At 70.3% G+C, this 55260-nt stretch carries 55 protein-coding genes (2 of these 55 cut by a window edge); 22 read left to right on the top strand and 33 right to left on the bottom strand.

Going from position 1 to position 55260, the window contains the following annotated elements:
* From ACVTJA_RS52095 to ACVTJA_RS52120, 6 genes are all read left to right on the top strand, one after another.
* Positions 1-3513, top strand: the 3' portion of a protein-coding gene (locus tag ACVTJA_RS52095; protein ID WP_465832358.1) for a CHAT domain-containing protein. Its footprint begins 2007 nt before the window's first position; only the last 3513 of its 5520 coding nucleotides appear in the window; the start codon falls outside the window, past its left edge; the stop codon is at positions 3511-3513.
* Positions 3514-3709: 196 nt separating this feature from the next.
* Entirely contained in the window at positions 3710-4654 is a 945-nt protein-coding gene (locus ACVTJA_RS52100; protein WP_465832359.1) for an ArsA-related P-loop ATPase, read from the top strand.
* 11 nt (positions 4655-4665) lie between these two features.
* A complete protein-coding gene (locus ACVTJA_RS52105; protein ID WP_465840734.1) occupies positions 4666-5775 on the top strand; it encodes an ArsA family ATPase in 1110 nt (369 codons plus the stop codon).
* 88 nt (positions 5776-5863) lie between these two features.
* A complete protein-coding gene (locus tag ACVTJA_RS52110; RefSeq protein ID WP_465832361.1) occupies positions 5864-6043 on the top strand; it encodes a hypothetical protein in 180 nt (59 codons plus the stop codon).
* Between the two features lie 212 nt (positions 6044-6255).
* Positions 6256-6429, top strand: coding sequence for a hypothetical protein (locus ACVTJA_RS52115; protein ID WP_465832363.1), 174 nt, complete (start codon positions 6256-6258; stop codon positions 6427-6429).
* A gap of 447 nt (positions 6430-6876) precedes the next feature.
* The gene (locus ACVTJA_RS52120) at positions 6877-8046 is read left to right on the top strand and encodes a CBS domain-containing protein (RefSeq protein WP_465832365.1); all 1170 of its coding nucleotides are present in this window, start codon (positions 6877-6879) and stop codon (positions 8044-8046) included.
* A gap of 141 nt (positions 8047-8187) precedes the next feature.
* On the opposite strand, the gene ACVTJA_RS52125 is transcribed toward ACVTJA_RS52120, so the two are convergent.
* From ACVTJA_RS52125 to ACVTJA_RS52135, 3 genes are all read right to left on the bottom strand, one after another.
* Positions 8188-9006, bottom strand: a complete 819-nt coding sequence (locus tag ACVTJA_RS52125; RefSeq protein ID WP_465832367.1) for a QcrA and Rieske domain-containing protein — start codon at positions 9004-9006, stop codon at positions 8188-8190.
* Positions 9003-9575, bottom strand: coding sequence for a YceI family protein (locus tag ACVTJA_RS52130; RefSeq protein ID WP_465832369.1), 573 nt, complete (start codon positions 9573-9575; stop codon positions 9003-9005). The genes ACVTJA_RS52125 and ACVTJA_RS52130 overlap by 4 nt, the downstream gene beginning before the upstream one ends.
* Before the next feature lie 63 nt (positions 9576-9638).
* Positions 9639-10463, bottom strand: coding sequence for a hypothetical protein (locus tag ACVTJA_RS52135; RefSeq protein ID WP_465832371.1), 825 nt, complete (start codon positions 10461-10463; stop codon positions 9639-9641).
* Positions 10464-10896: 433 nt separating this feature from the next.
* On the opposite strand from ACVTJA_RS52135, the gene ACVTJA_RS52140 reads away from it, so the two are divergent.
* The gene (locus ACVTJA_RS52140) at positions 10897-12708 is read left to right on the top strand and encodes a sensor histidine kinase (protein WP_465832373.1); all 1812 of its coding nucleotides are present in this window, start codon (positions 10897-10899) and stop codon (positions 12706-12708) included.
* A gap of 59 nt (positions 12709-12767) precedes the next feature.
* Here ACVTJA_RS52140 and ACVTJA_RS52145 read toward each other — a convergent pair whose 3' ends face one another.
* Positions 12768-13193: a nuclear transport factor 2 family protein gene (locus ACVTJA_RS52145; RefSeq protein WP_465832374.1), complete on the bottom strand. Its 426-nt coding sequence runs from the start codon at positions 13191-13193 to the stop codon at positions 12768-12770.
* Positions 13194-13415: 222 nt separating this feature from the next.
* On the opposite strand from ACVTJA_RS52145, the gene ACVTJA_RS52150 reads away from it, so the two are divergent.
* Both ACVTJA_RS52150 and ACVTJA_RS52155 read left to right on the top strand, forming a co-directional pair.
* A complete protein-coding gene (locus ACVTJA_RS52150; protein WP_465832375.1) occupies positions 13416-14147 on the top strand; it encodes a hypothetical protein in 732 nt (243 codons plus the stop codon).
* The gene (locus ACVTJA_RS52155) at positions 14144-14650 is read left to right on the top strand and encodes an arsinothricin resistance N-acetyltransferase ArsN1 family A (RefSeq protein WP_465832377.1); all 507 of its coding nucleotides are present in this window, start codon (positions 14144-14146) and stop codon (positions 14648-14650) included. Before ACVTJA_RS52150 ends, ACVTJA_RS52155 begins: the two co-directional genes overlap by 4 nt.
* Before the next feature lie 16 nt (positions 14651-14666).
* Here the strand turns inward: ACVTJA_RS52155 and ACVTJA_RS52160 are convergent, their stop codons facing one another.
* From ACVTJA_RS52160 to ACVTJA_RS52190, 7 genes are all read right to left on the bottom strand, one after another.
* A complete protein-coding gene (locus ACVTJA_RS52160; protein ID WP_465832379.1) occupies positions 14667-16151 on the bottom strand; it encodes a hypothetical protein in 1485 nt (494 codons plus the stop codon).
* A gap of 284 nt (positions 16152-16435) precedes the next feature.
* The gene (locus tag ACVTJA_RS52165; RefSeq protein ID WP_465832380.1) at positions 16436-17545 is read right to left on the bottom strand and encodes a glycoside hydrolase family 19 protein; all 1110 of its coding nucleotides are present in this window, start codon (positions 17543-17545) and stop codon (positions 16436-16438) included.
* Between the two features lie 108 nt (positions 17546-17653).
* Entirely contained in the window at positions 17654-18622 is a 969-nt protein-coding gene (locus ACVTJA_RS52170; RefSeq protein WP_465832382.1) for a c-type cytochrome, read from the bottom strand.
* Positions 18623-18750: 128 nt separating this feature from the next.
* Positions 18751-19347: a hypothetical protein gene (locus ACVTJA_RS52175; protein ID WP_465832384.1), complete on the bottom strand. Its 597-nt coding sequence runs from the start codon at positions 19345-19347 to the stop codon at positions 18751-18753.
* 31 nt (positions 19348-19378) lie between these two features.
* Complete coding sequence (locus tag ACVTJA_RS52180) at positions 19379-21133, bottom strand: cytochrome c oxidase subunit I (protein WP_465832386.1); 1755 nt, start codon at positions 21131-21133, stop codon at positions 19379-19381.
* Positions 21130-22062, bottom strand: a complete 933-nt coding sequence (locus ACVTJA_RS52185; protein WP_465832388.1) for a cytochrome c oxidase subunit II — start codon at positions 22060-22062, stop codon at positions 21130-21132. The genes ACVTJA_RS52180 and ACVTJA_RS52185 overlap by 4 nt, the downstream gene beginning before the upstream one ends.
* Positions 22059-22346 carry a hypothetical protein gene (locus ACVTJA_RS52190; protein WP_465832390.1) on the bottom strand — a complete coding sequence of 96 codons (288 nt, stop codon included), beginning with the start codon at positions 22344-22346 and terminating at the stop codon, positions 22059-22061. Before ACVTJA_RS52190 ends, ACVTJA_RS52185 begins: the two co-directional genes overlap by 4 nt.
* A 303-nt stretch (positions 22347-22649) precedes the next feature.
* Between ACVTJA_RS52190 and ACVTJA_RS52195 the strand changes: the two genes are divergently transcribed.
* Positions 22650-23309 carry an SCO family protein gene (locus tag ACVTJA_RS52195; RefSeq protein WP_465832392.1) on the top strand — a complete coding sequence of 220 codons (660 nt, stop codon included), beginning with the start codon at positions 22650-22652 and terminating at the stop codon, positions 23307-23309.
* A 476-nt stretch (positions 23310-23785) separates the two neighbouring features.
* On the opposite strand, the gene ACVTJA_RS52200 is transcribed toward ACVTJA_RS52195, so the two are convergent.
* The 18 genes from ACVTJA_RS52200 to ACVTJA_RS52285 form a co-directional block, all read right to left on the bottom strand.
* Complete coding sequence (locus ACVTJA_RS52200; RefSeq protein WP_465832393.1) at positions 23786-24226, bottom strand: hypothetical protein; 441 nt, start codon at positions 24224-24226, stop codon at positions 23786-23788.
* A gap of 147 nt (positions 24227-24373) precedes the next feature.
* On the bottom strand, positions 24374-24829 hold the full coding sequence (locus ACVTJA_RS52205) for a hypothetical protein (RefSeq protein WP_465832395.1): 456 nt from the start codon (positions 24827-24829) through the stop codon (positions 24374-24376).
* Positions 24830-24888: 59 nt separating this feature from the next.
* Entirely contained in the window at positions 24889-25425 is a 537-nt protein-coding gene (locus tag ACVTJA_RS52210; protein ID WP_465832397.1) for an O-acetyl-ADP-ribose deacetylase, read from the bottom strand.
* A 260-nt stretch (positions 25426-25685) separates the two neighbouring features.
* Entirely contained in the window at positions 25686-26273 is a 588-nt protein-coding gene (locus ACVTJA_RS52215; RefSeq protein ID WP_465832398.1) for a P-loop NTPase family protein, read from the bottom strand.
* A 169-nt stretch (positions 26274-26442) separates the two neighbouring features.
* Positions 26443-27807: a universal stress protein gene (locus ACVTJA_RS52220; RefSeq protein WP_465832400.1), complete on the bottom strand. Its 1365-nt coding sequence runs from the start codon at positions 27805-27807 to the stop codon at positions 26443-26445.
* A 180-nt stretch (positions 27808-27987) separates the two neighbouring features.
* On the bottom strand, positions 27988-28401 hold the full coding sequence (locus tag ACVTJA_RS52225) for a type II secretion system protein GspG (RefSeq protein ID WP_465832402.1): 414 nt from the start codon (positions 28399-28401) through the stop codon (positions 27988-27990).
* A 65-nt stretch (positions 28402-28466) separates the two neighbouring features.
* Complete coding sequence (locus ACVTJA_RS52230; protein ID WP_465832404.1) at positions 28467-29927, bottom strand: adenylate/guanylate cyclase domain-containing protein; 1461 nt, start codon at positions 29925-29927, stop codon at positions 28467-28469.
* A gap of 61 nt (positions 29928-29988) precedes the next feature.
* A complete protein-coding gene (locus ACVTJA_RS52235; RefSeq protein WP_465832406.1) occupies positions 29989-31005 on the bottom strand; it encodes an OmpA family protein in 1017 nt (338 codons plus the stop codon).
* A gap of 52 nt (positions 31006-31057) precedes the next feature.
* The gene (locus ACVTJA_RS52240) at positions 31058-34120 is read right to left on the bottom strand and encodes a sensor histidine kinase (protein WP_465832408.1); all 3063 of its coding nucleotides are present in this window, start codon (positions 34118-34120) and stop codon (positions 31058-31060) included.
* 132 nt (positions 34121-34252) lie between these two features.
* Complete coding sequence (locus ACVTJA_RS52245) at positions 34253-35377, bottom strand: hypothetical protein (protein WP_465832410.1); 1125 nt, start codon at positions 35375-35377, stop codon at positions 34253-34255.
* Positions 35378-35397: 20 nt separating this feature from the next.
* Complete coding sequence (locus tag ACVTJA_RS52250) at positions 35398-35952, bottom strand: Uma2 family endonuclease (protein WP_465832412.1); 555 nt, start codon at positions 35950-35952, stop codon at positions 35398-35400.
* Between the two features lie 130 nt (positions 35953-36082).
* A complete protein-coding gene (locus ACVTJA_RS52255; RefSeq protein ID WP_465832414.1) occupies positions 36083-36259 on the bottom strand; it encodes a hypothetical protein in 177 nt (58 codons plus the stop codon).
* Positions 36260-36360: 101 nt separating this feature from the next.
* A complete protein-coding gene (locus ACVTJA_RS52260) occupies positions 36361-37050 on the bottom strand; it encodes an RNA ligase family protein (protein WP_465832416.1) in 690 nt (229 codons plus the stop codon).
* Positions 37050-37574, bottom strand: a complete 525-nt coding sequence (locus ACVTJA_RS52265; RefSeq protein ID WP_465832418.1) for a hypothetical protein — start codon at positions 37572-37574, stop codon at positions 37050-37052. Before ACVTJA_RS52265 ends, ACVTJA_RS52260 begins: the two co-directional genes overlap by 1 nt.
* Complete coding sequence (locus ACVTJA_RS52270) at positions 37571-38956, bottom strand: AAA family ATPase (protein WP_465832420.1); 1386 nt, start codon at positions 38954-38956, stop codon at positions 37571-37573. Before ACVTJA_RS52270 ends, ACVTJA_RS52265 begins: the two co-directional genes overlap by 4 nt.
* Positions 38957-38990: 34 nt before the next feature.
* Positions 38991-39869: a tryptophan 2,3-dioxygenase gene (locus ACVTJA_RS52275; protein WP_465832421.1), complete on the bottom strand. Its 879-nt coding sequence runs from the start codon at positions 39867-39869 to the stop codon at positions 38991-38993.
* A 139-nt stretch (positions 39870-40008) separates the two neighbouring features.
* Positions 40009-40533 carry a cell wall protein gene (locus tag ACVTJA_RS52280; protein ID WP_465832423.1) on the bottom strand — a complete coding sequence of 175 codons (525 nt, stop codon included), beginning with the start codon at positions 40531-40533 and terminating at the stop codon, positions 40009-40011.
* A 192-nt stretch (positions 40534-40725) separates the two neighbouring features.
* Entirely contained in the window at positions 40726-41223 is a 498-nt protein-coding gene (locus tag ACVTJA_RS52285; RefSeq protein ID WP_465832425.1) for a hemerythrin domain-containing protein, read from the bottom strand.
* 202 nt (positions 41224-41425) lie between these two features.
* Here ACVTJA_RS52285 and ACVTJA_RS52290 point away from each other — a divergent pair, with 202 nt between their 5' ends.
* The 9 genes from ACVTJA_RS52290 (at position 41426) to ACVTJA_RS52330 (ending at position 50549) form a co-directional block, all read left to right on the top strand.
* Positions 41426-42148, top strand: coding sequence for a lysophospholipid acyltransferase family protein (locus ACVTJA_RS52290; RefSeq protein WP_465832427.1), 723 nt, complete (start codon positions 41426-41428; stop codon positions 42146-42148).
* Positions 42141-43028 carry an alpha/beta fold hydrolase gene (locus ACVTJA_RS52295; protein ID WP_465832429.1) on the top strand — a complete coding sequence of 296 codons (888 nt, stop codon included), beginning with the start codon at positions 42141-42143 and terminating at the stop codon, positions 43026-43028. Before ACVTJA_RS52290 ends, ACVTJA_RS52295 begins: the two co-directional genes overlap by 8 nt.
* Before the next feature lie 20 nt (positions 43029-43048).
* Positions 43049-43984 carry a proline dehydrogenase family protein gene (locus ACVTJA_RS52300; protein ID WP_465832430.1) on the top strand — a complete coding sequence of 312 codons (936 nt, stop codon included), beginning with the start codon at positions 43049-43051 and terminating at the stop codon, positions 43982-43984.
* Between the two features lie 36 nt (positions 43985-44020).
* Positions 44021-44680 (top strand): TlpA family protein disulfide reductase, encoded by a 660-nt coding sequence (locus tag ACVTJA_RS52305; protein WP_465832432.1) that lies wholly within the window; start codon positions 44021-44023, stop codon positions 44678-44680.
* A gap of 113 nt (positions 44681-44793) precedes the next feature.
* Entirely contained in the window at positions 44794-45684 is an 891-nt protein-coding gene (locus ACVTJA_RS52310; protein ID WP_465832434.1) for a hypothetical protein, read from the top strand.
* Between the two features lie 198 nt (positions 45685-45882).
* On the top strand, positions 45883-46551 hold the full coding sequence (locus ACVTJA_RS52315; RefSeq protein ID WP_465832435.1) for an O-methyltransferase: 669 nt from the start codon (positions 45883-45885) through the stop codon (positions 46549-46551).
* Between the two features lie 136 nt (positions 46552-46687).
* Positions 46688-47134, top strand: a complete 447-nt coding sequence (locus ACVTJA_RS52320; protein ID WP_465832437.1) for a hypothetical protein — start codon at positions 46688-46690, stop codon at positions 47132-47134.
* A gap of 509 nt (positions 47135-47643) precedes the next feature.
* On the top strand, positions 47644-48528 hold the full coding sequence (locus ACVTJA_RS52325; RefSeq protein ID WP_465832438.1) for a hypothetical protein: 885 nt from the start codon (positions 47644-47646) through the stop codon (positions 48526-48528).
* A 212-nt stretch (positions 48529-48740) separates the two neighbouring features.
* Entirely contained in the window at positions 48741-50549 is a 1809-nt protein-coding gene (locus ACVTJA_RS52330; RefSeq protein WP_465832440.1) for a glycoside hydrolase family 15 protein, read from the top strand.
* A 76-nt stretch (positions 50550-50625) separates the two neighbouring features.
* On the opposite strand, the gene ACVTJA_RS52335 is transcribed toward ACVTJA_RS52330, so the two are convergent.
* Both ACVTJA_RS52335 and ACVTJA_RS52340 read right to left on the bottom strand, forming a co-directional pair.
* Entirely contained in the window at positions 50626-51195 is a 570-nt protein-coding gene (locus ACVTJA_RS52335; protein WP_465832442.1) for a hypothetical protein, read from the bottom strand.
* Between the two features lie 96 nt (positions 51196-51291).
* Positions 51292-52296, bottom strand: a complete 1005-nt coding sequence (locus tag ACVTJA_RS52340; RefSeq protein ID WP_465832443.1) for an SDR family NAD(P)-dependent oxidoreductase — start codon at positions 52294-52296, stop codon at positions 51292-51294.
* A 558-nt stretch (positions 52297-52854) separates the two neighbouring features.
* Here ACVTJA_RS52340 and amrB point away from each other — a divergent pair.
* Together amrB and ACVTJA_RS52350 are read left to right on the top strand one after the other, a co-directional pair.
* Positions 52855-53667 (top strand): AmmeMemoRadiSam system protein B, encoded by an 813-nt coding sequence (gene amrB / locus ACVTJA_RS52345; protein ID WP_465832444.1) that lies wholly within the window; start codon positions 52855-52857, stop codon positions 53665-53667.
* 20 nt (positions 53668-53687) lie between these two features.
* Positions 53688-53903 carry a hypothetical protein gene (locus ACVTJA_RS52350; protein ID WP_465832446.1) on the top strand — a complete coding sequence of 72 codons (216 nt, stop codon included), beginning with the start codon at positions 53688-53690 and terminating at the stop codon, positions 53901-53903.
* A 9-nt stretch (positions 53904-53912) separates the two neighbouring features.
* Here ACVTJA_RS52350 and ACVTJA_RS52355 read toward each other — a convergent pair whose 3' ends face one another.
* Both ACVTJA_RS52355 and ACVTJA_RS52360 read right to left on the bottom strand, forming a co-directional pair.
* Positions 53913-54527 (bottom strand): TIGR02265 family protein, encoded by a 615-nt coding sequence (locus ACVTJA_RS52355; RefSeq protein ID WP_465832448.1) that lies wholly within the window; start codon positions 54525-54527, stop codon positions 53913-53915.
* 148 nt (positions 54528-54675) lie between these two features.
* Positions 54676-54996, bottom strand: a complete 321-nt coding sequence (locus ACVTJA_RS52360; protein WP_465832449.1) for a DUF3817 domain-containing protein — start codon at positions 54994-54996, stop codon at positions 54676-54678.
* 169 nt (positions 54997-55165) lie between these two features.
* On the opposite strand from ACVTJA_RS52360, the gene ACVTJA_RS52365 reads away from it, so the two are divergent.
* On the top strand, positions 55166-55260 hold the start of the coding sequence (locus ACVTJA_RS52365; protein ID WP_465832451.1) for a hypothetical protein. Its footprint extends 310 nt past the window's final position; the window shows 95 of its 405 coding nt (coding positions 1-95); its start codon is at positions 55166-55168; its stop codon lies beyond the right edge, outside the window.

A 55260-nucleotide genomic window follows, 5' to 3' on the forward strand; every position in this document is an offset into this window, starting at 1 on the left:
ACCCGCTTCCACGACATGGGGCTGAAGCCGGAGCTTCCGGGTGAGCGGCGCCTCGTTGGAGACCAGGTCACGCCCGAGACGCTGCGGCATGCGGCGGCCCGGGCGCGGACCCTCTGCATCTACACCCACGGCGAGCACTCACCCGGAGAGCTGCCCCGACTCCAGCTCGCCTCGGGTTGGTGGCCCGCCGCCCACCTGCAGGGAGTCCTCCATGGCACCGAGCGCGTGGAAGTCTGGGCGTGCGAGTCCGGCGTCCACCGGCCCACGGACCCGCTCACGCCGCCTTCCAACGAGGGCCTGGGGCTCGACATCTCCCTCGTACAGAGCGGCGCACGGACGGCCATCGGCACCCTGTGGGAGGTGCCGGACTCCGTCACGGGGCTGTTGGTGCTGAGGTACCGACGGGAGCTGGCCCGGGGCACGGACGCTGCTCGCGCGCTCGCGGAGGCCCAGCGCTGGTGGCTCCAGGAGGGCTGCTCGAGGCTGATGCGGCGCCTCCGCACACAACCAGAAGACACGCGCAAAGCCATCCTGACCTTCGCCGCGAGCCTGGGCGCCGAGGCACCCGAAATGGACGCTTCGGATTCCGGATGGGAGTTCCTGGGCGCGTCCCCAGGTCCAGGTCCGGCGCGCGCGGATGCATTCCACGACCTCGAGCTGAAGCTCACCTGCCCGGTGGCGTGGGCGGGCTTCCGCTTCGTGGGTGTTCCAGACTGGCATCCAGAGGAGGCCTGGGCTCCCGTCGAGGGCGAGCTCACCCCGGAGGAGCAGGCCGAGCTGGACCGGCTGCTCGCGCTGGAGGCCCCCCGGCCCATGGCCTTCGACGACGCACAGGAGGAGTGGCTCGCTCGCGTGTCGACGCTCGGCGAGGACGCCACACCGACTCCGGACCAGGCCATCTCCGTGGCACGCACGCTGAGGGACCGGCTGAGCTCTTCTCATGCCGACAACCTGCTCGCCGGACTGGCCTGGCTCCATGAGGCGCTGGCCGCGCCGGCACTGCCGGAGAAGGACCGGAGCCGGTTGTCCATCGAGGCGGCCCATCTCTGGCTGGAGCTGGCCATGGGAGAGCAGACTCCGTGCGTTGCTCCGAACGACGTGGCACTGGCCCGCGCGGAGCGGTTGCTGGAGTCCGTTGCCTCGGAGGACGCGGATGCCCTGTCCGCGCGAGCGCGGTGGCGGTGCCTGCGATGGAGGGATGCCGGGCGCTCCGTGGATGACCTCGTCCGCGCACACGAGGAAGCCCTGGCGTGGCTCGCTCCCGCCGTGGAGCACCTGACGGAGGGGACCTGGGAGGCGCTTCGAGCCACCACCCACGCGCTGGAGCTGCTCGCCGGCTGCGAGCAGCAGGTGCGTCCCCGCTTCGCCCGGGTGGTGGAGGCGGCGCAGCGGCTCGCGCGAACCGAGCCGAAAGAGGGCCCGTACATCGCGGCCTGGCACCGGATGTCGGCGGCGCTCGCGCTGCACGTGTCAGCCTCGGACGCCGCGCCACGGGCGCTCCAGTACCTCACGCCCCGGGAGCTGCGGGTCTGCCTCTCGCGGGCCTACCAGGACATCCAGCCGATGCCTGGCGCCTCGCCACACACCGAGGTCCTCGACCAGGCCCTGTCGCGGCTCGAAGGCTCAATCTGGGGATATCCCGGTGACGACGGCGCACCGCTGATGTGGACCACGGGGACGCCGGGCCCTGCCTACCGCGCCATGCTGAAGGACTACCTGGACGCGCATGTCCATCACCATCCGGCGGATGCCGCGCACAAGGTGGCGTGCCTCCAGTACGCGGCGGACCTGCGGCTTTCCCTGCTGCACCGGCTGGCACGGTTCGCGGGCATGCCCCCGGAAGAGCCAGCCAACCTCTTCCGCTCCATTGGAGACGTGCTCACCCGTCGCCGGCTCCTGCTGACGGCGCTTTCGGATGCGGCGCTGCTCCCGCTGCTTCCGCCCCGGGAAGACGGCCAGGTGTTGCCCCATCCGTTGGACCCGTACGTCCTGTCGTCCGGCGCGCTGCGTGAGCAGACCCGGGACTTCACCGGCTACACCGCCTGGAGTCTGGGAGAGGCATGCGATGCGGTGGAGCCCCCGGAACCCAAGGCGCGCACCGCCGCGTTCGCGGCCATCCGGGCCTCGGCCCTGCTCGAAACCCAAGCCCGCGAGCAGTGGAGCTTGCTGCTCTCCGCCGAGCAGGAGGTACGCAAGCAGTTGGAGGACACGGACGAAACGCCCTCGCGCATCCTGCTGCCCGTCCGGAAGCTTCCGGAGACCGAGGCCTGGCTGAATCAGCTCCCGGCGGGCCTGGGCGTGCTGGGCGTGGCGCTCACGTCCCGCGGCACACCGCGACTCATGGCCTGCTGGAACGACGGCTCGGGTCCCCGGCAGAGCGTCCTCACCGTGGAGAGCCGCGAGGTGATGCCCGCCCTGCTGAAGCTGCTGACGCCATACCCCGAGGACACCGGCCCACGACGAGGCAGCTCCGGGCCGCGCCGCGAGGCCTGGGCACGCGTGGAGGCGGCCCTCGCGCCCACGTTGAAGTCGCTGCTGGAGACCGTAGGGCAGGAGCGCCCGCTCTCCTGGCGTGTCTTCGCACCGGGCGCCCTGCGTCCCCTGCCATGGCTGGGGCTGCGCGTGGATGGGCAACCCCTGGCATCGCTACTCGGAGCGGTGGTGCATTCCCCCTCGCTCGACTTCACGACCTTCTCCATCGACTCAACGAAGAGGCCTCGCGACGTCACCGCGTGCCTGCTCGCGCGCGAGCACGAGGAGGGAACGACGCACTTCGGCGAGGCGGCACTGGGCACGCTCCGCCGGCTTCACCCGCCCGCGCTCATCGTGGACCCCCGCCGGTTGGATGCCTCCAAGGTGGTGGAGGTGGACGCGCTGCTGCCCCACGTGCAGCGCCTGCACACGCTGCGCTTCTATGGCGTGGGAGGGGCGGAGTCGTTCAATGACACCACGGTGATGATGCGCCTGGAGGGGAACCGGCACTTCCGGACGTGGAACACGCTGGACCTGCGCCTGCCTCGCTGCGAAGTGGTGGAGCTGTGGGCGCACACCGCGGGCAGGGCGGATTTCTCCCGCGCGGTCCATGATGACGGGGACCGCATCCCCGGGCTCGCTGCAAGCTTCCTGTCCAACGGCGCAGCGGCGGTCATCGACCTCGCATGGCCTGTCCATGATGCGGTGAAGGCGCTGCTCTGCGAGCAGTATGGACTGGCGAGGCAACGCCATGGGCACGGCGCGTCTGTCTTCGCGTGGGCGCTGTCGAGAACAGCGGGCCTGCTGGAGGCACTGCGGGAGAAGGCCCGTTCCGAGATGAGCGCGAGGCAGGTCCTGGAGCAGTTGGACATGCTGCGCCAGGTCTTCTCGCTGCGGGACTTCCAGGCCGACCCGAGGTCCATCGTCCCGTTCGCGGAGGCCGCCGGGTCATCCGCCATCCACGGGCTCTCCGGAGAAGAGCTCCTGGACGAACTGTGCCAGCCGGTCCATCTGGCCGCGTTCCGCTGGTGGGGAGCCTGAGGCGACTCGGGACCCTCGTTCAGCCCACGCGTTGCGGACAGCACAGGAGGCCTCGCTCCATCCGGAGGGCGGCCGGGCATACGGGCGGCTGAGTGCGGGCCAGCGGACGGCGCGCGGGAGCGGCGGTTGTCGCGGCGCGGCACCTTCCTCACTGTGTGGAGACGGCGCTCTCGGGCGCGCGACAGGACGGTGACCGGTGCTCGAAGCCCTGTGGAACAGGCGCGCCCTGCTCGTGTCGGGCAAGGGAGGCGTGGGGAAGACGACGCTGGCGGCCTCGCTCGCGGTGGCCGCGGCGCGCTCGGGCCGGCCCGTGCTGCTGGTGGAGATGGCCCCGGACGAGGGCGGCCCGTCCGTGTTGGGCTCGCTGGTGGGTGCGCGGGACGCGGGGCTCCGGGTGACACAGGTGCGGCCCGGGCTGCGCTTCCTGCGGCTGGCCGCATCGGAGGGACACCGGCACTTCCTCCAGGACACGCTCCACGTGCGCTGGCTGTCCGAGGCCGCGCTGCGCTCGCGCGCCCTGCGCCGCTTCCTGGAGGCGGGCCCGGCGCTGCGGGAGATGGGGCTGCTGTACCAGATGCTCTCGCTGGTGCGGCGCCGGCGGGTAGATGGACGGTTCGAGTATCCACTGTCCGTCATCGACCTGCCCGCCACGGGCCATGCGCTGGCGATTGCCTCGCTGCCGAGCACGGTGCTGGCGTTGATGCCGGGTGGACCGATTGGGCGCTCGGTGCGCGAGGGGCTCGATTTCCTCCAGGACCCGGCCCGCACCGCCGTGCTGCTGACGAGCCTGCCGGAGCCGCTGCCCGTGAGCGAGGCACTCACGCAGGCGTCGGAGCTGAAGCGGTTGGGATTGCCATTGGCGGCGGGGGTGCTCAACCGCATGCCGGAGGACCCGTTCACTCCCGAGTCACATGCTGCGCTCCGCAAGCTCCTGGCGGCGCATGGGCCGCATCAGGGCTCACGCGCGCTCGCGAGGCTGGAGCGTGCGCGGGCCGCACAGGCGCAATGGGCCGCGGCACTTCGAGTGCCGCTGCTCACGTTGCCGGAACTGCCCGTGACGGGCGCGGAGCTGGTGGAGCAGCTCGCGGACACGTTCGCGCCACCGCCCGCCGAGGACGCGGTGCGGGAGGCGGCACCGTGAGCGCCCGCGGCATGAATCCCCTGCTGCATGACAAGCGCGTGCTGGTGCTCTGCGGCGCGGGGGGCGTGGGGAAGACCACCACCGCCGCCGCGCTCGGAGTCGCCGCCGCGCGCGCCGGGCGACGCGTGCTCGTGCTCACCATCGACCCGGCACGACGTCTCGCCGAGGTCATGGGCCTTCCGGAGAACGGCTCCGAGCCCACCACCGTTCCCACCGAGCACCTCTTCTCCGACGGCCCGCCCGGCCCGGGCCAACTGGACGTGTGGATGCTGGAGCCGGGCCTCGTCTTCGAGCGGATGATTCACCGCCTCGCACCCACGCCCGAAGCCGCGCGCGCCATCCTCGAGCACCGCATCTACCGCTTCCTCTCCGAGCTCGTCGCGGGCGTGCAGGAGTACGCCGCCGCGGAAGCCCTCGACGGCTTCCTCCACGACGGCCGCTACGAGCTCATCGTCCTCGACACGCCCCCGAGCCGGCATGCGCTCGACTTCCTCGACGCTCCGGGCCGCCTGTCGCGCTTCCTCGACGAGCGCGTCGTCTCCCTCTTCGGTCCGGAAGAACAGACCCACGGCACACGGCTGTGGCGCGGCGCGCAGGCCCTGGTGGGCCGCGTGCTGGACGGTGTCTTCGGCGCGGGCTTCACGCGTGAGATGCGCACCTTCGTCGGCGCCTTTGGTGGACTCCTCGCCGGCATCCGCCTGCACACGGAGCGGTTGCGCACGCGGCTCGCCTCACCGGAAGCCGCCTTCCTCCTCGTCACCTCCCCGGAGTCCGCCGCACTGCGTGAAGCCGCCTTCTTCCGGGACACACTCGTGGAGCGAGGCCTCCCCTTCGCCGGCTACATCCTCAACCGGAGCTGGGCGCGTGATGACGCACTCGCCCATCCCGAGGCGCTGCTGGAGCACGTGGGGGACGATGCGCACGCGGAGCACGGAGTCGCCGCGCTGACGCGCCTCGCCGCCACGGAGCACGCGCGCGCGGAGTCGCATCGCGCGCTGCTCTCACGACTCGCCGAGCAGCTTCCCACCGGCGCCATCGCCGTCGCGGCCCCGGATGCTGGCGCGGAGCTGGAAGAGTTCAGCGGGCTCGTACGGCTTGGCGATGCGCTCGCGGTGGGATGACTCTCTTCTTTCTTACTTTGTTACAAATGCATAATCTGTGTTTCGCCGGTCGAATCGGCGACCGGCATTCCCCCTCAGGAGCCGCACGATGAAGACCACCAAGGTGAAGACCATCAAGGAGTTGTTCGTGAAGGACCTGGCTCGCGTTCGTGGCGGCGAAGGCACCACGCCCACCACCACGACCTCCACCGATGCGCAGACGTGTAGCGCTCCGGCGCCCACCTCGCAGGCGTGCTGCGAGGAGAAGAACGACAACTGCTGCTACTGAGCCCACGGCTCACACGGTTGCTGCACCAGCGCGTGTCCTCTCTGCGAGGGCACGCGCTTTTTCATGTCTCATGACTCACACCCGATGTCTCACGGCACTCACGCGGGTGGAGTGAAACGACCAGAAAAATCGGCTGCAAACGTATTCGTTTCAACCCGCCAATGACTACCGACGAGGTCATCGGCAACACCACCCATTGAGGGGAGCTCACCATGAAGACCACCAAGACGAAGACCATCAAGGAGCTGTTCGTGAAGGACCTGGCCCGCGTTCGCGGTGGCGAGGGGTCCACGGAGACCTGTGAGCCGCAGCAGAAGCCCATGCCCCCGAACACCACGCTCGCGTGCTGCGAGGAGGCCGGCGACCCCTGCTGCGCCGTCGACTGATTCCCGCCACGGACAGCGAGGAGCGGGCCTTCAGGGCCTTCGGGGGAAGGTGCTGCTGTCGCGGGGTGCGTCTCGCTCGCGCCTCACCGTCCACTGGCAGGAGATGAGTCTTCGCGCGAGAGCGCGGAAGAGGCGCGTGCTTCCCACCCGGGAGGTACGCGCTTCGTCTTTTCCGTGCGCTGCGTTCAGCGCTTCATCGCCTCGGGGCGGCTCCCACGTGCTTCGTCGCCTCCGGCGAGTCCACGCTCCCAGCCTCGTAGCGCATTGCATCCACGCACGCAGTGTCCGCCATACGGCACGGCCGGTGTCCGCTCGCGAGCGGCCGGGGCGCCGCACCCGCCCGGGACAGGACAGTGCCTCCACGCCCCGCCCCCGGTCCCCTTGGTGCCGCCCCGGGTCATCTCCACCCTCCGGGCCCCAACACCCGACGTCGCCGGAGGCAATGGCATGGCCCAGAGGAACCTGGACAACGGCAAGGACGATTTCCGCACCGCGCAGCGCAACCCTCCGCCGGAGCCCGGCACGCACCGGAGCCCGGACGTGTCCCCGCCCGGCTCTCGCGAGCGCGGCGAGTCCGACCTCACCGGCTGGAATCCCGCCCGCGACGAGGAGCCCGGCTCGCGCCAGGGTCGCTTCCACCGCGCCGCGTCCCTGCGCATGGCCCAGGTCCGCACCAACGTGGATGACCGCGACTTCGGAACCCAGCGCACGGGGGTGACGAACCTGGATGACCGCGACGCCGGCTGGGAAGGCGCCGAGTACGGCATGGGCCCCTACGGCCGCGACAACCGCGACACGCGCTCTGCCACCGGCCGCGGCAACCGCCGTGACATGGGCATGCAGGACACCGAGATGCCTCCGCAGCGCGCGGACTACCGCCCGTGGGACCGCTACGGCTACGGCGCCGAGGAGCCCCAGCCCCAGGACGTGCAGGGCCCGCGCACGGAGCCGTACCGCGACGAGCGCTCGCGCTTCCACGAGGGCATGCAGCACATGGGCGACCGCCTCCGCGAGGGCATGCACCGCATGGGCGACCGCTTCCGCGACGAGCGCCAGTACCCGGGCGACCGGAGTCGCGAGGACCGCGGCCAGTACTACCCACCGGGCCCCACGAGCCGCGGGAGCACGGACACCCGTCAGGCCACAGGCCGCCGCCGCTGGCAGCGCGAGCCGCTCACCGCGCGCGAGGTGATGACGCGCAACGTGCGCACCGCGCGGCTCGACAGCTCCCTGCGCGACGTGGCGCAAGTCATGAAGGACGAGGACTGCGGCGTCGTCCCCGTGGTCAACGACAAGGGCGCGCTGGTGGGCATCGTCACGGACCGCGACCTGGTGATTCGCGGCTTCACGGGTGGCAAGACGCCGGACCAACTCCGCGTCTCGGACGTGATGACGGACGACGTGGAGGCGGTGTTGCCGGACGAGAACATCCACGACGTCATCGCCCTCATGGGCCGCAAGCAGGTTCGCCGCATCCCCGTGGTGGAGCGCGATGACCGCATCGTCGGCATCATCTCCATGGGAGACATCGCCAACCGCGCCGACTACGACGAGGAGCTCCAGGAGGCGCTGGACCGCGTCTCGTCCAAGCGCTCCTTCTGGAGCCGGCTGGGTTAGCTGGCACAGGCTGGGCCGGCTTCACCGGAGCGCTGTCTCGTCCAGGCGCTCCTTCTGGAGCCGGCGGCCCGGCCAGCTCGCGCGAGCCCTCGCGGCGGAGAGGGGCGTACCGCGGGCCCCTCTCCGTCGTCGCACGGAGCTTCAGCGCACGTTGCTGACGACGACGGCGTCGGTCGTCTCCGTCACGGTGAACTTCTTGAGGGGAATCGTGGCCGGCCCCTGCACCACGTCACCCTGCAGCGTGAAGATGGACTGGTGGCAGGCGCAGAAGAGGTCCTTCTCCGCCGAGCGCAGCTCCACCGGGCACTGCAGGTGCGTGCAGATGGAGTCCACCGCCACCAGCGTCCCGTCCTGCAGCCGGGAGACGAAGATGGCATTGCCGTAGCCGGACGGAGTCCCCGTCACCGAGCCGCCGTTGTTCCTCAGGTCCGGGAACTGGCTGAACGGCAGCGTCACCGTGCCATTCACCGCCGCCGGGAAGTCCTCGTCACCACTCAGCACGTTGACGCTCACCACGCGCGTGCCCGAGTTGTACGTCGTCTGGAACGTGCGCAGCCCCACCGTGGCCGGCCGCTGCAGCACCGCGCCGTCCTTCGGGTTGAACTTCGACAGGTGGCACGGACACACCACGTCCTTGCCGTCGAACCCGAGCGGGCAGCCCACGTGCGTGCAGATGGACGACACCGTGTTGAAGTCGTCCTGCGCGCCCTCGTTCTTCGTATGCACGATGAGCAGCGGCGCCGCCTGCCCGGGCACGCGCACCGTAATCGCGCCGCCCACCGGCTCCAGGTCCGGGTAGCGCGGCACCAGCAGGTCCACCGTGCCGGCGGCGCTCGCCGTCACGTCCGTCACCGGCGCGGGGTCGATGTCCGGCGCGCAGCCCGGCAGCGTCGCCGCCGCCGCGCCCGCAGCGCCCGTGCCCAGGATGCCCTTCAGAAAACCTCGACGCGACGTGCTCACGTACCCTCCACCACGAACACCAGCTTCGGCTCCAGCACCAGCTTGTCGTCCACCTTCACCATCAGCAGCGACGGGCGCTCAATCTTGTACCCCTCCAGGCTGATGTCGAAGGCGCCCTCGGCGGTGGCCTCCTTCGCGGAGGTGAACGTCACCGTCATGGGGAGCGACACGTCCTGCGTCACGCCGTGGAAGGTGAGCTTGCCCTTGAGCGTCACCGGCACCGTCGCCGGGTAGCTCGTGGGCACCTTCACGCCGGTGGCCACGCCCTTGAAGTCGATGAGGGGGAACTTCGCGGACTCCGTCACCTCCTGCATGTGCGCGTCGCGGTTGGAGTTGCCCGAGTCGAAGTCCTTCACGTTGGCGCGCACCGCCACCTGCAGCGTGCCGTCCGGCAGCAGCTTGGCCTTGCCGTCGCTGGGCTTCGCCGTGCCCACCACCTCGTGCAGCTTGTGCTTCAGCTTGTAGGTGAGCGAGCTGGCGTCCTTCTTCACCGCGTAAATCTGTCCCTGCGCGGCGGCGGGCAGCGCGAGCAGCAGGGTGGCAAGCAGGGCGAGTCGTCGAGCAATCACGTCAACCTCCAGGGAACTCAGTTCAGGGCCTTGCGAAGCCGAACGGCGGCGGCGCGAAAAGATTCAGAAGAACAGGGTGACGACACCGCCCGCCACCAGCCCCATCGTCGTGTAGCCGACCACCTGGTGCGCGAGGGCGTAGTCCCGCTCGGAGAGGTTTCCGTAGTTGTGCGTGGACATGATGCCCAGCACCACCTGCGACAACATGCCCAGCGTGGCGGCAATCATGAACATCTTGTGGACGGTAATCGTGTCCCACTGGAACTCCTTCTCGAAGGGCTCGGGCGCGAACAGGCCCAGGAGGCCCACGGTGGCGAAAATCGCCGAGGTGCCGATGGCCAGGCCCCGGTGAAGCGCCAGCAGGTTGCGGTCATCGCCGCCGCCACGGAAGGAGTCGTTGTACTGGAGCTGCCCCACCACCGTGGTGGCGAGCAGGCTCGCCGTCAGCGCGAAGCCCAGGCCCTGGTGCAGCTTGAGCATGGTGCGGCGCCGGTGGACCTTCGCCTCCAGCTCCGGGTCGGCCTGGGCGGCCGCGGCCGTCTCGGCGGGCTCCAGCAGGTCGAAGTCCAGCGAGGACGAGTCCCCCGCGGACGGCGGCGTGCCCTGCGTCTCCGGCTGCTGCTGCTTCGGCGCGTCCCCGGCGGGCTGGGCCTTCTTCGGCTCGGCCTCCATGGGCGTGGGCGCGGCCTGCTCCTCGTCCTCGGCGGCGGGGGACGCCGGCGTGGGAGCGGGCGGAGCCTTCTTGCGCTTCGAGGACTTCGAGGTCTTCGCGGGCTTCTTCTTGGTCGTCTGGCTCTTCTTCGTGGGCTCGTAGGTGGTGCGCTGGGCCCAGGCGTTGGAGGTGCACAGCAGGGAGAGGATGACGGTGAGAGCGACGATGCGGGTCATCAGTTGTTTCCGTGTAGGCGCGAAAGCAGGCAGCCGGCCCCACCCTTCCCGAATGGCCCGGGGCCGCCCCGCAGGCTACCGCGTCCCCACGGGGCAGGGGCATGTCGAAAACGGAACGCAATGGGCGGAGCCGCGGAGGCGGCTGCGGGAGACCGGCGCATGACCTTCCTGCCAGTAAAGCCCGGCGCGATTCCTCCGGGACGGCGTCGAGCGACGGTAGCGCCCCGAGGCGCGGGACGGAAGGTGCATGCGAGTCACGAACTTCTGTCACCCAGCAGGCCCACCCACTCACGGCCCTACCGGTGCGGTCTGTTCACTGGCTCCGGAGGACTGACGAGCGCACGACAGTCGTCGCATCCGGGGCCGGAAATTCGGCTCCGGATGCGTTTTGGTTGCTCCTGTCCACCCGCCCCATGCGTGGTGGGCACCGCATATGGAGAAGCGCTGGCAGGGTACGCTGCTGGAGTTCCCGACCCATGAGCGCCGGGCGCGCGCCCGGGCGAACCTCGCCACCGCGCGCATGCAGAGCCTGCAGGCCCTCACGCTGGCGCTCTCGGGAGCCCTCACGCCGGAAGACGTCGCGCGCGCCGTGGTGGAGGAGGCCGTGCGCGCCATGCCCGCGGACGCCGGCATCCTCTTCCTGCTGGACGCGGCGGGCACCACGCTGGAGCTCGCGCACGCCGTGCACTACGACAGCGCCCTCCTGCCCGCCCTCGCCCGCGTGCCGCTGACGGTGCGCATGCCCGTCACCGATGCGGCGCGCACCGGCATCCCCGTCTGGCAGACCGGCCCCGGGCTCGTGAAGGAGGACGCTCCCGAGCTGGCCGCGCTCATCCGCGCCGCGTACCCCGGGGATTACTCCTCCGCGGCGCTGCCGCTGTCGGCGCGGGGGCGCGTGGTGGGCGTGCTCGCGCTCACGTGGCTGGAGTCGCGCGGCTTCGACGTGGAGGAGCGCGCCTTCATGGACATGCTGGCGCAGCAGGCCGCCATGGCGTTGGAGCGGGCCCGCCTCCTCGCCGCCGAGCGCCGCCAGGCCGAGCGCACCGTGCTGCTCCAGCACGCCACCGCCACGCTGGCCACGTCGCTGGACGCGGGGCGGAGCCTGCGCGGCGTGGCCCTGGCGCTGGTGCCCTCGCTGGGCGACTTCTGCATCATCGACGTGCGCGGGCCGGACATGGAGGTACGCCGCACCTTCCACGCGCTGATGCCCGAGTCCGCCGCGCTGCTCGCCGCCAGTCGCTGGCACCCGGCGGAGGAGGGCCGCGCGTCCGTGTGGGCACTCGACTCGGGGCAGCCCGCCTTCCACCCACACGTGGACGCCGCATGGGTGGAGGACGGAGAGGGCGCCGAGCCACAGCGGGCGCTGCTGCGGGCGCTGGCGCCCTGCTCCTGGCTGTCCGTGCCGCTGACGACACCGGAGGGCGTGCTGGGCTCGCTGACGCTGGGCCATTCGCTGTCCGGGCGCCACCACACGGAGGAGGATTTGACGCTGGCCCTGGAGCTGGCCCGGCGCGCCACCGCGGCGGTGCAGAACGCGCACCTCTTCCACCAGACGCAGCAGGCGCTGCAGCTCCGCGACGACTTCCTCGCCGTCGCCAGCCACGAGCTGAACACGCCGCTGACGTCGCTGAAGCTCCAGCTCGCGCGGTTGCAGCGCGGCCCGGTGGACGAGGACGTGCGCACGCGCGCCTCGGCGGCGGTGCAGCAGGTGGACCGGCTGGGCCGGCTGGTGCGCGAGCTGCTCGAGGTATCGCGCCTCTCCGAGGGCCGCCTGCACCTGGACGCCGAGCCCGTGGACATGGTGGAGCTGTGCCGCGAGGTGCTGGGCCGCTTCGGCGACGAGATGATTCGCGCGGGCACCGCCGTGCACCTGCTCGCGCCCTCCGCCCTACCCGGCCGGTGGGACCGCGCGCGCGTGGACGGCGTGGTGACGCACCTGGTGTCCAACGCGCTGAAGTACGGCCAGGGCCACCCGGTGGAGCTGGAGGTGACGGGCGCGCCCGGGGACTTCGTGCGGCTGGTGGTGAGGGACCGCGGTATCGGCATTCCGCCCGAGCAGCAGGCGCACCTCTTCCAGCGCTTCGGGCGCGCGGTGCCGCTGCGCCACTACGGCGGCTTCGGGCTGGGGCTGTGGTTCAGCCGGCAGGTGGTGGAGGCCCATGGCGGGCGCATCCACCTGGAGAGCGAGCCCGGCGAGGGCACCACCGTCACCGTGGAGCTGCCCCGCGAGCCCGCGCCCGGGTGAGCCGCCGCGCACCAGCCGGTACGGACGGCGGGACACCGGCGCCGCGAGGATTCACGCGCTCACGCGGGCGTGGTGGCGGGCACCTCCGAGCGGGGCGCGGTGTTCTGCGACAGCTCCTGACCGAGCGCGTGCGGGTCGAAGTACGCGTAGAACCGGCGGATGCGGTCCCCATCCCACTCGATGATGGACACGCCCTCGTACGCCACGGCGGCGCCGTTGTTCGCGGTGCCCTGCGTCTCCCACTCGAGGGCCACGCGGTCTCCCGCCTCAATCATGTTCCGGAAGGTGGACCTCACCTGGCCGAGCGTGCCCTTGTACTCCCTCCAGAAGTTCCTGGCTCCGTCCTGTCCGGAGAAGACCCGGGGTGAGGCCACGTTGCTCAGCTGCGCGTCGTCGCTGAAGAGGGAGACGATGTCCTCCAGGTTGCCCTCCTCCTCCAGCCGTTTCAGCGCGCTCACGAACCGCTGCGCTCGTTCCATCGCCATGCGCTTCCTCGCTCGTCGTGATGGGGTTACACGCGGGTAGGGTGCACATGTGGGGCAGGTCCTGCTCCGCCGCGAGCCTGCTCACCTGCCCTCCGGCCGACGGCAGCGAGCACCGGCCGCGCGCCCTGGCGGTAGACTGTCCTCCGCCCACCCATGGCCTCGACCCGAACCCGCTCCGCGCCACCGGCCGCCGTTGACTCCCCGCCGTCGGAAGAAACCCCGGTGGCACCGTGGGTGCCCGCGCAGTCCCTCGCCGAGCTGAAGGAAGCGATGAGCTCGCCCGGGGTCATCCAGGCCGAGGTGGATGCGCTCCTCGCGGCGATTGCCCGACCGCCCGCCGATGACGAGACGCCGCGCGCCCGGGCGGACTTCCTGCTGTCGCTGATGGACCTGCCCGAGGAGGCCCGCGACAGGACGGGCAGCAATGGGCGCACGGTGCGCGCCGCGGCGGTGGAGGCCCTGCTGGAGCTGGGCTACCCGTACGCGCTGGAAGTCCACCCGGACGTGCTGGAAGCCGTGCGGCAGGAGGCCGGAGGCCAGCGCGGCGCGAAGCAGGAAATCTCCTGGTGGGCCGTAGGCATCACGGTGCTGTCCATGCTGGTCCAGCTCCTCTTCGTGGCGCTCCTCAGCGCGAGCTTCCCGGGCAGCATCCGGGAGACGTTCCAGATGCTGCAGGCGACGCTGGTGGTCACTCCTCCCCTGCTGGCCCTCTTCGGCCAGTGGATGGAGTCCCGCGCGCTGCAGCGGCTGGGCGCCACGGGCATGGTGCTCCAGGGGCTGGTGTGGATGATTCCCACCGCATCCGCGGCGCTGATGAACGTCCCCTGGTCGCTGCTGGCCATCTTCCTCTTCCCGTGGCACCTGCCCCTGGTGGCCGCGTACCTGATGCGCCCGAAGCCGGAGCCCGGGGCTGGGGAACCACCCCGCGCGACGCTGCCGCCCGAGCCCTCATGAGCCCCACCCGCTTCCGCACCCGAGCCGCCACCTCGGAGGACTGCGCGGCCGTCGCGAGCATCTACAACGCCGGCATCGCCGAGCGCCGCTCCACCTTCGAGACCCGGCCGCGCACGCCCGAGGACATCTCGAAGTGGCTCGGCGGGCGGCACCCCGTCATCGTGGTGGAGGACGCGGGCCGCGTCGTCGCCTTCGCCTCCAGCGGCGCGTACAGCCCGCGCGAGTGCTACGCGGGCATCGCCGACTTCAGCATCTACGTGGCCCCGGACGCCCGGGGCGTCGGAGCGGGACGGCTCGCCATGGAGGCACTGCTGGAAGCCGTCGAGGCCGCCGGCTTCCACAAGCTCACCTCGCGCGTCTTCGCCACCAACACGCGCAGCCGCGCCCTGCTCGCGAGCCTCGGCTTCCGTGAGGTGGGCCTGCACGAGAAGCACGCCCCCATGGATGGCGTGTGGCAGGACATCGTCGTGGTGGAGAAGCTGCTGCCCGCGAACCTGCGCTGAACGCGGGCCGTGCGCGCTACTGACGCTTGCGCTGCTCGCGGGCCATCGTCTCCGTCCACTCCCCGCGCGTCCAATCCTCCTTCGCGTAGGCCGCCCGCTGCTTCTCGGTGAGCGCATCCCAGGACTTCCCGGCTTCCAGCTCGCGCGGGAGGTCGAAGACGCCGCGGTGGTCCTTGTCGAAGGACTCGCGCGCCCGGTCGGCGGACAGGCCCTTCATCGTGTAGCCCACCTCGCCTTCGAGCTTGCTCTCACCGGCCTCGACCTCCGCGAGGACACCGCCGCCAAGCTCCGCCTTCTCCTCGTTGAGCGTCACGAACACACTGGCGAGCTTGCCCGCGCCCAGCTCCACCTTCTTGGTCCCCTCCGAGTCCACACTGAGCTTGAGGAGGCCCAGGTCCAGTGTCGTCTCCACGTTCTTCGCCCCTTTCGAGTCCTGACTGAGCTCGACCTCCAGGCGCCCACCGCTCAGCACCACGCCCGCCTCTGTCTTCGCACCCGCCTTGCCCCGGGTATCGACCTGCACCTGCTCGCTCAGCTTGACGCCGTGGGACGTCACCGAGCCCTTGCCATGAAATTGGATGCTGCCTCCGGCCCGCTCATCGGTCAGCTCGCGGTGCCGCGCGTTCACCGTCTGGTATGCGAGGTTGAGCGAGCGCGGCTGGCCGATGGCGCGCCTCCACTCCGCCGCGTACGACTCGCCCGCCGGGTCCTTCCTGCCGATGCCGAGGACGTTGTCCTTGAGCTGCGCCTCCTGGGGCCTTCCGAGCGCCCGGACGTCACGGAGGCTCTTCGCGCCGTTGACGGCGTCCACGTAGCGGCCGAGGTACTCGGCGTGGGCCTGGTAGTAGGCCTTGCCCACGTCCATGGCGTGCTCGTTCACCGCCTTGCGCATCGACTCGGGCAGCTTCGGGTCGTTGCGGAAGAAGTCGGGCTCGGCCGGGTAGCCCAGCGGTCCGGCCGGAGCCGTGCCCTTGCGGCGCTCCAGCATGCCCTTGGACTCGGCCTGCTCCAGGAAGGCCTTCCGCGAGGCCGGGTCCTGCTCCTTCACGTAGTCCGCGAGCAGGCCGTCCTTCTCCATCTTGTCCAGCGCCGCGCGATAGGCCCCGGGCTGCAGCGTCCCGAGCGCCGTGTGCACCGCCTTCACGTCGTCCCCGTTGATGCTCAGGTTCCGCATGCCCCACGTCAGGTGCGTGCGGATGTCCGAGTAGACGTTGTCCGGTACCTGGGAGGAGGACGCGGTCGAGGGGCCAAGCTTGCCGCCGCGTGCCGTCATCTCTCCCGCGGAGATGGACGGTCCGGCGGAGGACGGCGCCGTCTGGGAGGTGGGCCCCTTCGGTGCGCGAGCGGTGGGTCCGTCGTAGGCGCGCAGCTCATTGCGTGCGGCGGACGCAGGAGTGGAGGTCTCCTTCGCTTTCGCCTTGGACGGGGGCGGCGTCGTGCAGACCTCCACGGGCGTGTCGATGGGAACGGCGGTACTGCCGGAAGGGTCGATTCGGGACATGGGCGCGCTCCTGTAGGGAACGACCGGCCCATTGCAGTGGGTGGACCAACGGTAGATGCCTGAGATCAGGCCCGTGGCTCGACCCGGCATCGCATTCGCTGGATGCCTCCGTCTCCTGCGCGAGACGCGGCGGGTCCCTGCTCGCGGGCGGCGGGTTCGCGGAATGAACGTTCATTCCGCGGCGCCCCGAGCCCACCGCGCCCCAGAAGCACCACGAGGACCGAGGCCCCACCGGCCCACGGTCCTCGCGTCACCGCGTGGTGCCCTGCCAGTCGGCCTGCGACTCAGAACACGTTCTGCGCGCGGCTGTAGTAGGCCTCGCGGCTCGCCATGCCGTTGTAGCCGCCGTTGATGCGGCGGGTGACCTCGCGGAAGTTGCCCTGGTCCGCGTAGCTGTTGAGGTTGCGCGACGACCAGTACCAGCCAGCGATGCGGAACGCGACGTCCGGGTCCTTGGCGCGCTCGGGGTGGCCTTCCAGGTCGATGCCCAGCGCATTGCCCGCGGCCCGGTAGTTGGCGCGGCCGGTGAGCTGGATGGGGCCACGGCCCTTGTAGCGCACGCCGTCGCCCGGCTGCGTGTTGCCCAGGTCCTTGCGGCCCTCGTACGCCGCGCCCGACGCAATCTCCTCCATGTAGCGGAGCTCGCCGCTCTCGTGCGCGAGCTGCGCCAGGAACATCGCCTTGCGCTGCGGCGTGGTGATGTTCGCCTCGGCCATCGCCTGATTCAGGTACGGCAGGTACTGCTTCGCCTTCGCCTCCGACAGGTTCGGCATCACCCCGCGAAGCTGCGCCACCGTCACTCCGGCCGAGCCACCCGGTGCCGGCTTCGGCCCGTTCACCCCACCCACCGGCGGCGGATTCGACGGCTTGCCCGGCGACGCGCCTCCGCCCGGAATCGTGAGCTTCTGCCCCACGTAGATGAGGTTCGGGTTCTTGATGCCGTTCGCCTGCTGCAGCGCGCTCACCGACGTGCCGTACCGGCCCGCGATGCCGCTCAGCGTGTCACCCGACTTCACCGTGTACGTGCCGCCACCGCCCGAGGACGGCTTCGTCGGCGCCGCGCCACCGCTGCCCGGAATCGTGAGCTTCTGGCCGGCGTAGATGAGGTTCGGGTTGGAGATGTTGTTCGCCTTCTGCAGCGCGCCCACCGACGTGCCGAACCGGCCCGCGATTCCACTCAGCGTGTCACCGGACTTCACCGTGTAGCTGGAGCCACCCGAGCCGCCACCCGTCGCCTTGGGCGCGTCGAACCCGTCCACGACGAGCTTCTGCCCGACGTAGATGCGGTCCGGGTTGGAGATGTTGTTCGCCTTCGCCAGCTTGTCCACCGACGTGTTGAAACGCCGGGCCAGGGCACCGAGGGTGTCGCCGCTGCGAACTGAGTAGGTAGTCACGAGGAGGGCTCCCGGGGGGAAGGAGATGCTGCGTGCCCACATTTTCGGCGGAGCTGAGAAAACGTTTCGTCCCAAATGCGGTTATTTGATTCCCGAATCAGTCCGCCCTCACTGGACGTGCGTGGTGGAGGCGCGGAGGCGCTCTTTGAGTGCGCGGGCCTCGTCGGTGTCCCGGAGCCGGACCAGCGTCTGGACGTAGTAGGAGAGCGCCCAGAGGTTCTCCTCGGGGATGGCGCCCTTCCACGTGGGCATGGCCGCGCCGCCCACGCCGGCGGCGATGACGCGGTAGAGGTCCTCGCGCTGGCGCTCGGCGGTGTAGGGGGCGCCTTCGACGGTGTCGCCCTCGGACCAGACGGTGCGCGGCGGGTGGAAGAGGAAGTCCGGCGGGAGCACCTTCGCCGTCTGTGAGGGCTCGCCCTTCGCGTCGACGGCCACCGCGTGCTCCGAGTCTCTCGGCTGCGCGGTGTACGGGTCCACCTTGGACAGGTCCACCTTGCGGCCCAGCACCTTCTCCATCATCGCGGCCAATTCCGCGCGAGGCACGTACGCGACGTGGCAGCTCGCGCAGCCGGCGTTCCCCGCGCCCGCCACGTGGTAGACGACCTTGCCGCGCTCGACAGCCTCGGACTCGCGGCCCTTCCACGGGTCCGGCGTGGGGGACAGCGGCTGCCCGGGGGCCTCGTCCTTCCAGCGCGGGCTGAAGGTCTTCAGGTACTGGATGACGGCGTCCAGGTCCGAGTCGGGCACGTCCCAGGCGAACATCGGCGTGCCGTGCAGGCCCCGGCGCAGCGTGCGCTTCAGCGCGTCGTCCGCGGGTAGCTCGCCCGCGGCGACTCCGCCGAACTTGAAGAGGCCCTGACGGAAGCTCCGAGGGACCGGCCGCATGCCCCGGCCCGCCGGGCCCTGTCCGTCTCCCTGCTCACCGTGACAGGACGCGCAGTAGTGCGTGTACACCACGTACCCGCGAGACAGCATCTCGGCCGGAATGACGCGGCCGTCGGCGAGCTTCAGCGGCTCGAACGTGGGCGCGGGCTTGGAGCGGCACGCAGCCACGGTGAGCAGCAGGGCCGCGAACATCCAGACGCGGTGGGGCGAGGCCTGGCGCGTGCGCGGCGCACGGGCGGAGCGGTTCGCGACCGATACGCTTACGGGCCCGGCAGGCTCATGGCGCTGTTGCAGCGAAGCTCCGAGGAAGCCGTCAGCACTCATGGGAGGTACACCGCCACGAAGAGGAGCAGCCACATCGCCGTCACGAAGTACCCGCCGAGCGACAGCCGCCGCAGGGCATCGCCCACCTCCGCGCTCCGCTTCAGGCGCACGGTGGAGAAGAACACGCCCGCGAGGACGGCGAGCACATGCAACACATGCAGCGCCGTGAGCCCGTAGAAGGCGGAGGCAGGCACGCCATCATCGGGGATGCGGAAGTGATGGCTCCAGAAGGCGAGGTGCGTCCACGCCGCCTGCATCACGACGAAGAGCGCGCCCGATGCCAGCACCATTCCGAGCAGGCGCAACAGCCGCCGCGCCTCCCGGGGGCTGACGGGCTGGACGCGCGCGGCACGATGGAGCACCGCGCTTCCGAAGACGAGCGGCAGCCCCGACAGCGCGAGCAGCACGGTGGAGATGGGCAGCGGCGGCCACGGCTCGCGCATGCGGTACCAGCCGACCGCGAAGGCCAGCGAGACGAAGAACATCGACCACGCCGAGAGCCCCAGCACCGTGCCGAGCCACCGCGTCCCCGCGTCCCGCTGGGAGCGGTCCTCGTCATGCGACGACGCATACATGGAAGCCGAAGGCCTCATGGCTTCCTCCCGCGCGCTGGCACCGTGGGACTCACGCAGCACCTCCCGACGTGGACGTGCCGCCCATGCCCTCCGCGGCACCCTGCCCCGACTCCGCCTCGGAGTCCTCCGAAAGCGACTCCGCCTGTCCCATCCAGTCCCGGCCCAGCTTCTCCAGGACCTCCGGCTGCGACAGCGCATGCGGCCCGCGCAGCACCATGGGCACGGGGTCGTAATTCCACGCGGGCGGCGGGCTCGGAGTGCACGTCCACTCGAGCGTCCCCACCTTCCACGGGTTCGCCCCCACCTTGCGTCCAGCCGCCAACGTCCACACCAGGTTCACGATGAACAGCACCTGCACCGCGCCGAGCAGGAACGCGCACGCCGACGTCCACTGATTCAACGGCAGCAGGTGCTTCAGGTACGTGTACTGGTACGGGTCATACAGCCGCCGCAACTGCCCCGCGTAGCCCGCCGCGAGCTGCCCGCCGAACACGCCGAGGAACAGCACCGCGCTCGACAGCACGTGCGCCTTCGCGAGCCCCTCGTGCAGCGCGCGTCCGAACATCTTCGGGAACCAGAAGTAGAGCCCCGCGAAGACGGCGAGGAAGCTGGCCGCGCCCATCGTCAGGTGGAAGTGGCCCACCACCCACAGCGTCCCGTGGAGCGGCACGTCCGTGGCCACCGCGCCCAGCGACAGACCGGTGATGCCACCCAGGCCGAAGACAATCATCGTGCTCAGCGCCGCGAGCATCGGAGACGTGAGCCGCACGCTCCCGCGCCACAGCGTCATCAGCCAGTTGAGGTACATCACCTCCGCGGGCAGCGAGATGAGCAGCGTGAGCACCATGAACGTGCGCCCGAGCAACGGCGACATCCCGCTGGTGAACAGGTGGTGCGCGTACACGAGCCCGCTCAGCGCCGTCACCGTGCCCATGGCCACCGCCGTCAGCCGGTAGCCGTGCGCGGGCTTGCGGCTGAAGAAGGCCACGAAGTCACCCACCATCCCCCACGCGGGGAGAATCAGGATGTAGACCTCCGGGTGGCCGAACAGCCAGAAGAGGTGCTGGTACACCACCGGGTCGCCGCCTCCGCCCACCGCCGCCGCGCCCGCGATGAAGAACTGCGTGCCCAGCAGCCGGTCCATCAACAGCAGCGCCGTGGCCGCCGCGAGCACCGGCACGAACAACACATTCAGCACCGAGGCGAAGAACAGCCCCCACACCGTCAACGTGAGCCGGCCCCACGTCATCCCCGGCGCGCGGCACCGCACCACGGTGACGACGAAGTTCAACCCATAGAGGAACGAGGACGCCGCCGCGCACAGCACGGCCACCGTCACCAGCGTCTGCCCGAGGCTCGGCGTGAAGGCCGATGTCGACAGCGGCGGATAGGACGTCCACCCCGCGCTCGCCGGTCCGAGCCGCACCGCGAACGAGCCCAGCACCAGCGCTCCACCGAGCGCGTAGAGCCAGAAGCCCAGCACCGAGAGCCGGGGGAACGCGAGCCCTCGGGCACCGATGGACAGCGGCAGGACGAAGTGCCCCAGCGCGCCGAAGAGCAGCGGCGTCACCGCGAAGAAAATCATGATGAGGCCGTGCATGGTGAACACGGCCGTGTACGCGGGCGGAGTCATCGCGCCGTGCGACTCGGGCATGGCCCAGGCGAGCCCGGGTACCGGCTGTCCCGGAAACGCCCACTGCCAGCGGATGATGAGCGCCAGCAGGCCTCCGAGCAGCAGGAAGCCCAACCCACCCCACAGGTACCGCCGAGCCACCGCCTTGTGGTCCGAGGCGAACATGCTCATGGCGCCTTCCACTCCCAGCCCCAGTGGGCCGCGACGTCTTCCGCGTCGTACGACTGCGCGGCCTGCTTCCCGGCCTCGCGCAGCCAGGTGGCGTAGGACTCCGGGGACATGGCCGTGAGCACGCCGCGCATCCGGTAGTGGCTGGTGCCGCAGTGCTGGTAGCACGCGGCCTCCCACGCGCCCTCGCGCGCGGCCTGGAACCACGTCTGATTCACGCGGCCCGGAATCGCATCCAGCTTCACGCGGAAGTGCGGCAGCGAGAAGCCGTGCACCACGTCCGTGGACACGAGCTGCACCCAGACGGGCACACCCACCGGGACGCGCAGGTCGTTCCACGTCACCACGTCATCGGGGGTGTTGAAGCGGCCGTCCTCGCCAGCGTAGCGCGCCTCCCAGGACCACTGGTGCGCGTTGATTTCGATGCGCACCGTGCGCGGGTCCTCCGCGGGCACGCGGAAGTTCCACAGCACGTCGCGCAGGTAGCCCTCCGAGCCGAACAGCAACGTCCCGTCCACCACCACGAACGCGCCGAGCGCGAGCCCCAGCACCCACGCTCGCGAGCGGCGCGTGCCTCCGTCCGATGCGGCCTGCTTCGCCTTGCGGAAGCGCCACACCGCGAGCCCCAGCCACCCGAGCGCCACCGCGATGAGGACCGCATCGAAGCGGTGGCTCCAGGCGAGCAGGGCGTCGATACGGTGGCCGTGTGTGCTCGCGTCCTCGGGGAGCGACAGTGTCCCCGTGTTGCGCGGAGTGCCGGGCACGCCAGAGTGCGAAGACTGCGTCCCCGTACCAGTCGGAGCGTCCGAGCCCGAAGGAGCGGACGCCGCGGACGGGAGTGGCTGCGTCCCAGCGTTGCGCGGAGCATCCGTGGCCGGAGTGCCCTGCGCGCGCAGCACCTCCGCGAGGACGCCAGCGGGCAGCACCTTCACGGGTGTTCCTCGCGCATCGACCTTCGCGCGGCCCAGATGCCCACGCCCACGAGCAGGAACGGCGCGAGCACCAGCGCCCCGAGCAGCAACGCCGAGCGCACCGTCGACTCGGGGGCCCGCAGCGTGCAGGACGGGCACGCGAGCACCTCCGCGGGCAACAGGCCCAGCAACACCGTCAGCAACGAGGCCATTCGGGCCATCGCGTCTGAACGGCGGGTCGTCAGGTCATGGCCGGAGGTGGGGCGCTCGGCGGGCATCACCACCCCTCGGGTAGCACGCGGCACGGGTCCCCTCAAGGCACCCGCGACTCCCACCCGAGCCCCTGCCTCGCCCCCCTGGCGGGCCACGCCTCGGAGATGACGGGTTCGCTCACCAGCGCCCTGGCACCGCGCCCGTGAGAGGAACTGCTCGCACCCGGCGGACAGCGCCTCGGAGGTATCGGGCTCGCGAGAGGGCCCGCTTCCCGAGCCGGGCCTGCCTGCCCCGGAAGCGGCCGTGCGCCACCTACATCCCGTGAGAAGACAGGATGTCGCAGTGGGCCTGGCCGCGCTTGTGCCGGCCCCGGGCTTCCGTTACCTGGGGAGCCCATGTCCGCCGAATCCACCCTCGCGGCCCCTCCCGTCCGTCTCACGCAGCGCCCTGGTTTCTGGGCTGGCATCGCCGTCGTCGCGCTCGGCTTCACGCTCGCGGCCGGCGTCGCCCTGCTGCGCGGGAGCAGCGAGCCACTGCCGCGGCTCGGCGCCATGCCGGAGTTCACCTTCACGCGCCATGACGGCAAGCCCTTCGGCAGCGCGCAGCTCCGGGGGCGGCCCTTCGTGGCCAACTTCATCTTCACCCGCTGCCCCACCATCTGCCCCGCCTTCACGCGGAAGATGGTCGGCGTGCAGGAGCGCACCGCGTCGCTCGGCGCGCAGCTGCAGCTCGTGTCCTTCTCGGTGGACCCGGCGTACGACACGCCCGAGCGCCTCGCCGAGTACGGCCAGCGCCACGGCGCCGACTTCAACCGCTGGAGCTTCCTCACCGGCGACTACGCGCAGCTCAAGGACACCATCGTCAACGGGTTCAAGATCAGCATGGGCCGCGAGGACGGCGCTCCCGAGGACGACCTGCTCTCCATCTTCCACGGCACGCACTTCGTGCTCGTGGACAGGGACGGCCAGATTCGCGGCTACTACGACAGCGCCGACGGCGAATCCACCGAGCGCCTCATCCGCGACATCGACCGGCTGAACCGCGAAGGGCACTGAGCGGAGGAGCCTCACAGGCAGCGAGAGGTTGAACCACGCAGGACTCCGACCGGAGGAGCCACACAGCGGCCCCAGGCGGAGTTGCTTGTGTGTACCCGGCCGAAGCGCCACGGTCATCGCGAGGCACTCCGGTGCGATCGCGAGAAGCCAGCCCCACATCACGACGGCGGGCTGGCCTGAACCTGCGCGAAACGCCAGCCTTCACCGTCCCACTGCAGCGCCGAAGGGCTGATCTCACACCTGCGTGTGACGCCAGTCCGCACTGCTCTCCCCTCTATGCCAGAGGGCTGACCCCGCACCTTCGCGGGAAGCGCCGGCCCGATCTCCCCTCCCCCGCAAAGCCAAGGGGCCAGCTCCGCACCTTCGCGGCAAGCCGGCCCCACCGACACATCCCCTCAAAAGCCGGAGGGCCGGCCCCGCACCTTCGCGGGAAGCCGGCCCTCTCGTTTGCTTCATCGCGCCTGGGGCGCGACCGCTCACTCGACGAAGCGGGCGTGGTTCTGCGCGATGATGTTCTGGAAGTTCTGCAGGCCGAGCGGGTTCTGGGCGAAGCCACCGACCTTGTCGGCCGCCGTCTTCACGCTCTGGGCGATCTTCGTCAGGTCCGCCAGCTTGGGGGCCAGCTTCGACAGGAAGCCGATGCCGCCCAGGGGGCCCTCGCCCAGCAGCGCCGACGCGCCCTTCTTCACCAGGCCCTCGGCGATGGGGCCGAGGAACTTGCCCACGAACGGGAGGCTACCGACCTTGTCGCCGATGAACTTGGCGATGGGGTTCGTCAGCGCGCTCACCGGCTTCTGGAGGAACTCCATCGCCTTGCCGCCGATGTTCGCGATGCCGCCAGCAACCTTGCTGACCGTCTGCGCGACCTTGCCAACCGTATCGGTAACCTTGCTGACGATCTTGCCAATGCCGCCCATGGTAGGACCCCTTGGATTTCTTGAAGTTTGAGGAAGAAATTGTGCCGGAGATGAAGCTCAGAAAGATTCTCGGGACGGCGGCCGAATTGTTTCCTCTTTATTTATTCGGCCGATTTTCCGTCCCGGCGGGCCTTCCCGAGCTCCGGGTCAAGCGCGGTTACCGCCGCCCCCGCCCCGCTTGAGCTGATCCTGCAGCGCCTTCTGGGCGGCGGGGTCCTGCGGGCCGGTGGCCTGGTCCTGCTGCGGCGACAGCGACGGCTTTCCCGCCGTGGCCTTCCCCTGGGTGAACTTGGACGCCTCGAAGTCCGGGGGAGAGCCGGGCAGCTCGCCCTTCATGCCCTTGATGATGATGTCCGCGGCCTCCTCGGAGGACAGGGGGTCGAAGCCGTTCTTCTTCAGCTCCTCGTCGGAGATGACGGCGAGCTCGGGCTCCTTGTCCTTGTCCTGGGCGTACTTGAGGACCAGCTCCACGTAGTCCTCGAGCTTCATGCTCACGGCCTCGGCGATTTTCTTCGTCTCCGGGTCCTTGAGCAGCTCGGCACGAACCACCTCGACGGGCCGCTTGAGACCCCGCTTGGGCTTGTTGGCGTTCTCCTGCGTCATGTCTTGCTCCGGGATGGGTGGGAAAGGCAGTGCGTCAACCTTAGCCCAGTTTTTCCGGTTCACACATTCCCGCCCGGGTTGGAGGGCGGCGCCGCGGCGAGCGCGCGCTGATACACCTCCAAATCCCAGGGTGAGAAGAGCACCACCGTCACCTGCTCCAGGTGGGGCAGCCGCTCCAGGGCGGCGCGCATCTCGCGCAGGGCGATGGGCGCGGCCTTCTCAATCGGGAAGCCATAGGCGCCGGTGGAGATGGACGGGAAGGCCACGGAGCGCAGCCCGTGCTGCTCCACGAGCGCGAAGACACTCTTGTAGCAGCGCGCGAGCACGGCCTCCTCGGAGGCGTTTCCGCCCCGCCACACCGGGCCCACCGTGTGGATGACGTGGCGCGCGGGGAGCCGGTAGCCCTTCGTCAGCTTCGCCTGGCCCGGGGGACACCCCCCCAGGTCGCGGCACTCGGCGAGCAGCTCGCGGCCGGCCGCGCGGTGGATGGCGCCGTCCACGCCGCCGCCTCCCAGCAGCGAGCTGTTGGCGGCGTTGACGATGGCGTCCGCGCCGACCTTCGTGATGTCTCCCTGCACGAGCTCCAGCTTCTTCACGTTCCCTCCCCGGGTGGATGGCGGCGCACCGGGGACGGCACGCCAGCACACCGGCTGACAGGAAGGGGCACGCGTTGCCCGGAGCTTCGCGCCGACAACAGACGCACGGCGCACGCCCTCACGGGTGGCGGGCCCCCCCGGAGAGCCGCGAAGTGCACCCCCCGCGTGCGTGCCCCGTCGTGACGGGGCACGCATCACCAGGCATGACGCCGCACGCCTCATGGGCCGGCGCCCCGCCGATGAAACCTGAAACGCCGTCTTCAGCGGGCCGCGTTGCGCGTCGTCGTCGCCGCCTTGCGCGTCACGGGCATCACCTTCCGCTTGGGCGCGGTGCGAGTCACCGTCCCGGGACGGCGCGCGTCGGCGGCGGCGCGGGCCTTCTCCTCGGCGGCCTTCGCCGCGGCCAGCTTCGCCGCGAGCTGCTCCGCCTGCCGCGCCCAGCGCTGCCGCAGCAACTCACGCAGGCCGTCCTTCTGCAGGTCGACCTGCGCCTGATGCAGCCGGTAGTGCAGGTCCTCGCGCAGCGTGCCACGCGCCAGCGCCGAGTCCGCCGCACCGGACAGGCCCACCACAACCTTGGGCCGCTCCTCCTGCATCTGCAGGCAGCGCAGCAGCGCGAACTGCGCGTCGCGGCCCAGCTTGGCCACGTCGGGGATGAACACCACGCCGTTGGGCTGACGGAGCGCACCCGCCAGGTCCGCCGGCTGCCTCACTTCCACCAACTCCACTTCGAAGTTGCGGGCCGCCTCCTGGGCCCAGGAGCGACGCTCCTCTTCCGTACCTCCGTGGATGAGCAACGAGGTGCGATTGCAGACGAGCTCTTCTTCACGATAACCGCGCGGTGTCACCGGATGACCCCCTGCTGTCTGGAAAATCGTGGCTGCGGGAGTCTAACGCCCCATCAGGTCCTCCGTTCAACGGGTGACGCCCCCTTTCCAGGTCGGTCGCCTCCACTCCCACCTGAAATTCCTTTCATGTGAGCCGGATGTTTCACGAGGAATTGACGGGTATGTGACATCAGGCGGTGGGCACCACCATGACGGGCCGCCGGCAGCGGGCCACCAGCTCGCGAGCCACCGCGCCCTTGAGCGCATCCGGCTCCCGCGAGGGCTCCGGCGAGGTGCCCACGCACACGAGGTCCACGCCCTCGCGCTCCGTGGCCTGGCAGATGGCCAGCGTCACGTCGTCCCCGGAGACGCCCTCCACACTCCAGTGCAGCGCCTGCGCCCCCGCGTCGCGCGGCACCAGTCCCCACAGCCGCTGGAGCACATGGTCCTTCTCGCGCGGCGGCTCGGGCAGCACGCCGTAGTGGTCATGGAAGGTCGCCACCTCTCCCGAGCGCCGCCGGTGCACGTGCAGGAGGTGCACGCGGCCTCCGGGGCCCACCAGCGTGCGCGCCTGGGAGATGGCCCGCGAGCTGGCCTCCGAGAAGTCCACCGGCACCAGCACGCTGCGCGGTGCCAGGGCCGGACGCGGCTCCCGCAGCGAGGGCGGCACGCACACCACGGACTGCTCCGCGTGCCGCAGCACGCCCGCGGACACCGAGCCGTGCCACAGCCGCCCCAGCCCGCCGCGCGCGTGCGTGCCCACCACGACGACGTCCACCCCGCGCGCATGCGCCACGTGCAGCAGGTGGTCCGCCGGCCGCCCGAAGCCCGGCTCCAGCACCACCTCCACGCGACCCTCTCCGTCGAGCATCCCCAACCGCTCGTGCACATCCCGGTGCAGCACCCGCTCCACGGCCGGGTCCAGCGCCTCCATGCTCCGCACCGTCGGGTCCAGCACCTCCACGTGCACGGGCGTGTGGATGCCCAGCCGCTCGCGCTCCTCCAGCGGCGAGCACACGTAGGTGGCCAGCACGTCGCACGGGCCCACCCGGCGCAGCTCGCGCAGGTACGTCACCGCCGCGTCGGAGGTGGGCGAGCTCGGGTCCACGCCCACCATCACCAGCAGCCGCCTGCGCCCGCGCAGCCAGTCCACCAGGGCCGCCTCGCGCCGCACCGCCAGCACCGGGGCGCAGGCGAAGCGAGACAGCCGCTCGGGCATGGAGGCGCGCCGCCACGCGGGACTGCGCCAGCCGCGAGCCGCCACCACCACCTGGCGCGCGTGCTGGCACTCCTCGTCGCTGAGGACTTCGTCCGTCGAGGCGCTGGAGCGCAGCACCGGCCGCACCACACCGGCCACGGGCCTCAAGCGGGCGCACTCGGCCTCCAGCAGCTTGGGGCCGCGCTCTATCGGCTCCAGCCCCGCGGAGCCGGGAAGCTCACCATCCAGGACGCCCAGCAGGACCAGGGGCTCGCCCAGCCTGGCCGCCAGCATCGCCGCCACGTCCGCCGCCTCGGTCGATTCGGGGGAGAGGTTCGTCGCACAAACGATGGCCATGGCCGCCCTCCTATTCGGGTGCTAGCGGCACCTCATGAGGGAACAGATGGGCACGACGCCGCCGGGCGGCGGGCCCCTCCTTCACGCTGGCTTGCTCCAGGGCCCGGCTCTCGTCACGGGCGTGCCACGACGTGCGGCCTGCGCTCGCCCGCTCCCCTGCTCATGGAGAGCGGCCGGGCGTCACTTCGCGCGCGGCGCCTGGTGACCGTCGGTGTTGGTGTGGTCCTGCTCCTCGCCCTTGCCGCCCCGCAGGTCGTCCTTGCCGAGCGTGATGAGAATCACCCGCTCGCCATTGCTGGTGTAGCGGTAGGGGTGGCCCCACGGGTCCACCGGGAGGGACGGCAGGTACTTCGGTACCAGCAGCTCCTGGAGGTCCGCCTCCTCCGGCAGCGCATGCCCGTCCGCGCGGTAGCGCTGCAGCGCGTCCTCCAGCACCGCGAAGTCCTGGTGGATGCGGTCCGAGTACACGGCCTTCGAGCGGCTCAGCGCCGCGCCCAGCACCGTGCCCACCATCGCGAGCGCGAACACCAGCGCCACCCAGAGGATGGGCGAGCGGCGCGAGGGGGGAGGCACGGCGTCTGCGGTGGTGCTCATGGGGCCCTCCCTATCACTGCTTCCGCCTTCGGGGTGGGGACTTCGAGGGGCCCGCCAGTGTCAGCCTAGAGAGCGCGGTACAGCGGAACGGGCTGTTGCTTGCCCTTCAGCCGGACGGGGGGCAGGTCCTCGAAGGCGGTGTCGTTGGCGTTGACGAGCTCGCGGGCGCGCTCCCCGACGAGGATTTCGCCCGGGCCCGCCAGCGCGCACAGCCGCGCGGCCACATTCACCGCGTCGCCGATGCACGTGTACTCCGCGCGCACCGTGCTGCCGATATTGCCCGCGACGACGACGCCCGAGTTGATGCCGATGCCCAGCTCCAGCACCAGCGGCTGGCCCTCGCGGCCGTTGGCGGACCACTCGGCTTCCGCCTCGATGCGCAGGTCCGCCATGGCATCCATCATCATCTTCGAGCACTGGAGCGCGCGCAGCGCATCGTCCGCGCGGGCCACCGGCGCGCCGAAGACGGCCATCAGCCCGTCGCCGAGGAACTTGTCCAGCGTGCCGCCGCACGTGAAGACGGCGTCCGAGAGCCGCCCGAGCACCTGGTTGAGCACACCCACCACCTGCTCTGGCGGCAGGCTCTCCGCCAGCCCGGTGAAGTTGCGGATGTCCGCGAAGAGCAGCGTGACTTCGCGCTTCTCGCCGGTGAGCACCACCGCGTCCGCGCTCTTGAGGATTTCGTCCACCACCGCGTCGGACGTGTAGCGCGCGAACAGCTTGCGCATGCGCTCCGTCTCGCCGGTGCGGCGCACCACGCTCTCGATGCGCGCGGCCAGTTCATCCATGGACGCGGACTTGTTGACGTAGTCGTCCGCGCCCGCGCGCAGGCCGCGCACGCGCTCGGCCTCGCGGTCGTTCGCGGTGAGGATGATGACCGGCACGCCGCGGCTGGGGCCCTCCTTCAGCCGCCGGCACAGCTCCACGCCGTCCAGGCCGGGCATCTCCAAGTCACTGAGGACGATGGCGGGCTGGAGGCGGCTCATGCCCTCCAGCGCCTCGAACGGGTCCTGGAAGCAGAGCACCTCGTAGTTCAGCGCGACGAGCCCCTCCTGCACGAAGGCACAGGCCAGCGGGCTGTCGTCCACCACCACCACACGGCGGCGGCCGTCGATGAAGGGACGCGGCGCCTCCTGCCGCCCGGCGATGCGGTTCTGCAGGCCGAGCGCTTCGTAGATTTGCTTGTACGTGCAGTGGCCCAGCTCGACGAGGATTTCGCCCAGCTTGCGGCCGTCGCGGCGCTGACGGGCGAGCGCCTCGTCGAGCTGCGCGAGCGTCACGTACTTGAGCCCCACGAGCAGCTCGCCCAGAGCGGGCTGGAGGGGGCTCTTGTCCTGGTGGAGCCCGAGCGCCTCGCCCAGCGCGTCCTGAATCTGCTCGCGCGTGACGTAGCCGAGGGAGATGAGGGCCTCGCCCACGCGCTGGCCGGTGAGGGCCTGCAGGGCGAGTGCCTCCTGCACCTGGCTGGGGGTGACGATGCCCAGCTTGAGCAGCAGGTCACCGAACAGGGGGCTCGAAGCACTCATGGGGGCACATGCTACACCGCGCGGGGGGCGCGGAGGATGGGGTATGCGTTGACACGGACGGTCAGCGGCCGGGGTTCTTCACGCGGGGCGCGGGGAGGATCAGCTCCACGCGGCGGTTGGTCTCCCGGCCCATGGACGTCTCGTTCGACGCGATGGGCCGGTCGAGGCCATATCCGCGTGCCTCCAGGCGCTCCGGGGGAATGCCCTGCTGGACGAGGTAGTCGCGCACCGCCTCCGCGCGGGCCAGGGAGATGGCGCGGCTGGTCTCCGGGTCGCCCCGGTTGTCGGTGTGGCCCTCCACGGTGACGGGCGTGAGCTCCGGGTGCGCGAGGAGGACGCGGACCACGTTGTCCAACAGCGGGAGCGTGGACGGCAGGAGCTTCGCCGTGTTGGCCTCGAAGCGGATGCGCTCGAGCGGCTCCAGCCGGTCGTGGCGGATGGCGACGAGCTGCTTCTGCTTCGGGGAGCAGCCCTGGTTGTCCGCGGCGCCCCGCTCGCGGGGGCAGTTGTCGCGCTGGTCCGGCACGGAGTCATCGTCCGAGTCGCGCTCGGGGCAGCCGCGCAGCGTGGGGAGGCCTTCCTCGTCCGGGCAGGCGTCATCGACATCGGGGACGCCGTCGTTGTCCGCGTCCTTCTCCGGGCAGCCGTCGCGGGAGGCGGGGCCGGCCTCCTCGGGGCACTTGTCCACCGCGCCTTCGAGGCCGTCCCGGTCCACGTCCTCCACGGGGCAGCCCTGGCGCTCCAGCACGCCGTGGACGCGGGGACACACGTCCTTCGCGTCCTCGACGCCGTCTCCGTCCCCGTCGCGCACGGGGCAGCCCTCGCGCGACGCGGGGCCGGCGAGGCGCACGCACTTGTCCACGGAGTCGTCCACGCCATCGCCATCCGTGTCCTTCGGCGGGCAGCCGCGCGTCGCGGAGGTGCCTCGCGCATTCGGACAGGCGTCGTCCGCGTTGAGGATTCCGTCGCGGTCATCGTCGGCCGTGGGCTGCTGCGCCTCGGGAGTGTGACTGCAACCGGAGGCGAGCGCTCCCAGCACGAGGGTGAGCAGGGCGGAACGGAGGCATGCGTGCGTCATGTCCCGGCACCAGAGCGCAGGGGACGCGACCTGTCCAGGAGGCGCGGAGCGGTTACGTGTCCAACGGCAGCTCCACGGTGAAGGTGGAGCCCTCTCCCGGCCTGCTCTCCAGGCGGATGCAGCCTCCGTGGGCCTCGACGATGCGGCGGGTAATCCACAGGCCAAGCCCCAGCCCCTTGAAGTGCTGCACCGAGGCGGAGCGCTCGAAGCGCTCGAAGATGCGCTCCTGCTCCTCGGGCGCGACGCCGATGCCCTGGTCGCGCACGGCGAGCCGGGCCACGGCCCCCTGGATGTCCACCATCACCTGCACCGGGCGGCCCGCGCCGTACTTCGCCGCGTTGGACAGGAGGTTCACGAGTACCTGTTCCAGACGCAGCCGGTCCCACTGCCCCGTCACCGGCCCGTCCGAGGACAGCCGCACCTCGCTGCCGGCGCGAACCAACTCCTCGGACATGCGCGCCGTCACCTCGCGAGTGAGGGCCGCGAGGTCCACCTCCTCACGCTGGAGGCTCAAGCGGCCGGCGCTGATGCGCGACACGTCGAGCAGGTCGTCGATGAGGAGGCCGAGCCGCTGGCTCGCACGCGCCGCCTTCTCCGCGCGCTCCGCGAGGCCGCTCTCGGCCATGGCCTCCTTCGCCATGCGCGCGAGCAGGTGAATCTGGAGCTGGAGCGCATTGAGCGGAGACTTCAGCTCATGGCCCGCGACGGACAGCAGCTCGTCACGAGCCTTCACCGCCTGCGTGGCCGCGCCGTAGAGCCGAGCGTCCTCGATGGCGAGCGCCGCCCGCGCGGCCAGGCTCTCCAGCAGCGCGCGCTCCTCCACGGTGTACTCGCGACCCTGCGCCTCGCGCATGACCCCGAGCGTGCCGAGCACACGGCCCCGCGCGCCGAGGGGAACGATGATGACGCTCTGCGCGCCATAGCGCTCCAGGAAGGACACGCCCTCGGGAAGCCGCTCGCCGTGGAGCTCCTCCGCATTCAAGCGCGGAACGAAGAGCGTCTGCCCGCTGGCCGCGACGCGCCCCGACAGCCCCTCACCGAGCCGCGCGGGGTGGCGATGCAGCGAGGCCTCCAGCACCGAGCGGGCCTCCGGGTCCGGATGGTGCACGGAGACCACGTCCAGGTGCTCCTTGTCCGCCGCGAGCAACTGGAGCACGCACGCGTCACCGATGGCCTCGGACACCTTGCGGGTCAGCACATCGAGCACGCTGGTCAAGTCGAGCCCGGCCTCCGCGATGAGCTGACTGACCTGCACCAGCACATGGAGGCGCGCGGCACTGCGGCGGCTCTCCTCCTCCGCCGCGCGGGCCTTGCGAAGCAGGCGCGCGTTGTCGATGGCCAGGGCCGCACGGCCCGCCAGCTCCTCCGCGAGCGCGAGGTCCGCCTCGTTGAAAGGCGCGCGGGACTCACCGCGCATGAAGGTGAGCGCCCCGAGCGTGCGCTGGCGCGCCACCAGCGGCGTCACGATGAGCGAGCCGACTTCCTGCTGAGGTGAGGACTCCACCTGCTCCGGGACCTGCGCCGGCACACGCGAGCCCGCCGCATGGAGCGACACCGCGCGAGCATCCGCGACCTGCACCGCCGGACGCCCTCCGCCGGAAGCCTGCGCCGCGCCCTCCCGCCGCGCATTCTCCGCGCGCATCACCAGCACCTTCGCCAGGGCAGGCACCGCCTCCCCCGTCACCACGCCCCCACCCGCCGCCGCGCGCGCCTTCCCCGCCGAGCGCGTCACCATGCGCGAGCGCCCCGTGGCCAGCACCTCCGCCAGCAGCGAGGCATGCCACGGCTCCCCGTGCTCCGTCGAAATGTCCACGCCCTCCGGAGCCCTCATCGGGTCCACGGGCAGCACCGCGAGGCGGCGCACCACGCCCTCCTCGTACGAATCCACCGTGCAACCATCCGCGAAGCTGCCCAGCGCCAGCCGGGCCACGCCCGCCACCGTCTCCTCCCACTCCAGCGAGCCCGCCACCAACGCGCTCGCATCCGCGAGCAGCTTCAGCCGCTGCCCCGCCGCCTCCGCCTGGAGCCGCGCCGTGCGCTCCCGCTCATACAGCCGCGAGCGCTCCAGCGCCTGCCCGCACTGCCGCGCCAGCCCGGCAATCGACGTCCGCTCCAGCGCGGAGAACTGCTTCGCCTCCGCGAACCCGAAGCCCAGCGTCCCGAAGACGCGCCCCTCCACGTACAGGGGCAGCATCACCAGCGAGCGCATCCGCCCCGGAGCCACCAGCGAGGCCAGCCGCGGGTAGCGCGTCCGCACCTCCTCCGGACTCTCCAGCCACACCGGCGCTCCCATCCGCACCGCGTCGTAGCCCGGCAGGTCCTTCCCGCCCCTCGGCAGCACGCGCATGGGCGCCAGCAACTCCTCCGGCACGCCCACCGACGCCGTCAGCTCCACCGCATTCCCGCCCGAGTCGATGAGGTGCACCATGCCGCCCACCGCACCCACCGCCGGCAGGCCCAGCTCCAGCACCACGCGCGCCACCTCGTCGCGAGTCAGCGCCCGGCCGAACGCCTCCGTCACCGCCTGGAAGCGGCTGAGGCGCAGCACCTCCATCTCCTCCACCTCCGCGCGCGCTTGCAGCACGGACTGGCGGGTCAGCTCCGCCGTGCGCTCGCGCTCCAGCGCCAGCCCCGCCAGCCGCGCGTAGAGGCCGAAGCGCTTCACGTCCTCCTCCACCAGCCGCCGCGGCTCGCGGAAGAGCACCGCCAGCACGCCCGCCGCCCCGCGCCCCGACGAGAAGAAGATGGGCAGGGACAGCAGCGAGGCCGCGCCCAGGTGCCGCCGTGCCTCGGGCTCGTCCGCCAGCAGCGCGTCCGTCTCCAGATTCTCGGCGATGTAGGGCGAGGGTGAATCGGAAGGCCCGGGCGCGTGAGCCAGCAGCCGCTGCGCGCAGATGGCCGACGCGTCCTCCGCCACGCCCGGCGTGACGAGCGTACGCAGCCGCCCTCCATCGCCCCACCAGCAGATGAAGGCGCCGGGCGCACCCAGCGTCGCCGCGGCCTGCCGCAGCACCTCCTCCAGCACCGCCACCACCGGCGGCGCGGACGCAAGCCGCTCCAGGGCCCGCGACATGCGGTCCACTGCGGCCACCAGGCTGCTCTCGGGCACATTCATGCCCCACTCCCCCCGGCACGAGCACACCGCCCCGTGACTCATGCTCAGTCTCCCACGTCCGGGGAATCCGCGAAACCCACCAGGCCCTGTCCGAGGGTGCAGGGTGCGAGGGTACAGGGTGTGTCTTCGACCTCAGTGCTCGAAGACCCGGAAGATGGCGAACACGATTTCGAGCGCAATCAGCACGATGACGACGACCTCGAGCGTGTGGGAGCGGTCAATGTCGACATCCCCCTTGAGCAGGCCGTACGTCTGGGCGAGCAGCTCCTGCTTGCGCGTGACGGAGTCCTGCCAGTTGGGGATGCGCATGCGGCGCACGGCGCCCTCGTAGACCTTGGCCAGGTAGAAGTCGCCGATGACCTTCAGGCTGTTCTCCACGCGCTCGATGAACTCGTTGAGGTCCACCAGCGTGGCGAGCGTCTCCCGTGTCAGGTTGCGGTACGGGCTGCGGAAGAGGCGAATCCACTCGTGGCGCTTGGCCTGCACCTCGTCGTGGATGCGAGCGATGTGCTCGTCCAGCCGCTCGTCGTAGTAGCGGAACTCCAGCAGCTGCGCGTTCGCGATTTCGAGCAGGTCCGGGATGTCCCCCGAACCCGACGGCTCGTAGACGAACGCGCTGTTCCAGTCGATGACGACCAGGTCATTCACCGTGTAGCTGAAGCGCGCCTTCGTCACGGACTCGCTCTCGGCGGCGGACAGCGGCACGGTGCCATTCTCTCCCAGGAGCAGACGTGCCAGGTCCATGCGCGCGAGCAGCTCGTCCGCGGTCGGATTGCCACGGATGCTCTCCGCGAAGATGACGGTATAGCTCTCGTTCTGGTCCCACAGGTGCGTGGTCTGGACGGCGGGGGCGATGGTGCGGCGCACGCCCTCGACGAGCTCCAGCGCGAGGTCCTCCAGCGCCTGGCTGTCATAGAGCTCGTCGGCCACGCGCGTGAGGTGCTCCAGCGTGGTGCCGGGGACGACGGGGACGCGGAGGATGATGGACGCGGCGCCGTGGTCGAACAGGCGCGCGGTGGCGTCCACGGTGACGGGCCCGTCGCGCAGGGCCAGGGGCCTGCGGCCCAGCTCATAGGCCAGGGGCGGGTTGGGGAGCTCGATGTACTGGCTGTTCTCGCGCGACAGCTTGAGTCGACGCGCGTCCTCGGTGATGGCCCTGCGCGCACGCTCGAGGTCGATTTCCTCCGCGATGTCGAAGGTGCGGTAGCAGAGGACGTGGGCCTTGTCGAAGAGCAGGGGGACTTCAGCGGCTGCCATGGTGCCCGGCAGCCTAACCGCTAGTCCTCCCAGAGGAGGCGAAGTTCCAACGCCAGCGCGTCGAAGGGTTCGGCACGGACGGTGGCCTCCCCCTTCCAGGTAACGAGCCGCAGGTAGTGCGCCCCTTCGAGCCGGAAGACCTCCAGGGTGCGGAGCCTCGGGTCGATGAGCCATACGTGGCGGACGCCTTCGCGTGCGTAGACCGTCAGCTTCTTGTCGCGGTCCAGCGCGGCGGTGGAGGGGGAGAGCACCTCGCAGACCCAGTCCGGAGCCACCGTGATGCCAACGACGGCCGGAATCCTGGGCACGCGCTCGCGCCGCCAGCCCGTGACGTCCGGAACGAGCACGTCACCGCTCAGGTGCAACTCGGGCTCGAAGCGGAGAATCCAGCCTTCCGGCCCCCCTCTGCGGCTCCGCCCGAACGGTCCATACAACTGGCCGATGAGATTCGTGGCGACCCGAGAGTGCGGGTCCGTGGGCCTTGGGCTCGCATACAACACGCCGCCAATGAGCTCCCCAATCTTGTCGTCGGGGAGTGCCTCCAAATCAGCGTAGGTGGCGGGCTTCCGGGTCATTGACGGGACGGACAACCTGTGAGGTAGGCTCATGCGCGAACCCTCTCACGAGGGTCCGACATGAACAACCGATGTAACAGGAGCGGAGGTCCCGCGGAAACCGGGCCCGCCACTCGGGGACGCAGTCTGTTCAGTCCACCGGCTCGCGTGGCGGGAAGACGACAGGCTTGCCGGGTCCGGGGCTGTCATCCGGCAGGTTGCCGATGTGCCCGGGCGTGGGGATGGGACGGTCTCCCGCCTCGTGCTTGATAGGCGTTTCATCCTGCGGAAGCCGTGGGTCCTTCCTGGGAGTCTCGCGCTCGGCCATGGTTCGCTCCTTTCAAGTCCTTCCAAGTTAGGGAGCACCACGGCCAAGGGCAGACCTCACGGCCCGGACGCAGGGCTGGCGGCCGAGTGGGAGCGAGCCTGTCAGGCGGGCTTCTTCGAGGCCAGGCTGTTGCGCTCCAGCGGCCGGGAAGACCAGTGCTCCTCGATGGCCTGAACGAACTCGGGCCGGACGAGCTTCGCGCGAGCGAGCAGGAAGTCGCCCTCGTCGCGCCGCAGGTACACGCCCTCCATGGGCGTGTGACTCAGGGCCGAGGTGCCGAACAACTTCATCACCTCGTCCAGCGTGAAGTGCCCCTTCGCGACCACGGGCACTCGCGCGAGCCCCAGCGACTCCGTCAGCGCATCCCGCCGCGCGGTGGACCAGAAGCGCCCCTCCCGCTTGTCGTAGACGTCGAAGGCGAGGAACCAGTCGGGCAGTCCGTCGTAGCGGACACTGTGGACGGCGAAGCACCACTCGCCGAAAAGCATCAGGTGCTCGCCCAGGGCATCGACGAGCTGCTGGCGCCGGGCTTCCAGCCACGGCCAGAGCGGCTGGAACTGGGGCGAGGCACGGGTGCCCAGAAACGAGCCACGGTTCTGGGCGCGCAGCTCCCCACCCGGCCCCACGGAGATGCCGAGGTTGGCGCCATCCACCTTCTCCTCGATGAGCACCTCGCCCCCGAGGAACTCTCTCACTTCGGCTGGGGAGAACACCTTGTCATGGCGCACCGGCCCCGAGGAGAGCCAGGCAATGTGCGGGGTGTGCGGGAACTTGAAGAAGTCGTCCGTCATCACTCGCCACCCTTGCGCTCGTGGATTTCGTCAATGTCCTTGGGGCAGAGGAACTGGACCTGTACCCCACAGTCCCGCAGGGCCTTCCGCAGGCCCCACCACTTGCTGTCCGTGGCCTGGAGGACCACGGGACGCTGAGGATGCGCGCAGCTCACCGCGACGAACTTCCGGTCCATCGGGTCGAAGCTGGTGAGTGATTCGTCACGAGGGAACTCCTCGAAGTCGCGCGGGTCTTCCCGGCGCGGTGTCAGCCGAACCTTCGAGCAGCGCTGGGCATTGGCGTGATTCGTCAGCACCCACTTGAGGAAGCGGTCTCCGATTCCCGGTTGGCCCGTTGGGGACAGCTTGTGCTTGTACTCGTTGAGGATGAGCCAGTGCTCGTCCAGCACGAGGTGCCCCGTCGTCATCACCGTCTGGAGCGCCTGGATGCAGGCCAGTACACACGCAGGACTCGGGTCGTCCTTCTTGTTGGCCGTGAGCGGGACGTTGGTGTCGACGACGCAGGGAGGAACAGGTGCCGTCATTCCTTCCCCTGCTCTGTCTTGCGCCGCATCGCGGCCTCGGTCATGGCGACGAGGTCTCCCATCTCATCGCCGAAGAAGTTCTCCGGCCAGTTGGTGATGTTGCCGTCCTCGTCGAGCTTCAGCTCCTCGATGCGCGAGCCCTCCGGACCGGGCGAGCAGAAGTAGAGCGCGGCCTCCTCGGGCTTCAGCCGTCCTTCCGCGATGCGCCGCTGGATGCGCCGCAGGAGGTGCTCGGAGTGGCTTTCGATGAGCAACTGGATGCCGCGAGGCGTTCCACCCTCCTCCGCGTGAATGGCCTCGATGAAGAGGTCTCCCAGCTCGCTCTGCGCGCGCGGGTGGAGATGGAGCTCGGGCTGCTCGAAGATGAGCGTGGAGCCACGTTCCGCATAGAAGCACTGCACCAGCACGGGCAGGACCTGAGAAATGCCAAACCCCACGTCCGCCAGGCCGACCTGCCGGGGGTTGCCCGGCGTCCGCACGAGCAACTCATACTCCTTGCGGTGCTTCGCGACGAGCCGGGCCTCGAACGACTCGAGCAATCCCAGCTTGAGGAGGTAGGTGGCGATGACCTTCATGAAGGGGGTGGGCCACGCCTGCCCGCCGCGCAAGGCAATCGCCCGGTCCTGCGCCGCGAGCAACGCCGCGACCGTCCACTCGCCCTCTTCCCCCACTCCTTGCGGAGCCTCACCGGACCACGAGTAGGAACGCGAAGGCTTCTGACGCAGGGGCCCGAGGTACTCCAGCGCGTTCAACTGCCTTTCGAGGTCGTAGACGAGGTCGCGCAGCCATCCGACGCGCAGGTAGTGCGGGCCGACCTCGTCGGGAAAGCCATAGAAGTGGATGGGCGCGGGCACGAGCACCTTCCCGGAGCCCGTAGGTCCAAGCATCTCGGGCGGCCGTGCCACCACTTCATAACCCTCCCCGTCGGGAGAGCGTGCCATCCCCAGCATCACCTGCTCGCCATTGAGCTCGAAGCCGTATCCGAACTGCTTCACCTCGAGGCTCTCCCGCGCCCCCTTCCCGAGCCCGACGTCCGCGCCAAAAAAGAGGAACGGAGCCGTCGTGTAGCCAAGCCTGAAGAGGTCCTCGTTCCAGCCCAGTCGGTGTTTCCACTTCAATCCGAAGCCGAGCACCGCCGCCGGGTCGTGGTTGAACACCATCTCCGGCCAGACGCCCAGGTCCACGAGCGAGTCCGCGTCGCCAAAGTGAAGCACACGCCGCCTGTCGCGGGACTGGGCCGTCTGCTTCAACATCAACAAGAGCTGGTGGAAGCTCGTCTTCCCGGAGCTGTTCGTCCCGAAGAAGACGGTGAGCGGCGCGAGACGGACGCTCCCAGTGTCCCTCCACGCCTTGAAGTTCTGGATGTTGAGAGCGCTGAGCATCGGGCCTCGTTCTACCCCACTCCCAGCCAGCCTCTCACGGCCCCCGGCTCTTCGCGGACGGCGGCGCCAATTCCGTGCGCACGTCCCAGAGCTCCGGGAAGAAGCGCAGGTCCAACGCCTTGCGCAGGAAGCCCACGCCCGACGAGCCGCCCGTGCCCTGCTTGAAGCCGATGATGCGCATCACCGTCATCATGTGACGGTAGCGCCAGAGCTGGAACCGCTCCTCCGTATCCACCAGCTTCTCGCACATCTCATACGCATCCCAATGCGCGTCGATGTCCTCGTAGATGCGGCGGAACACCTCCATCACCTCGGGGCTCTTCTCGTACGGCTGACGCCAGTCACGCTGCACATGGCTCTGCGGCACCTTGTGCCCCATACGCCCCAGGTGGCGGAGGAACTCGTCATACAGGCCAGGCGACTCCAACAGGCGCTCCAGCTCCGCGTGCACCGCCGGCACGTGCTTGAAGGGCATCAGCGCGTTCGGGTCCTTGTTGCCGAGCAGGAACTCCACCGCGCGGTACTGGTAGCTCTGGAACCCCGAGGCGCTGCCGAGCGTCTCGCGGAACTCCAGGTACTCATTCGGGGTGAGCGTCTCCAGCACGCTCCACTGCTCGAAGAGCATCCGCTGGATGTGCGCCACGCGCGCGAAAATCTTGAACGAGGGCTCCAGCCGGTCCGCCTGCACGTAGCGGATGCACGCGCTCAGCTCGTGGATGAGCAGCTTCATCCACAGCTCACTCGTCTGGTGCTGGATGATGAACAACAGCTCGTCGTGGTGGGGAGGCTGCGAGCGCGTCACCTGTGCAGACAGCAGCCGGTCGAGCTGAAGATAGTCACCGTACGTGGTCCTTCCGGCCAGGTCGGTGATGATTCCAGGCTCCAGGTCTCGTTTGTTCATAAGCCCGGGCATACATGCTTCTGCGAGTCCCCGCGAGCAAGACTCTCTCGCACGGACAACCCCGAACCCTCTCCCTCCTGAAACCACCTGGGAGCACGGTAGACGGGGGCGCGGTCACATTCTGCCCGGGCCGGGGCAGCGTGCCGCTAGGCTAGCCTGCGCTTCCAGCCTGGGCGGCCGCCGCCAGCGCCTTGGACGCAGCGCGTCCACGCGGCAGCTTGATGTCCTCCACGCTGTTGGGCTCGGCGTAGTCCTTCCACGCGGAGGGGCGGCGGTTGGTCTTCTCGAGCATGCGCAGCTTCTGGTAGTGGGCCGCGCAGTAGCCCTTGGTGCGGCTGGGCTTGCCGCAGCCACGGATGGCGCACTCGCGAGCGCCCTCGGCACCCGCCGCCGGCTTGCGGCCGCGGCGCTTGCCACCGGTAGGGGCGGCCACGCTCAGCGCGGCCCGCGCGGGAGGACGGCCAGGGCCACGGCGGCCCGCCTTGGCGGCCGGAGCCTGCGCGCCGAACAGGGGCCCGACGACCTCGGCCAGCGGGGCCAGCCGCTCCGCCACGTTGCGGAGGGCGTCGAGGTCCGCCGTGCCCGCCTCCAGACGCGACACCACGTCGCGAAGGGGCTTGAGCTGCGCGTCAATCTCGTTGCGGATCATGTCCCGAAACGCTTTATCCACGGACATTCGTTGATTCCTCACCTGGGGAAACGAAGGGGGGTTGCTGATGGAAGACGAGGGGTGTCTTGTGATGCAGGCATACCCTTACCTTCCAAATTAGGATTTGTCTAAAGGAAGTGATAAAAGTTGTGACTGAGAAACGAAGTTCGGCCCCTTTGTCGCAGGTCTCGCCTGTTTCCCGGCCCTCGGAAGGCCGGTTCAGCCATCCCAGCGGAGGGCCTCCAGGAGGGGGCCGCGGCCGGGGACATGGAAGGCCTGCGCTCGTGCCAGCAACTCCTCTCGGGTGGCCCACAGCTCGCGCCTGAGGTCATCCTGCTGCTGCGCATCCAGCGCCGTCCTCAGTCTGGGCAACATGGCGCTCTCTTCTTCTTGGAAATGCGCCACCACGAGGTCTTCCAGGGCCAGAAGGCGTGCCTGCCACTCGGGATGGCCGGGGGAGAGCTCCTCCAGTTCGTCCATCAGCTCCCGCATGGTGAGGTGGTCTTCCGCCTCCTCGCGGACCCGGGAGCGCCCATCCACCTGCATGAGCAGGGGATAGAAGCAGCGCTCCTCCAGGCGTGAGTGCAGTCGTAGCAACTCCAACAACTCCGCGACATCAGCGCGCAGCTCCTCGGGCTCGCCCCCCGAGCCCAGCCGCTCGAAGCATTCCTCCAGCTCACGGTGCTGGTCGATGAGGATGTCGAACGGGTTGCCCATATCCCAACGTTCGGCATTGTAGAGGAGGCAGACAACCGGAGCCTGCCTTCAGCCTGCCATTAACCCTGCTCACGACAATGCACACCGCCCTACCAGGTGGGGTGCGGGAGGGTGTCTCGGGAGGCAGGCGCCTGCCCGGCGGGCCGGCCTCCGGAAGTGGAATGGGTGGCGGAGGACGGGGGCGTCGCCATCTTTCTCCCCCGTGGACGCCTCGCTCGCCAGCCTGCGCCAGACCGTGTTCCGCTTCGCCGAGCGTGGCGCGGCGCTGTCCGCCCTGTACCACCGCGCGAAGCTGGTGGGCACCGAGCACCTGCCATTGGACGGGCCGATATTGCTGGTGGGCAACCATGGTGTGTGGGGTTACGAGACGCCGGCCTTCTTCCACCTGCTGCACCGCGCCACCGGCCGTTATCCCCTGGGACTGGCCGAGCGGGGCTTCTTCCGCATCCCCCTGGTGCGCACGGTGCTGCCCTGGCTGGGCGGCGTGGAGGGCACGCGGGAGAACGCGCTGGCTGCGCTGGAGTCCGGCGCGCTGGTGGTCTGCTACCCCGGCGGCGCGCGGGAGACCTTCAAGCGCAGACATGGGCGCTATCGGCTGCGCTGGGAGCGGGCGCTGGGCTTCGTGAAGCTCGCGGCGCACGCGGGCGTGCCGGTGGTGCCCTTCGCGGGCTTCGGTGTGGACGACACCTTCTTCTGGCCTCCGGGCGAGGCGCGGCTGTGCCTGCGGCTGACGGAGGACGACAAGTACCGGATGCCGCTGGTGATGGGGCTGGGCCCGCTGCCCCTGCCCGTGCAGCTCACGTTCGCGGTGGGCGCGCCGCTCGAGCCGCCGCCCCCGGACGCCCCCGAGCACCGCCTGCGCAACTTCAGGGACCGCGTGGCCGCGAGCGTCCGGCGGCTGCTGGTGAGGGCCTGCCATGCTTGATGCCTCGTCGACTCCGCCCCACGCTCCGGTGCCCCACCGCACGCCGCCGCTCGTCCCGGACGTGGAGGACATCCAGTCCGGCTACGAGCACCTGCTCCACGAGGAGCGCATGGTGCGCGGCACGCCGGTGCGCCTGTTCACCTTTCCCGGCAGCAGCCTCGCGGCGACGCGCACCGTGGTGTGCCTGCCGGGCCTCGGCGCCAGTGGACGCTCCTTCGCATCCATGGGGCCGCTGGCGGATGAGCTGCGGCTGCTCCTGTGGACGCCGCCGCTGCGCACGCCGGCCACGCACACGCCGCTCCAGTGGAACCTGGCCGTGATGAACCACGCCGAAGCCGCGCTGCCCGAGCGCTTCGCGCTGGTGGGCTCGTCGTACGGGAGCCTGCTGTCCATCGCCTATACGCTGGCGCATCCGGAGCGGGTGAAGGCGCTGGTGCTGGTGTCGCCGGTGGCCAGCGTGCGCCGCATCCGCCGGCTGGCGCTGACGCTGTCCACGCTGGTGCGCTCACCAAAGCCGCTGGCGTACCTCATGGCGCCCACGGTGGCGCGCGTGCTGGGCGGCCCGCAGCTGCCGCCGGAGGGCCGCGCGGAAATCGTCCGCGAGGCGCGGCGGATTTCCTCCATGGAATTGCTGCGCCGCCTGCGCGACGTGCTGGCCGCGGACCTCCTGCCGCGGCTCCATGAAATCAAGGTGCCCACGCTCATCATCCAGGGCGGGAGGGATTTGCTGGTGCCCACGTACGCCGCGCGGGACGTGGCCCGGCACATCCCCGGCGCGCGCCTGGAGGTCCTCCGCGAGGCCAGCCATCTGCCGTACATGAGCCACGCGCAGGCCTTCAACAACTTCGTCGGAGACTTCCTCCTTCGACACACGAGCTGAACGCCAGACACCTCACCTCCATGACCGCCGCCGCCCACCTGTCCCGCTCCGCGCTGCTCTTCCTGTCCCGGCAGGAGAACCTGAAGGATTTGGCGACGCGCCTGCGCCCCTTCCGTGAAATGGCGTCGCGCTTCATCGCCGGTGAGACGCTTGAAGAAGCGGTGGAGGCGGTGAAGGCCCTCAACGCGAAGGGAATGACGGTGTCCTTCGACCACCTCAACGAGGCGGTGAAGACGCCGGAGGAGACGCGCGACGAGGTGCGCCAGTACCAGCGATTGCTGGCGCGCATCGACCAGACGGATGTGAAGGCCAACGTGTCGCTGAAGCTGACCCAGTGCGGCCTGCTCATCGACAAGGCGCTGGCACTGCGGAACGCGCGCGAGGTGGTGGCGGACGCGACGCGGCGCGACTCGTTCGTGCGCGTCGATATGGAGGAGAGCGCGGTGACGCAGGCCACGCTGGACATCGTGCGCGAGCTGCACGCGGAGTTCGGCGAGCCGCACGTGGGCGCGGTGCTGCAGAGCTACCTGCGGCGCACGGAGGAGGACGCGAAGGCGCTGTGCAGGGAGCGCGTGCGCATCCGGCTGTGCAAGGGCGCGTACCTGGAGGGTCCGGACGTGGCCTTTCCCGACAAGACTGACGTCGACGCCAACTTCGTCCGCTGCATGAAGGTGCTGCTCGACAGCGGCGTGTACCACGGCATCGCCACGCATGATGAGCGGATGATTGACGCCACGCTCGACTATGCGGCGAAGCAGCACCTGCCGCGCGGCGCGTATGAGTTCCAGATGCTCTATGGCATCCGGCGCGACTTGCAGGAGCGGCTGGTGAAGGAGGGACACCCGGTGCGCATCTACGTTCCGTATGGGCGGCACTGGTACCCGTATTTCATGCGCCGGCTGGCCGAGCGTCCGGCCAACCTCTGGTTCGTCATGCGCAACCTCGTGCGGGGGTAGCGCGAGGGCTCGGAGCGGGTATCCTCCGCTCCGCCCATGAGCCTCGTGAAATCCCTCTTCCTCAGCGGCGCGGTGCTGGTGTCCGCCGCCGGGTGCGCCTCGTCGCGCGCCTCGGCCTCGACGGATGCGCCGCATGGACAGCTCAGCTCACTCAGCGTGGCGTCGAGCGCGAACGCGGAGCTGTGCGAGCACCGCGTGCCTCGCGAGACGTGCACCCGGTGCAATCCCCAGCTCGTGGAGAAGTTCAAGGCGGCGAAGGACTGGTGCGGCGAGCACGGCGTGCCCGAGTCCCAGTGCTTCACCTGCCACCCGGACCTGTCCTTCGACCCGCTGCCCGCGCTCGCGGAAGGAGCCGACCTGCGGCGGCTGTCCGAAGCCGGCGAGGACGTGCCGGAGCTGGGTGCCCACGCGGTGAAGGGCAAGGTGACGGTGTTCGACTTCTACGCGGAGTGGTGCGCCCCGTGCCGCCGCGTGGACGCGCACATGTACGGGGTGCTCAACGGGCGCTCGGACGTGGCGTACCGGAAGCTGAATGTCGTGTCGTGGGACACGCCGGTGGCGAAGCGCTACCTCGGCGGCGTGCCCAACCTGCCGTTCCTCATCGTCTACGGGAAGGACGGGCGCGAGGTGGCGCGGGTGACGGGGTTGGATTTGGACGCGCTCGACAAGGCGATTGCCGACGGAGGCTCGCGATGAAGTGGCTCACGGTGGCGGCGGGGCTCCTCGCGCTGGCGGCGCCGGGCCGGGCCGCGGCGTGCGCGGGTTGAAGCAATCCCAACCTCCCGGTCGGGGGGAATGCCCAGACGAGCTTGAAGACGGGACAGACGGCGGTGTCGCTGGCGCTGCTGGCCACCTCGGTGCGCGTGGTGCACGAGTCGTACTGCCCGGACATCGGCCCCATCTGCGCGGAGCGCGATGAGCCGCCGCAGCTCCATGACCAGCGCTTCTCCCTGGGCGAGTTGCGCGCGCGGGTGGAGTACGGGCTCACGGACACGTGGGGGTTGGAGCTCCAGCTCCCGCTGCGGCTGAACGCGACGACGGTGCAGTTCCGGCGTTTGGACGGGACGCCGGTGTCGCTCGACTACGTGAACATCCACCACCGCGACGAGACGCTGTTCGGCCTCGCGGACCCGTGGGTGCGGGCGCGCCATGCGTTCAGCGCGGGGCAGGTGGCGCTGGTGGCTCGGGTGGGCTTCACGGTGCCGCTCGGCGAGACGGTGGAGAATCCCTTCGCCCTGGGCGAGGACGGGCTGGAGCACCAGCACGTGCAGTTCGGCACGGGGACGGTGCAGCCGCTGCTGGCACTGGAGGCGGAGCGACGCTGGGACAGCGGGTGGAGCGCTCGGGCGTGGGGGCAGGCGCAGCTCTCGCTGCTGGAGAACTCGCATGGCTACCGGAGCGGGCATCGGTTCGCGGTGGGCGTGTCGGGTGAAATGCCGGTGGTGGGAGACCTGCGGCTGAGCGCGGGCGCGGACATGGCCAACGAGCAGCCGGAGCGGTGGGACGGGCGCGTGCAGCAGGACGGCAACCTGGGCCGCACGGACGTGCTCGTGGGCGGTGGGCTCTCGTACCCCGTGGGCCGCGTGCAGTTGTCCCTGACGCTGCGCGTCCCGGTCTACCAGCACATCATCGGCCACCATGGGCAGCTCACGTATCCGGGGCTGCTGGGTCTCACGGCGGAGACGGTGTTCGGGCCGTAACGCTCCCGTGCCGTGTTGGCGGGCATCAGGTCCGCTTCCGAGCCGCGAGGCTCCGCGCGCTCGGCGCATGGCACGCCCCCGTGCCGTGTTGGCGGGCATCAGGTCCGCTTCGGAGGCGAGGTGCTTTCCACTGCCGGGAGCACCGAGGCCGTTACTGTTGCACCCGCGTGCGCCGCGCCGGCGCCCTCGGGAGGAGCCATGTCTCAGCAGCAGTGGACGGCGGTTGACCGCTACATCACCGACCAGCTCGTGCCGCATGACGCGGTGCTGGAGGAGGCGCTCCGCGCCAGCGACGAGGCGGGGCTTCCTCCCATCCACGTCGCTCCGAACCAGGGCAAGTTCCTGCACCTGCTCGCGCGGATTCACGGCGCTCGCAACGTGCTGGAGGTGGGCACGCTGGGCGGCTACAGCACCCTCTGGCTCGCGAGGGCGCTGCCTGCGGGCGGCCGGCTGGTGACGCTGGAGATGGACCCGAGGCACGCCGAGGTGGCGCGCGCCAACTTCGCCCGCGCGGGCCTGTCCGACGTCATCGACCTGCGCGTCGGCAAGGCCCTGGACACGCTGCCGGTCCTGGCCGCCGAGGGCAGGGGGCCGTTCGACCTCGTCTTCATCGACGCGGACAAGCGCAGCAACCCGGACTACTTCCAGTGGGCGCTGAAGCTCACGCGCAAGGGCAGCCTCATCATCGTCGACAACGTCGTGCGCAATGGCGCGGTGATGGACGCCACGAGCACGGACCCGCACATCCAGGGCGTGCGCAAGCTGTATGAGATGCTCGCCGCTGAGCCGCGCGTCAGCAGCACGGCGGTGCAGACGGTGGGCAGCAAGGGCTACGACGGCTTCGCGGTGGCGCTCGTCACCGGGTGACGTGAAACATCGACGAACCTCGTGGGTTGTATCGCGCCTGCACCGGGCGCCTCGGACTGACGGCCGGGAGCCGGGCCCCCGCCGCGCCGCCTGCCCTCGCTTGAGGTAGGGCCCGGGCACGCCCCATTTTGCGGTCATGCGTGCAACGCTTTCCCAGGCCCTGATTGCTGGCGCCGCGGGCACCGTGGCGCTGCGAGCCTTCGTGGCGCTGCGGAATCGGGTGCTCGGAAAGGCGCCGCCGTATGCCGCGCGACACATCGCAGGGCGGCTCGCGCGCTCCGTGTTGCACCGGGAGCTGTCCGACCTCCAGGCCCGTCGCTGGGGTGATGCCATGCGCGCGGTGTATGGGCCGCTGCTGGGCGTGGCGTGGACATTCTTTCGCAAGGGCGCGTCTGGGAAAGGCGTGCCTCCGGGATTGCTGCTCGGTGTGGGTGTGCTCGGCTTCGAGCTGGTGAGTTTCCCCGTGCTCCGCGCGACGGAGTCCTTCAACACGTGGAGCGCCGCCGAGCATGCGTGGCTCGTGGCCCAGACGGCGGTGTATGGCCTCGTCACCGAGGCCACGCTGGCCGCACTCGTGCGGTGATTCACCCGCGCAATTCGCACGCGCCCGGGCTCGGGGACGTACGGCGTGGACGTGACCAGGAGCTTCCGCGAGCGTCCTGTTCGGAAATGTCGGGGGTTTTGCGGGGGGCGGCCTCAACTGGTGGACGCCCCCGTCGAGCGGCACGGCAGGGCGGCGTGCACCCGCGAGGTGCCGGTGCAGCGGCGAGGCATGAAAGGGCTTCTCTCTCCAGGCGGGTCCGGGGCGCGTCCCGGGCCCGGCTCATACTCCGGGGACACGCGGTGTCGTGAAGTCATCAGCCAGCGGAGGGACGGCACCACGCCTGTCCGGCTCCCGCCCCCGCGAATCCCTATCAACCCCGGCGGCATCCACATACGAGCGTGACGGAATGGACAGTGACCCGGGACCGGCGCCGCTGCATGTCAGTACGTTGCCTGCGTCAACGTCTGTCCACTCACGGAGCCCTGTCAGACCTCTTTGAGATTCTCGGGCTCATGTCACCCGGGCACCTCGCCCGGAGGGGGAGTGACATGTCTCTGCGTCTCCGCGTCCACTGTCTTTCCATCGCGTGCACGGTGCTGATGGCCCTGACTCCGGGCTGCGCCAGCACGCCTCCAGGAACGGGCGGCTCCGGGAACGACGAGGTGGACCTGGTCCACCCTCCCCTCCTCGGCACGAAGGCTGGAAGGGAGGAGGCCGCCCAGGTCGCCGCGCGCGTGTGGAACGTGGCCGCCAACGTGCGCGACGCGGATGCCGTCCTGCGCTTCACCTTCTGGTCCGAGCAGGGCGCGCTCACGCTGCTGAGCTACGTGGCCGAGAACCGGGGCGGGCGGCAGGAGAAGCCGGTGACCGATGCCGCGGGCACGCAGAGCAGGGTGACGTCGGCGCTCGTCGCCGCGATGAAGCACCCGGGCCGCGAGGTGTCGCTGACGCTGCGCCGCGCGGGGTCCTCGTGGCGCGTGGACTCCAGCGACTACGTCCAGACCTTCCGGCCCGTCGGAGCCCGGACGCTGCCCGGCCGCCAGGGTGCCCTGTCGCCGGACCAGGGCGCCGACGACGTGATTGCGTCCGTTCGCGAGCAACTCAAGGCCGTGCCGGTGCCCGCAGATGGAACGGTGAGCGTGGACTTCAACGTGCGCGTGCGCAGGGGACGCATGGTGGGCCTGGAGGTGGCGGACTCGCGCGACATCCGCTCCGGGCGCGGCGACAAGCGCCACGCGGTGTCTCCGGGTGTCGCGGCCGAGATGGCCCACCTCATCCTCCTCTACGCGCCGTGCACCGGGCAGCGGGTCATCCACCTCGGCCTGCGGCTGTCACACCAGGGCAAGGCGGAGATGGCCATCGGCGGCGTGGAGGAGACGCGCGTGGCGCAGGCCCTGCCTCCCGAAGACGGCGAGTTCGCGGACGGCCGCTGACGTCGCGCCCGCCCATGCAGCCATGAACCCGGGCAGCGCGCTCCACCGTGGCGTGCTGCTCGGGACACGCTCGCGCAGCAGTGAATGAATGAGCGTGCGGACCGCGCTCCACGCCACGCCCTCCCCCCGAGGAACACGGCAAGCCCCTGCCCGCTCGCCCGCTCAGGTGCCCGGGGCAGGGAGGCAGTCACGGCGCGACCTACCTTTCACGGATGGCGCTCCCCCTCGAAGCGTACGCCCTCGTCGGAGACACCCACAGCGCGGCCCTGGTGGGCACGGACGGCTCCGTCGACTGGCTGTGCTGGCCGCGCTTCGACTCGGATGCGTGCTTCACCGCGCTGCTCGGCAACGGGGACCATGGCCGCTGGCGCATCGCCCCCAGCATCCCCGTGCGGGGTGTCCGCCGCCGCTATCGGCCCGACACCCTCGTGCTCGAGACGGAGCTGCACACCACCACCGGCGTCATCCGCCTGCACGACTTCATGCCCGTGCGCGCCGAGACACCCGAGCTGATCCGCATCGTGGAGGGCGTCTCGGGCCACGTGCCCGTGCGCTTCGAGCTCGCCCCGCGCTTCGGCTACGGCGACCGCACGCCCCTGGTGCGTGCGCTTCCCGGTGGCGCCAGCGCCCGGGCCGGCCCTGATGCCCTCTTCCTGCACACGGACCGGCCGCTGCGCGAGGAGGACGCGCGCCTCCTCACCGACTTCACCGTCCACGAGGGCGAGCGCGTGCCCTTCGTCCTCTCCTGGCACCCGTCACACCTGTCGCCGCCGCCCGTCCGCTCGGAGCCGCTCGCCGCGCTGGAGAACACCTGCCGCTGGTGGACCCGGTGGGCCCGGCGCTGCGTCTACGAAGGCCCGTGGCGCTCGCAGGTGGTGCGCTCGCTCATCACCCTCAAGGGGCTCACGTACTCACCCACGGGAGGACTGGTGGCCGCGCCCACCACGTCCGTCCCCGAGCGGCTCGGCGGCGTGCGCAACTGGGACTACCGCTACTGCTGGGTGCGCGACGCCACGCTCACCCTGCTCGCGCTGCTCCACGCCGGCTACACGCAGGAGGCTCGCGACTGGCGCGACTGGCTGCTGCGTGCCGTCGCAGGCGAACCGGATGAATTGCAAATCATGTACGGCGTCGCCGGAGAGCGCCGCCTCACCGAATTGGAGTTGCCCTGGCTGCCCGGCTACGAGGGCTCGCGTCCGGTGCGCATCGGCAACGCGGCCGTCAATCAGCTCCAGCTCGACATCTTCGGAGAGATTGCCGACTGCCTCTACCAGGCCCGCATGCACGGCGTTCCGCCCGACGACGAGGCGTGGGACGTGGGCGTCCACCTGCTCCACTTCGTCGAGGAGCACTGGCAGGAGCCCGACGAGGGCATCTGGGAGGTGCGCGGCGGACGGCAGCAGTTCACCCACTCGAAGGTGATGGCATGGGTGGCGTTGGACCGGGCCGTGAAGGCCTCGGCGCTGCGCAAGCTGGACGGCGCCCAGTTGGAGCGCTGGCGCACCCTGCGAGACAGGATGCACGCCGACATCTGCGCGAACGGCTACGACGCCCGCCGCAATACCTTCACGCAGACGTACGGCGGCACCGCGCTCGACGCGAGCCTGTTGATGCTGCCCCTCGTCGGCTTCCTCCCGCCCGAGGACCCGCGCGTGCGCGGCACCGTGGACGCGATTCAGCGCGAGCTGTGCCACGGCGGCTTCGTGCGCCGCTACCACACGCACGAGACGCGCGACGGCCTGCCTCCAGGAGAAGGCGTCTTCCTGCCGTGCAGCTTCTGGCTCGCGGACGCGCTGGCCCTGCTCGGCCGCGAGGGCGAGGCGCGCGAGCTGTTCGAGCACCTGCTCTCGCTGTGCAACGACGTGGGCCTGCTATCCGAGGAGTACGACCCGGAGCAGCGCCGGCAGTTGGGCAACTTCCCCCAGGCCTTCAGCCACCTCGCGCTGGTGCGCACCGCGCAGAACCTGTCGGGTGCGAAGGGCCACTTCCCTGACGGCCATCAAGACGAGGCCCGGACATGAAGAGCCCCGGCACGCGACGGAAGGACTCCGTCACGCCCGGGGCTCGTGGCTTCTTCAGCCGTGAAGCGGGTACGGCCTAGAAGTAGCCGCCGATGGTGGTGTTGACGCTGAAGGCCACGTCCACGTCATCGCCCAGACCGAAGGCCAGGCGCGGGCCAGCGCCCACGAAGAAGTGGTCCGTCACGTGGAACAGGAAGGGCGCGTACCCCTCCAGGACCACGGTGATGTCGCCGCCGGTGAGGTACGGGCTGGCGAAGCCGAACACGTCGTCACCCAGCCACAGCGAAATCTGGGCCTTCGGCCACACCGACACCCGGTCGGTGAGGGGGATGTTGTAGCCGCCGCGCACGTTGAGCCCGAAGCCCACCGGGTCCTCGCCCTCGGCGAACGCCGCGCGAAGCTGCAGGCCGGTGCCGACCGACAGGTTCTGCTTGAGGAAGTAGTCCGCGCCCGGCTCCAGGGAGATGAAGCCGATGCCGTCGCCCTGCGTGGAATAGCCGAGGCTGGCGGAAGCGTCCGTGCTGATGACGATCTGCCCGGCGTTGCCGAAGCTGCCACCGCCCGACCCAACCTCCTGCGCCCCCGCCGTCGCCGACACCATGAGCCCGGCCACCGCGGCCAGGGTCTGCCACTTGATTGCCTTCATTGAAGCGTCCCTCCGTTGCGTGAGCCCGGCTGAACCAACCCGGGCGCTCCGGCGGCCCCTTCTAGCGAAAGGGCGGGGAGGAACAGCATTTTTTTATCATCTGTGTGCGACAACCCCCACCAACCCCCGCGCCCCCAGGGCCGCCCCACCCAGCACTCCGCCGGCCAGCGCCGCCAGCCCCACCACGGCCGTGAAGCGCTTCCACCTCGGCGTCGGAGGCACACTGCCGTAGGGGCCCACGCCCTGGGGCACGGGCAGGAAGAGGTTGCCTTCGCGGCGGTGCACGGGCTGCTCCTCCGTCTGCATCCGCGCGCCGTAGCGGCCCAGGATGAAGTTGCCCACGAACGGCGCCACCTTGTTCATCCACAGCGTCAGTTTGCCCTGGAGGAAGACCGGCACCACCGTGCGTCCGGGCCTGCGCGCGCACCGCACCACCGCGCGTGCGACGAGGTCCACGTCGTACGTGGGCGGCACCGGCACGGGCTTGCGGTCCAACTGCGTGGGCGCGTGGTCGAACATCGGCGTGGACACCGACGGCACCAGCACGTTGGACACGTGGATGCCGGTGCCGTGCAGCTCGAGCGCCAGCGCCTTCGCCCAGCCCAGCGTCGCGTGCTTCGACGCGGTGTACGCGGACAACAGCGGCGCGGCGCCCTTGGACAGCATGGACTGCACGTTGAGGACGTGGCCGCTGCCCTGCTTCCGGAAGTGCGGCAGCACCGCATGGGCGAAGCGCAGGAAGCCCAGGCACGTGACGTCCACCGTGCGCTGGATGTGCTCCCACGGGAGCTGGTCGAAGTAGCCGTACGTCTGCACCGCCGCGTCGTTCACCAGGAGGTCGATGCGGCCGTAGCGCGCCAGGCACTCGCGCACCACGCGCTCCACGTCGCCGGCCACCGTCACGTCGCCGGGCACCACGAGGCACTCGCCGCCCGCGGCCTCCACCTGCTTCTGGAGCGACTCCAGCGCCTCGCGCCGCCGCGCGGTGACGCACAGCCTCACGCCCTGCTCCGCCAGACGCACCGCGGACTGCCAGCCCACTCCGCTGGAGGCTCCGGTGACGATGGCGACCTTCCCCTTCAGTTGCTCGCGGCGGGCCATGTGCGCACGTCCCCTCTTCCGTTGGACTCCAGGGACGATGCGGCGCGACTCCCGGGGCGGTAACCGGGCCGCGCTCCGAGCCCTGCCCGCCCGCCTGCTCCACGTCGAGGGAGGAAGACACGGACAAGGGGGACGGCCGGTGGAGGAGTAACAGCAGCCCGGCCGACCCCCTGTCCGCTCGTCCCGCGCTCCCAGTGGGCGCTTGCCACCGGGGAGGAGTGCCCGGGACGTATTCCCTACGAGGAGCACCCCGCCCCGAATGGGAAGGCGGGCGCCTCGTGACACGAGCCGTCACAGAGCAAGTAACGCGCCACGACGAATAGCCCGTGGAAACGCCCGGAACAAGGAAGTCAGGTGCGACCTGGAAGATCTTTGATTCCCGACTTCGGGATCAACGCGTCCCATCTGCGGACAGTGCCTTCGCGTCCATTCCCAGACACACATTCGTGCAATTCCAATCAGACTCCCGTCCGCCCGGCAGCGGCCCGGCTGGGTGGGCGGGGTTCCCGCATGTCATCCTTGGCAACGGGCAGAAGCAGAATGACCGGATGGGGGACCATGTCACGTGTGCGACTTCCCGCCGCGGCGGGCTCCTTCTATCCCTCCAGTCCTTCCGCCCTGGCCACCGAGGTGGACCGGTGCCTCGAGCGGGCGTCTGTCGAATCCCCCGGCCGGCCCGCGGCGCTCGTCGTGCCGCACGCGGGATATGTGTATTCAGGCCCGGTGGCGGCCACGGCCTATGCGACGCTGCGCGCGTACCAGGGCCAGACGCCGCGCGTGCTGCTCCTCGGGCCGTGTCACTTCGTGCCGCTGAAGGGGCTCGCGTACCCGGACGTGGACGTGCTGTGCACGCCGCTGGGCGAGGTGCCGGTGGACGAGGACCTGCGGCGGCGCGCGTCGGCGCTCCGGCAGGTGAAGGCCTCCACGGAAGCCCATGAGGCGGAGCACTCGCTGGAGGTGCAGCTGCCCTTCCTGCAGCGTGTGCTGGGGCGCTTCCGGGTGCTCCCCCTGGTGGTGGGCAGCGCGCGGGCCGAGGAGGTGGAGGCGGTGCTCGACGCGCTCTGGGATGTCGACGTGCTGCCTGTCGTCAGCTCGGACCTGTCGCACTACCTGCCGTACCAGGACGCTCGGGCGGCCGACCGAGAGACGGCCGAGCGGGTGCTCACGCTCGACGGGCCGCTGGACGCGGGCAGTGCCTGCGGCGCGGCGGCCATCAGCGGCTTGCTGCTGGCGGCGCGCAAGCGCGGGCTGCGTCCGCGGCTGCTGGACCTGCGCAGCTCGGGAGACACGGCGGGCGGGCAGGACGAGGTGGTGGGCTACGGCGCCTTCGCGTTCTACCCGCCCACCGAGAGCCCCGGCACGCCGTCCTGAGTCCGAGTCCTTCGCCGCGGATGTGCACCCCCGGGCACTCCGCCACGCGGAGCGCGAGCAAGGGCCCGGACGTCGTCCCCATCCCCGCCGACGCCACCCTGCGCGTGCCACAGGGCTTCTCCGTCAACATCTACGCGGAAGGTCTCCAGCAGCCCCGGTGGATGACGCTCACGCCCGAAGGGGACGTGCTCGTCGTGGAGAGCCGCGTCCGCTACGACGGGGCTCCGGCGAAGTAGCCGCGCGCCTCAGATGTCCCAGGCCAGCGTGTACTCGCTGTCGAGCAGCGACGTCTGCCACCCGTGCACCTGGATGTCCTGCGCGCCCACGGCCCGCAGCGCGCCCTCGAGCATGCCTTCGTTGTAGGCGACGGGGGTGAAGATGCGGCGCATGTGGATGCGGCCGGCGCGCGGGCCGGTCCACTCCACCTGCAGCTCGCCGAAGTTGATGGCCATGCGGTAGGCCTCGGGCAGCATCTCCACGAGGCGCTTCGGCTCGCCGCCCACCTGGCTGCGCACCTCGGCGCCGAACATGGAGTTGATGAAGGCCAGCGTGCCCTGCACGCCAATCTGCCGCATCGACTCCTCCACGCCGCCGAGCTGCGGAGCCAGGAGCCTCGCCGCCGCGAAGAACAGGCGCATGAAGGGCGGCACGGGGTACAGCTCGGACGGGTCCATGTCCGGCGGGAAGTCACCGCCCTCGACGATGCGCGACACCGCCTGCTCGCCGCCGAGGAAGCGCACGGTGTCGAGCACCGCGACGAAGTGCATGCCGCGGATGCCCTCCGTGGTCTCCACGAGGGCCAGCCGTGACTGCAGCTCGCGCTCCACGTCCTCTGGCGTGTCCCACTTTCCGCGGTCCATGTTCGTCAGCCCCCGGTGCATTTTTCGGCTGGCGACTCTCGCACGGCTTGCGTGCGCGTGCGAACTCCTTGCGGCCTCTATCGCAACAGGTCTGCCGCTGTGAGCCCGATGCAACACGTCCGGTGAAACCGTTCTCCGGCCCGCCGCGTCAGGGCGTGGGCTGCACCGCCGCGCCCTGCGCCTCCTCGCGCCGCAGCCGAGCGTCGAGCACGAAGGTGCCGAAGGGCAACAGCGACGAGGCGAAGGCCCCCAGCACGCGCACGAGCGGCCAGCGGTACGCGATGGCCACCTCCATGAGCGCGAAGAGGAACAGCACGAAGAGCAGCCCGTGCGCCAGGCCCACCACGCGCACCGCCAGCGGCATCCCCGCCAGGTACTTCAGCGGCATCGCGACGAAGAGGAGGAGGACGAAGGACAGGCCCTCGAGCAGGGCCACGGCGCGGAAACGGCCAAGAGACGTTTTGAGCATGGGGCTCTCCGCACCCTGCTTCTCACCCCGCGCGCCTCCGGTCCATGCGTCAGGGTGACGCACCCTCGGCCCGGCTGCCCTTTGGCCATGCGCCGGCCGGGGCTCACGGTATGATGCAACACGTGCGGTGAGTGAAGCCCGCGACTCCACTCCTGGAGGGGGGAATACCATGGCGGACGATGACAAGCTGACAGGGACACTCAAGGTGGCTCGCGCGGACCGGAAGGGCGCGAAGCTGGTACTGGAGCGGCCGCAGGGGACGCT

It is taken from the genome of Pyxidicoccus sp. M6, from assembly GCF_055568925.1.

What these genes read in the sequence shown, in the direction of transcription:
- ACVTJA_RS52105 (WP_465840734.1), top strand. Translation starts at nt 4,666, where the DNA reads ATGAATCCCCTGCTGCATGACAAGCGCGTGCTGGTGCTCTGCGGCGCG.
- ACVTJA_RS52110 (WP_465832361.1), top strand. Translation starts at nt 5,864, where the DNA reads ATGAAGACCACCAAGGTGAAGACCATCAAGGAGTTGTTCGTGAAGGAC.
- ACVTJA_RS52115 (WP_465832363.1), top strand. Translation starts at nt 6,256, where the DNA reads ATGAAGACCACCAAGACGAAGACCATCAAGGAGCTGTTCGTGAAGGAC.
- ACVTJA_RS52120 (WP_465832365.1), top strand. Translation starts at nt 6,877, where the DNA reads ATGGCCCAGAGGAACCTGGACAACGGCAAGGACGATTTCCGCACCGCG.
- ACVTJA_RS52135 (WP_465832371.1), bottom strand. Translation starts at nt 10,463, where the DNA reads ATGACCCGCATCGTCGCTCTCACCGTCATCCTCTCCCTGCTGTGCACC.
- ACVTJA_RS52140 (WP_465832373.1), top strand. Translation starts at nt 10,897, where the DNA reads ATGGAGAAGCGCTGGCAGGGTACGCTGCTGGAGTTCCCGACCCATGAG.
- ACVTJA_RS52145 (WP_465832374.1), bottom strand. Translation starts at nt 13,193, where the DNA reads ATGGCGATGGAACGAGCGCAGCGGTTCGTGAGCGCGCTGAAACGGCTG.
- ACVTJA_RS52155 (WP_465832377.1), top strand. Translation starts at nt 14,144, where the DNA reads ATGAGCCCCACCCGCTTCCGCACCCGAGCCGCCACCTCGGAGGACTGC.
- ACVTJA_RS52160 (WP_465832379.1), bottom strand. Translation starts at nt 16,151, where the DNA reads ATGTCCCGAATCGACCCTTCCGGCAGTACCGCCGTTCCCATCGACACG.
- ACVTJA_RS52170 (WP_465832382.1), bottom strand. Translation starts at nt 18,622, where the DNA reads ATGTTCGCGGCCCTGCTGCTCACCGTGGCTGCGTGCCGCTCCAAGCCC.
- ACVTJA_RS52175 (WP_465832384.1), bottom strand. Translation starts at nt 19,347, where the DNA reads ATGAGGCCTTCGGCTTCCATGTATGCGTCGTCGCATGACGAGGACCGC.
- ACVTJA_RS52180 (WP_465832386.1), bottom strand. Translation starts at nt 21,133, where the DNA reads ATGAGCATGTTCGCCTCGGACCACAAGGCGGTGGCTCGGCGGTACCTG.
- ACVTJA_RS52195 (WP_465832392.1), top strand. Translation starts at nt 22,650, where the DNA reads ATGTCCGCCGAATCCACCCTCGCGGCCCCTCCCGTCCGTCTCACGCAG.
- ACVTJA_RS52200 (WP_465832393.1), bottom strand. Translation starts at nt 24,226, where the DNA reads ATGGGCGGCATTGGCAAGATCGTCAGCAAGGTTACCGATACGGTTGGC.
- ACVTJA_RS52205 (WP_465832395.1), bottom strand. Translation starts at nt 24,829, where the DNA reads ATGACGCAGGAGAACGCCAACAAGCCCAAGCGGGGTCTCAAGCGGCCC.
- ACVTJA_RS52220 (WP_465832400.1), bottom strand. Translation starts at nt 27,807, where the DNA reads ATGGCCATCGTTTGTGCGACGAACCTCTCCCCCGAATCGACCGAGGCG.
- ACVTJA_RS52225 (WP_465832402.1), bottom strand. Translation starts at nt 28,401, where the DNA reads ATGAGCACCACCGCAGACGCCGTGCCTCCCCCCTCGCGCCGCTCGCCC.
- ACVTJA_RS52230 (WP_465832404.1), bottom strand. Translation starts at nt 29,927, where the DNA reads ATGAGTGCTTCGAGCCCCCTGTTCGGTGACCTGCTGCTCAAGCTGGGC.
- ACVTJA_RS52235 (WP_465832406.1), bottom strand. Translation starts at nt 31,005, where the DNA reads ATGACGCACGCATGCCTCCGTTCCGCCCTGCTCACCCTCGTGCTGGGA.
- ACVTJA_RS52240 (WP_465832408.1), bottom strand. Translation starts at nt 34,120, where the DNA reads ATGAATGTGCCCGAGAGCAGCCTGGTGGCCGCAGTGGACCGCATGTCG.
- ACVTJA_RS52245 (WP_465832410.1), bottom strand. Translation starts at nt 35,377, where the DNA reads ATGGCAGCCGCTGAAGTCCCCCTGCTCTTCGACAAGGCCCACGTCCTC.
- ACVTJA_RS52250 (WP_465832412.1), bottom strand. Translation starts at nt 35,952, where the DNA reads ATGACCCGGAAGCCCGCCACCTACGCTGATTTGGAGGCACTCCCCGAC.
- ACVTJA_RS52255 (WP_465832414.1), bottom strand. Translation starts at nt 36,259, where the DNA reads ATGGCCGAGCGCGAGACTCCCAGGAAGGACCCACGGCTTCCGCAGGAT.
- ACVTJA_RS52260 (WP_465832416.1), bottom strand. Translation starts at nt 37,050, where the DNA reads ATGACGGACGACTTCTTCAAGTTCCCGCACACCCCGCACATTGCCTGG.
- ACVTJA_RS52265 (WP_465832418.1), bottom strand. Translation starts at nt 37,574, where the DNA reads ATGACGGCACCTGTTCCTCCCTGCGTCGTCGACACCAACGTCCCGCTC.
- ACVTJA_RS52270 (WP_465832420.1), bottom strand. Translation starts at nt 38,956, where the DNA reads ATGCTCAGCGCTCTCAACATCCAGAACTTCAAGGCGTGGAGGGACACT.
- ACVTJA_RS52275 (WP_465832421.1), bottom strand. Translation starts at nt 39,869, where the DNA reads ATGCCCGGGCTTATGAACAAACGAGACCTGGAGCCTGGAATCATCACC.
- ACVTJA_RS52280 (WP_465832423.1), bottom strand. Translation starts at nt 40,533, where the DNA reads ATGTCCGTGGATAAAGCGTTTCGGGACATGATCCGCAACGAGATTGAC.
- ACVTJA_RS52285 (WP_465832425.1), bottom strand. Translation starts at nt 41,223, where the DNA reads ATGGGCAACCCGTTCGACATCCTCATCGACCAGCACCGTGAGCTGGAG.
- ACVTJA_RS52295 (WP_465832429.1), top strand. Translation starts at nt 42,141, where the DNA reads ATGCTTGATGCCTCGTCGACTCCGCCCCACGCTCCGGTGCCCCACCGC.
- ACVTJA_RS52300 (WP_465832430.1), top strand. Translation starts at nt 43,049, where the DNA reads ATGACCGCCGCCGCCCACCTGTCCCGCTCCGCGCTGCTCTTCCTGTCC.
- ACVTJA_RS52305 (WP_465832432.1), top strand. Translation starts at nt 44,021, where the DNA reads ATGAGCCTCGTGAAATCCCTCTTCCTCAGCGGCGCGGTGCTGGTGTCC.
- ACVTJA_RS52315 (WP_465832435.1), top strand. Translation starts at nt 45,883, where the DNA reads ATGTCTCAGCAGCAGTGGACGGCGGTTGACCGCTACATCACCGACCAG.
- ACVTJA_RS52320 (WP_465832437.1), top strand. Translation starts at nt 46,688, where the DNA reads ATGCGTGCAACGCTTTCCCAGGCCCTGATTGCTGGCGCCGCGGGCACC.
- ACVTJA_RS52325 (WP_465832438.1), top strand. Translation starts at nt 47,644, where the DNA reads ATGTCTCTGCGTCTCCGCGTCCACTGTCTTTCCATCGCGTGCACGGTG.
- ACVTJA_RS52330 (WP_465832440.1), top strand. Translation starts at nt 48,741, where the DNA reads ATGGCGCTCCCCCTCGAAGCGTACGCCCTCGTCGGAGACACCCACAGC.
- ACVTJA_RS52335 (WP_465832442.1), bottom strand. Translation starts at nt 51,195, where the DNA reads ATGAAGGCAATCAAGTGGCAGACCCTGGCCGCGGTGGCCGGGCTCATG.
- ACVTJA_RS52340 (WP_465832443.1), bottom strand. Translation starts at nt 52,296, where the DNA reads ATGGCCCGCCGCGAGCAACTGAAGGGGAAGGTCGCCATCGTCACCGGA.
- amrB (WP_465832444.1), top strand. Translation starts at nt 52,855, where the DNA reads ATGTCACGTGTGCGACTTCCCGCCGCGGCGGGCTCCTTCTATCCCTCC.
- ACVTJA_RS52350 (WP_465832446.1), top strand. Translation starts at nt 53,688, where the DNA reads ATGTGCACCCCCGGGCACTCCGCCACGCGGAGCGCGAGCAAGGGCCCG.
- ACVTJA_RS52355 (WP_465832448.1), bottom strand. Translation starts at nt 54,527, where the DNA reads ATGGACCGCGGAAAGTGGGACACGCCAGAGGACGTGGAGCGCGAGCTG.
- ACVTJA_RS52360 (WP_465832449.1), bottom strand. Translation starts at nt 54,996, where the DNA reads ATGCTCAAAACGTCTCTTGGCCGTTTCCGCGCCGTGGCCCTGCTCGAG.